This is a genomic window from Bradyrhizobium sp. ERR14 (assembly GCF_014198235.1).
Taxonomy (GTDB): domain Bacteria; phylum Pseudomonadota; class Alphaproteobacteria; order Rhizobiales; family Xanthobacteraceae; genus Bradyrhizobium.
This window is the reverse complement of the sequence record NZ_JACIHD010000029.1, coordinates 1-57,671: the sequence shown is the minus strand read 5'-3', so window position 1 is coordinate 57,671 and position 57,671 is coordinate 1. Positions and strand designations below refer to the sequence as shown.

Below are 57,671 nucleotides of genomic sequence, written 5' to 3'. Positions count from 1 at the left end.
ACCCCTGCGATGGGAGATGATGAATCCGCGCATGGCAGCTCCGCGGATCAAATTAACTTAATTACTTCAACGGCTTATATGGCTTACAATTTGCCAAGAAGCAGCAGGACGACGAGCACGACCAAGACAACGCCTCCGATGCCCATGCCGGAATGGCCCATGCCATAGCCGTAGCCGCCGACGCGGCCGGACAGGCCGCCGAGCAGATAGATGATCACCAGGATGATCAGGACGGTCCCGACTGACATGGCATCCTCCCCTGGCGGCCGCCAAATGCGATGATCGGCCGCACCGCCAGAGAAGAAAAGCACATCGCGCGGTCGGGTTCCATGAAGGAACCCGACCGCGGGCAACGTTATTTGGGCTCCAGCTTCAGCGCGGCCGAGTTGATGCAGTAGCGTAGGCCGGTCGGCCCGGGGCCATCGGGGAAGACGTGGCCGAGATGGCCGCTGCATTTGGAGCAGAGCACCTCGGTGCGGATCATGCCGTGGCTGACGTCCCGCTCCTCGTCGACATGGCTCTCGACGGCCGGCTGGGTGAAGCTCGGCCAGCCGCAGCCCGAATCGAACTTGGCGTCGGATTCGAACAGCACATTGCCGCAGCCGGCGCAGACATAGGTGCCGGCGCGGTGGTCGTGCTCATACTCGCCCGAGAAGGGACGCTCGGTCGCCTTCTCGCGCAGCACCGCGTACTGCATCGGCGACAATTCGCGCCGCCACTGCTCTTCGCTCTTGATGACCTTGTCGTCCGTGGTTTTCATTTTGGTGTCGGGCATGGGTCTCCCGTTCTTGAGATGATCTCGCGATCAGTTGGTGGCCTTGCTGGCGCTCACCAGCGTCGGCTTTTCAATGTAGTTATCCGCGAACAGCTTTTTCAGGTTCTCGACCTTGGGCAGGTCGTTATAGGCGATGTAGGGCTGGTTCGGGTGCAGCGTCAGATAGTCCTGGTGGTAGGCCTCCGCCGGGTAGAACGCCTCCAGCGCGCCGACCTTGGTCACGATCGGCTTGCTGAACACCTTGGTGCCGTTGAGCTGGGCGATATAGGCCTCCGCCACCTTCTTCTGCTCGTCCGAGGTGGTGAAGACGGCCGAGCGATATTGCGTGCCGACGTCGGGGCCCTGGCGGTTGAGCTGGGTCGGGTCGTGCGCCACCGAGAAGTAGATCTGGAGGATCTTTCCGTATGAGATCTTCTTCGGGTCGTACTTGATCTCGACCGCCTCGGCATGGCCAGTCCGGCCGCTCGAGACCGTCTGGTAGTCGGCGGTCGCCTTGGTGCCGCCGGCATAGCCGGAGACCGCGTTGACGACGCCCGCGGTGTGCTGGAAGACGCCTTGGACGCCCCAGAAGCAGCCGCCGGCGATCACGGCGGTCTGGATCCCGCTCGCAGGTGCCGCATCCATGGCCGGGGCGGGGATCACGACCGCGTCCTCCGCGGCCTGAGACGGCGCGGCAAAGGCCAGTGCGAAGGTTAGCGAAAGGGCGGTGGTTGCGGCGAGCAGGGAGGCGAGGGCAGGTCTGCGCATGGCGGATCCTCTTTCGGAAGGTCTGACAGTCTAGGGCGGTCGGGGCCGGACGAACAGTTGCCCGGCTGCGTTTTCGCACTATCCGAGGTACGGACGCGGCCGCCGGTTGTTACGGCGGGACGGACACGAGTCTGTGAAATGAGCCGCGCGGGATAGAAGGGCGCCGGCGGCTTGGCGAGACCGGGAACTCCGCGCTAGATGAACCGGTGCGATCGATGATCGACTTAAGAAGAATCCGGCTGGAGCAGGCCTGACCCATGCTGCGCGTCGTTTCCCTGAGCCTTGTCATCCTGACCGCCGGCCTGTTCAGCGCGGCGGCCGACCCGCAGGCCGACGATCTCACCCTCTGCCGCGACCGCCAGGCGGAGGTCCAGGCCCGCGCGAGCGCCTGCGACAATCTGCTGAAGGCCGACAAGCTCACCGGCAAGGACAAGGCCATCGCGCTCTCCGTGCGCGGCAACACGCTGATCAGCAAGCGCGACTACGACCGTGCGATCGAGACCCTGTCCATCGCGATCGATCTCGATCCTGATTACGTCATTGCTCTCAACCTGCGCGGCCTCGCCTATGAGCGCAAGGGCCAGGATGACCTCGCCATGGCGGACTACAACCTCGCCCTCCAGAAGCGCCCCACCTACGGTGTCCCCTACAACAATCGGGGCGTCATCCACGCGCGCCGCGGCGCGTTGCAGAGCGCGCTCGACGATTTCAGCCTGTCGATCAAATACACGCCGAAATTCCTGCTCGGCTGGACCAATCGCGCCCGCGTGCGGACGCTGATGAAGGATTTCGACGGCGCGATCGCCGATTTCGCGGAGGCCGAGAAGATCGACCCGGCCGCGCCGCAGATCGCCAGCAACCGCTGCATCACTTACGGCATGATGGGCAGGTACGCGCAGGCCCTTGCCGACTGCAACGGCCTGATCGAGCGGCAGCCGAAAAACGTGTTCGCGATCAACAACCGCGCCGACGTCAGCATGATGAAGGGCGACCTCGACGCCGCGCTAAAGGACTACAACACGGCCATCCAGATCAATCCGAACAACATCCGCGCGCATTCCGGCCGCGGCCAGATCTACGAGCGGAAGAAAGATCTCGCGCAGGCGCGCGCCGATTACCGCGCGGCCGCGTATTCGTTGACGAAGTTCGACGAGCCCGACGTCGCTCGCGCCCGTGCCGTCGCGCAGGAGCGGCTCGCCGCGCTGACGCTGCAGGCGCCGGCCGGAGCAACCGGGCGCCGCGTGGCGCTGGTGATCGGCAACGGCTCCTACAAGAACGTCCATGCGTTGCCCAATCCGCCGCGCGATTCCAAACTGATCGCGAGCGTGCTGCGCGACGTCGGCTTCCAGAGCGTGATTTCCGTCAATGACCTCACCCGCGACAAGTTCTTTGACGCGCTGAAGGCCTTTGCGGAGGAAGCGGAGAAGGCCGACTGGGCCGTGGTCTATTACGCCGGCCACGGCTTCGAGATCGGCGGGGTGAACTATCTCGTTCCCGTCGACGCCAAGCTCGCCGCCGACAAGGACGCCGAGACCCAGGCGGTCGCCCTCGAGCAGGTGATCGCCGCGGTCGGTGCCGCGCGGAAAATGCGCCTCGTGGTTCTGGATGCCTGCCGCGACAATCCGTTCGCGCCGAGCATGCAGCGCACGCTGTCGCTGAAGCTGGTCGACAAGGGCTTTTCCAACATCGAGCCCGGCGCCGGCTTCATGGTGGTCTACGCCGCCAAGCACGGCGAGACCGCGATGGACGGCGACGGCAGCGCCAACAGCCCGTTTGCCACCGCGCTGGCCCGCGAGATCAAGCAGCCGCGCATCGAGATCCGAAAACTGTTCGACATCATCCGCGACGACGTCTGGGCTGCGACGAAGCACGAGCAGCAGCCATTCACGTATGGGTCACCGCCGGGACGCGAGGATTTTTACTTTGTGGCGGGGAAGTAAGGGGCGCGATTCCGGCGCCCCATTCTCCGTGCCGTAGGGTGGGCAAAGCGACTTGTCCGCCGTAGCTCGAAGAGCGAAGGCGGAAGCGTGCCCACGCGTTTATTTGCTTATGGAGAGAGATCGTGGGCACGGCGCTATGCGCCTTTGCCCACCCTACGGCAGGGTCACACCACGATGCTCAGCCGTTTCGCTGCGCGCGTAATCCCCGTATACAGCCACCGCGCCCGCGAGTCCTGGAACGCAAAGCTCTCGTCGAACAGCACGACGTCGTCCCATTGCGAGCCCTGCGACTTGTGCACGGTGAGCACGTAGCCGTAATCGAACTCGTCATAGGGCTTGCGCTGCTCCCAGGCGATCTGCTCGACGCCGCCCTCGAAGCAATCGGCGCGCACCGAGACCTTGGTCACCTTGTGGCCGAAATCCTCGTCCGGCGACAGCCGCATCGAAAGGATGCGCGATTTCGAGCGCGACGTGTTGCGCGACTTCACGCGCCACAGCCCGCCGTTGAACAGGCCCTTCTTGCGGTTGTTGCGCAGGCACACCAGCTTGTCGCCCGCGACCGGGAAGACGTCCTCGATGTTCTGGCGCTGCCGCACCCGCATATTGTACGCGCGCCTTGTGTTGTTGCGGCCGACCAGCACCTGGTCGGCGCCCATCACGCGGTCGGGATCGAGCTCCTTGCGCGAGACCACCTCGCTCTCGCCGTAGCGGCCGATGTCGAGCTCGCGTCCCTCGCGCACGTCCATCGACATCCGCACGATCGGATCGTCCTGCGCCTGGCGGTGCACCTCGGTCAGCATCGCGTCGGGCTCGGTGTTGGTGAAGAAGCCGCCGCCCTGGATCGGCGGCAGCTGCGCGGGATCCCCGAGCACGAGCAGCGGGCAGTCGAACGACATCAGGTCGCGGCCCAATTCGGCGTCGACCATCGAGCATTCGTCGATCACGATCAACTTCGCCTTCGAGGCCGGCGCGTCGTCCCACAATTCGAAGCTCGGCTGCTCCTCGCCGGATTCGCGGGCGCGGTAGATCAGGGAGTGGATGGTGGAGGCGTCGTCGCAACCCTTGTTGCGCATGACGAGGGCGGCCTTGCCGGTGAAGGCCGCGAATTTCACCTCGCCGTCGACGCCTTCGGCGATGTGCCGGGCCAGGGTCGTCTTGCCGGTGCCGGCAAAGCCGAACAGGCGGAAGATCGGCGGCGTGCCATTGCGGCCCGGCCTGGCCTTCAGCCAGTCGCCGACGGCCTTGAGAGCGGCATCCTGATGCGGTGTGAAACTGGCCATATCTGTCTTGAGGAAGGGCGAAACGAGGCGATTCGCCATCCCCCAAAACTAACCATTCGCCCCGCCGGTTCAAGCGGGGCGAAGCCGGTTGCCTTTTGTCCTACTGCCAGCCGGGAACGCCGCGCATGTCGGGCAGCTGGTGGGCGATGCCCTTGTGGCAGTCGATGCAGGTCTTTTCCTTCGTGAACAGGAAGCGCTGGTGCGCCACCGAGGCCCGCGGCGACTGCTTGGTGATGTCCATGGAATCGGCACTATGGCAGTTGCGGCATTCCAGTGAATCGTTGGCCTTGAAGCGCGCCCATTCGTGCGCGGCGAGCTCGAGGCGATGATCCTGGAATTTCTCGCGGGTGTCGATCGTGCCAAAAATCTTGCCCCAGACCTCCTTGGAGGCCTGCATCTTGCGCGCGATCTTGTCGGTCCAGTTGTGCGGGACGTGGCAATCCGGGCAGGTCGCGCGCACGCCGGAGCGATTGCTGAAGTGGATGGTGGATTTCAGCTCGGCGTAGACGTTGTCCTTCATCTCGTGGCAGCCGGTGCAGAATTTTTCGGTGTTGGTCAATTCCAGCGCGGTGTTGAAGCCGCCCCAGAAGATAACGCCGGCGACGAAGCCCGCGAGCACCAGCGTTCCGAGCGCGAACACCGAGCTCGGCCGGGTCAGCACACGCCAGAGCTCCAGCGCAAAGTCCCAGCTTCGCGCGATGAAGCCGCGCTTGGTTTTCAGCTCTGCATTGGGCTCGTCAGCAGTCGTCGTCATCGGCGGCCACCCGGGCTTGCACGCGAGAGCAGCGTGTCGATGTCGACGAAGTCGTTGCTCACGGGCGGATTGGCGGTGTTCTGCGGCACGTGGCATTCCGTGCAGAAGAAGCGCCGCGGCGAGATCGAGGCGAGGAACTGGCCGTCGCGGTCCATGAAATGCGTGATCGAGACCATCGGCGCCTGCGATTCCGCCGTGCGTGCCCGCGCATGGCAGGACAGGCATTTGTTGCCGTTGAGGTCGATCTGATAGCCGTCGATCGTGTGCGGGATGACCGGCGGCTGCTCCGGATAATTGCGCACCTCCTTCTCGGACGTGTTGCGGTTCGGCAGCATCGGCGGCGCCGGGCCCTCGTCATTGAGTGGGGCCGGACCGCGCAGGCCCGAGGTGACGGTCTGTGCGGTCAGCGAGCTCGAGGCCGCGGCGATCGCGAAGGCGAGCAAGGCGATTGCAGATCGTTTCATCATGACAGGCTCACCCGCTCGATGCGCACGGCGCATTTCTTGAAGTCGGTCTGCAGCGAAATCGGATCGGTCGCGTCCAGAGTCACCTTGTTGATCAGCTTGGACTCGTCGAACCACGGCACGAAGACGAGGCCCTTCGGCGGCCGGTCGCGGCCGCGCGTTTCGACCCGGGCGCGGATGAAGCCGCGGCGGGAGACCACCTTCACCTCGTCCCCGCGACGGAGCTTGGCATCCGCCGCGTCGTCCGGATGCATGAAGCACACGGCTTCGGGGAAGGCCTTGTACAGCTCGGGCACGCGGCGCGTCATGGTGCCGGAATGCCAGTGCTCCAGCACGCGGCCGGTCGAGAGCCAGTAGGGATATTCGTTGTCGGGCGATTCCGCGGGCGGCTCGTAGGGCAGCGCGAAGATGCGCGCCTTGCCGTCGGGATAGCCGTAGAACTGCACGTCGGTGCCCTGCTTGACGTAGGGATCACTGCCCTCGCGGAAACGCCACTTCGTCTCCTGGCCGTTGACGACGGGCCAGCGTAGGCCGCGCTCGCGGTGATAGGTGTCGAACGGCGCGAGGTCATGGCCATGTCCGCGGCCGAACTGGGCGTATTCCTCGAACAGGCCCTTGTGCACATAGAAGCCGAAGGCCTTGGACTCGTCGTTGAGATAGCCCGGCTCGATGTCGGTCACGGGGAATTTGTCGACCTGGCCGTTCTTGTAGAGCACGTCGAACAGCGTCTTGCCGCGAACCTCGGGCTTCTTGGCGATCAGCTCCTCGGGCCAGACCTCCTCGATCTTGAAGCGCTTGGAGAACTCCATGAGCTGCCAGAGATCGGATTTCGACTCGCCGGGCGCGGGGACGAGCTGGTGCCAGAACTGGGTGCGCCGCTCGGCATTGCCGTAGGCGCCTTCCTTCTCCACCCACATCGCGGTCGGCAGGATCAGATCGGCGGCCAGTGCCGTCACCGACGGATAGGCATCCGAGACCACGATGAAATTGTCGGGGTTGCGGAAGCCGGGATAGGTCTCCTCGTTGGCATTGGGGCCGGCCTGGAGGTTGTTGTTGACCTGCACCCAATAGGCGTTGATCAGGCCGTCCTTCAGCATCCGGCTTTGCAGCACGGCGTGCGCGCCGTTCTTGTCGGGAATGGTGCCTTCGGGCAGCTGCCAGATGTGCTCGGCGTGGTCGCGATGCGCCTTGTTGGTCACGACCATGTCGGCCGGCAGCCGGTGCGAGAAGGTGCCGACCTCGCGCGCGGTGCCGCAGGCCGAGGGCTGGCCGGTCAGCGAGAACGGGCTGTTGCCGGGCGAGGAGATCTTTCCGGTCAGAAGATGGATGTTGTAGACGAGGTTGTTGCACCAGACGCCGCGGGTGTGCTGGTTGAAGCCCATGGTCCAGAACGAGACCACTTTGGTCTTGGGATCGGCGTAGAGCTCGGCGAGCGCCTCCAGCCGGTTCAGCGGCACGCCGGACATCTCGGCTGCCTTTTCCAGCGTGTATTCCGACACGAACTTGACGTACTCGTCATAGCTCATGTCGGTGGAGTCGTTGGCCTTCGCTGCACCCGTTGCCTTTTTCTGAAGCGGATGCTCCGGCCTCAAACCGTAGCCGATATCGGTCTGCCCTCGCCTGAAAATCGTATGCGCGGCGACGAAGTCCTTGTTGACCCGGCCGGTCTTGATGATGTGGTTGGCGATGGCGTTGAGGATGTAGAGGTCGGTCTGCGGCTTGAACACCATGCCGATGTCGGCGAGGTCGAACGAGCGGTGCTCGAAGGTCGAGAGCACGGCGACGCGGACATGCGGCGCGGACAGCCGGCGGTCGGCGAGGCGTGTCCACAGGATGGGGTGCATCTCCGCCATGTTGGAGCCCCACAGCACGAAGGCGTCGGTCGCCTCGATGTCGTCGTAGCAGCCGGGCGGCTCGTCGATGCCGAAAGTGCGCATCATGCCGGCGACGGCGGAAGCCATGCAGTGCCGCGCATTGGGATCGATGTTGTTGGTGCGGAAGCCGGCCTTGAACAGCTTCGAGGCTGCATAACCTTCCCAGATCGTCCACTGGCCGGAGCCGAACATGGCGACGCCGTTGGGGCCGCGCTTCTTGAACGCCTCCTTCCACTTCACCTCCATGATGTCGAAGGCTTCGGTCCAGGATACGGGCGTGAACTCGCCGTTCTTGTCGTATTTGCCGCCCGTCTTGCGCAGCATCGGCTGGGTCAGGCGGTCATGGCCGTACATGATCTTGGAGAGGAAGTAGCCCTTGACGCAGTTGAGGCCGCGGTTGACCTCGGCCTTGATGTCGCCATGGGTGGCGACGACGCGATTGTCCTTGGTCGCGACCATCACCGAGCAGCCGGTGCCGCAGAAGCGGCAGGCGGCCTTGTCCCATTTCATTTCGCTGTTGTCGCGCTCGGTGATGAGATTGGCGGCGAGCGCCGGAGCCGGCATGCCTGCTGCGGCGGCCGCAATCGCGGCGGCCTCGAGCTTCAGCATCTGGCGGCGGTCGAGCTTTGGCGATGTCATGATGGCTCTTCCTGACTCAGGCGGTTTCGATGGCGTGGAAGACCAGCGCCGCGGAATAGACGTGTTGCAGCGACTGGATGGTGTTGAGCAGGGTGCCGAGGCTGCCGGCATCGGGCGCTTCGGTCACGACGACGAGTTTGCCGCGTGGGTCGCGGCCATGGATCTCGCAGCCGGGCAGGGCGGTGATCTCAGCTTCGAGTTCGGCGAGGCGCTCGGGGCGCGCCTGCACGATGATGCTGGCGATTTCGGCGCCCGGTGGCGGCACGATGCGGTCGGTGCTGAGCACGCGGCCGGTGATCAATGCGCGGCGGTTGAGTGAAGCTTGGGCCATGATGCCGGTCTTTCGCTTGGAGGAGATCAATGCGGGGAGGGCGGCGGGCCGGGAGGGCCAGCAAACATCTGGTAGATCCAGACGCCGAGCCCATAGGAGCCGACTGTTCCGACCGCGAGGACGGGCATCACGATCGCGGTCAGGAACAGGAAAGCGAAAATCTCCATGCGCTTGCGGCGCACGCGCGAAGTCGTGTCGTCAGGGGCCGACATATTCGGTCTCTTCGGGATGGTATGGGAAGCGGGACGGCATCCGGGCCGTTGCCTTGCAGCCCTTTTGCTGCAATCGGGCCGTGGTGGCGTTGATCTGGATCAACCTGTCGACTTGCGCGGATGTCGCAGCGGCGGCGCCGAGGCGGGTATGGGTCGCCATGCCAGGCTCGGGATCAGTCTCCCGCGCGGCGGAATTGCTGCTCCGTAGACAGCTCCGCCTCACACCTTAAGATGAGCTTAACAACAATAAAGCGGGAGAGCGACGCCATGAAGTTCGGCATCTTCTACGAGCTGCAACTGCCGCGGCCCTGGGTGGCCGGCGACGAGCTTCGGCTCTACCAGAATGCCCTCTCGCAGATGGAGCTCGCCGACAAGCTCGGTTACGACCATGCCTGGGTGGTCGAGCATCACTTCCTCGAGGAATATTCGCACTCGCCCTCGCCGGAATCCTTTCTCGCCGCGGCCAGCCAGCGCACGAAAAACATCCGGCTTGGCCACGGCATCCTGCAGCTCACCACCAATCACCCGGCGCGCGTTGCCGAGCGTGTCGCGGTGCTCGATCTGCTCTCGAACGGGCGCTGCGAGTTCGGTATGGGCGAGAGCGCGTCCATCACCGAGCTCACGCCGTTCGGCCGCGACATGGAGACCAAGAAGGAGGTCTTTGAAGAAGCCGTGCAGGCGATCTTCCCGATGTTCAAGGACGCGGGCAGCGAACATCACGGCAAGTATTTCGACATTCCCCTGCGCAATGTCGTGCCAAAACCGGTGCAGAAGCCGCATCCGCCGCTGTGGATGGCGTGCTCGCAGCTGCCGACCATCGAGCGTGCCGGCCGTCACGGTTTTGGTGCGCTCGGTTTTCAGTTCGTCAGTGCGGATGCCGCGCATGCCTGGGTGCACGCCTATTACAACGCGATGACCAAGCGTCTCGCAAAGCTGGCGAACTACCAGATCAACCCGAACATGGCGCTGGTCTCGTTCTTCATGTGCGCCAAAACGGATGAGGAGGCGCGCGCCCGCGCCGACGGCGCCACCTTCTTCCAGTTCGCGCTGCGCTTCTACGGTGCCTCGCAGAACCGCCAGCGGCCCGCGCCCTACACCGTCAACATGTGGGACGAGTACAACAAGTGGAAGCGCGACAATCCGGAGGCGCAGGAGGCGGCCTTGCGCGGCGGCCTGATCGGCTCGCCCGAGACGATCCGCAGGAAGCTGAAGCGCTTTCAGTCCTCGCATATCGACCAGGTCATCCTGCTCAACCAGGCCGGCAAGAACAGCCACGAGCACATCTGCGAATCGCTGGAGCTGTTCGGCCGCGAGGTGATGCCGGAGTTCCAGAACGACCCGGCGCAGGCGGCCTGGAAGCGGGGCGTCATGAGCGGCGAGATCAAGCTGGAGGAGATCGACACCGAGGCGTTTACGGACCGCTACGGCAAGCTTGCGGTCAACGTGGCGCCAGCGAAGGCGGCGGGGTAGGGGATCTGCATCCGGCATGGGCCCCGGCTCTGCAGCGCATCACACGCGTTGCCGGCTTTCGGCGCCCGATCGTTGCTGCTATCCTTCCGCAAAACAGCGTCAGACGGAGGAAGCCAATGCGGCCCGACGGAACGGCCACAACTCCAGCGGCTGGCGACATCACGCCCGCGGTGCTCGCCATCGGCCGCTCCGATTTCCCCAAAGTCCTCATCGACACGCTGCGCCGCCAGGCCGATGTCGGTCATTGCATGGTGTTTGCGCTGAGCCGTGCAGGTGCCGCGACCTGCCTGCTCGATGCCGGCAATATCCCGATCGGCGGCGATCTCGGCGCCGCCTATGCCGGCCAGTTCCACGAATCCGATCCCAACCGCGATGCGCTGTTCGAAGGCGAGGGCACTGCGCCGATCATGCTGCCGAGCTTCGCGCCCCGCATGTACGGCGCGCGCTACCGCAAGATCTTCTTCCACGATTCCGGCATCGTCGACAAATGCGCGACCGCGATCTGGACCGGCGACACCTGCTTCTACGTCAACTTCTACCGCATCACGTCCCAGGGCCGCTTCAGCGCCGCGCAACGCGAACGGCTGCAGACGATCGCGCCCGCGATCGGCGCCAGCGTCGCGCGTCATTTTCAGCAGGCCGCGACCGCGACGCCTGATCAGAACCTCGCCACATTGTTCGCGACGCGCGCGCCACTCTCGAACCTGACACCGCGCGAGCAGGAGGTCTGCCGCCGCATCCTGCTTGGCTTCAGCTCCGAAGCGATCTCGCAAGGACTCGGCATCAGCCTGCATTCGACCCTGACCTACCGCAAGCGCGCCTATCAGCGGCTCGGCATCTCCTCGCAGAACGAATTGTTCGGAATCGTGCTGGGCCTGCTGGCAGGGCCACACGGCCTGAACTGAGGGGACCGGGAGTCCGCGATACCTGCTTCCGAAAGCAAAGCGGACACGCGGTCCACCTACGGGGATCGTCGCCTTTTGACCCGAAGCCGACGCCACTCCTCGCCTCCAATGTGCTAGACTGAGACCCGGTCAAATGCTCCCGGGATCCACATGAAGCGGCGCGAGTTCGCCACGCTGATTGCTGGCGCTGCGGCATTGCCGCTCAAAGCCCGCGCACAGCGGGCTGGCCAGCGGTACCGCGTTGCGGCATTGGGGCCGGTACCGCTCAGCTTCTTCGATGAACTGGGCAGAGCCGGCTTTGTCAGAGGCAAAAACCTTGAGATCGACAGCCGTGGCGAAAGGGTGGCTGCCGCGTCTTATGCCAGTGTGGCCATTGAACTGGTCGAGGCAAGTCCACATGTGCTGATGGCAGTCGGGGCCGAAGCAGGGCACGCAGCACAGAAAGCAACGCAGCGTATTCCAATCGTGGTGATCGCGGACGACTTGCTTGGCAGCAAGCTTGTCGCCTCGATGCCGCATCCCGAAGGTAACACCACTGGTGTTGCCATCTTTGCGTTTCAGCTCGACGCCAAGCGATTGGAGTTGCTGCATGAAGCACTGCCAGCTATCCGGCGAATAGCAGCTCTGGCAGACCGCCTGCCGATACCAAACATGAGTACTCTCGAAAGCGCCGCCAAGAGGCTCGGCGTCGAGATCGTTCCGTTTGCCGCACGATCCGAGGAAGATCTCATCCGTGTGATTGACGCTTTGAAGGTCGAAGAGATCGGGGCCGTCAACCTGCTGGCCTCGCCGATCTTGGCATCGAAATTCCAGTACCTGATCCGCGATCGGCTGGCCCTCCGCCGCCTGCCCGCCATTCTGCAGTGGCCCGAGCAGGCGGAAGAAGGCGGACTGATGGGATACGGTCCCCGCCTCAGCGCGGTTTTCCACCAATGCGCGCGTCAGGTCGCAAGACTATTGCGAGGCGCAAAGGTAGCCGAGGTGCCTGTTGAGCAGCCGACAAAGTTCGAACTGGTCATCAATCTCAAGACAGCCAAAATGCTAGGTGTCGAAATGCCGCCGATGCTACTCTCTCGTGCCGACAGGACGGTCGAGTGAGTTCTCGGCTTCCGTTTCTGGCGCCTTAGCTGCCTTCTGTTTCTGGCCTCAGAATGTCGGCTGTCGGGCTGGGAGCAGTCAAGGTCGCAGCGTGTCCGCTCCGCCGGGCTATTCAGAGAAGCGCGTTGTCCGCAGTGCTAGCTCACTATCAAGCGGTGCTCCCAATTTTGATGCCGCCGAACAAGAGCCCGTCGTTAACCATCGCTGACGGTTCCCGCCTGAGCGGCATCGCTTCGAAGTTTCTTAAATTTTGCTGGGTACCTCTTCAGGGCACAGTGACCTGGGGAAACAGTATGGGTAAGCGGGCGAAACGTGGAAAGGCGGAGACGCTCGCAATACCCATGGCCGCGAGAGTTGCAATTGGCGCCGTGGCTGTCGCCGCATTGGGTTACGGTTTGCTGTCAGGCCCGGCGAGCGTGCAGCCGGTACGCAAGCCGTCCCCACAGGAAGCCAAGGCATCGTCAAGTCCGGTTTACGTGGCGCCCCCGGTTCATGCATCCGCGCCGGCGGTAGCTCCGGCTCCGATTCCGACTCCGGCACCTTTGGTCGAACCACCAAAAGCCGACGCTGATGGTCCCGGAGCATTGGTCCGGCAGGTGGTTGACTACGCCAGCCGCCAGACGCCGGGCACCGTGATCATCGATACCAAGAACACATTCCTCTATTTGGTTCTGAACGACACCCAGGCGTTGCGCTACGGCATCGGTGTCGGCCGCGAAGGTTTCACATGGTCCGGTGAGCAGACTGTGGCCCGCAAGGCGGAATGGCCGGATTGGCATCCGCCTGCGGAGATGGTCTCGCGTCAGCCTTATCTGCCGCGGTTCATGGCAGGCGGTCCCGGCAATCCGCTGGGCGCGCGGGCGATGTATCTCGGCGAGACGGAATATCGGATTCACGGCACCAACAAGCCCGATACGATCGGCAAGCGCGTGTCGTCCGGCTGCATCCGGCTGACCAATGACGACGTCACGGATCTGTATGAGCGGGTGAAAGTCGGCGCGAAAGTGATCGTGTTACCGGCAACCGTTCGTCGTCCATCCCAGGGCGCGCCGGCCGACGCCGCGTTCCGGTTGCCGGACCCTGCATCGCCATCGAAGCGGCCCTTGGCAGCCAACGCGCAGATGCTGCCATTTGGAGCGAAGATCGCCGAGGCGCGGTAGCTCCAAGGATCTAGCTCCAAAGGTCTGGGCTCCAACGGTGAGCAGAGCGCCGCGCAGCATCGTCCGGCACGCGCTGCTGTGCAGAGCCGGGACCCGCGGTGTCAGCTGCCGCCCTCTGCCAGTTGCCCCGCTCCAATGACGTGCTTTCCTGGTTCGCCGGCAACAGCCGCCTCGATGAGGTGCCGGGCCACGTTGGTCACCGGGCTTACACGCGCAACCCGCGGCAACAGGGGGGACGCGAAGTTTAGGACGTTCCGCACTGCTCGCTGTACCGGCCTGCTTTCGGCACGCTCGCCATCCAGGAAGCCTGGCCGCAGGATCGTCAGGGACGGGAAAGCGAGCGCCCCGATCGCCTCTTCCACCTCGCCCTTCGTCCGCGTGTAGAGAAACGGGGATCGCGGGTCGGCGCCCAAGGACGATACCAGCGCGAAACGGCCGACTCGAGCGTCGCGCAGCCGCCGCGCGATCAGCAGCACAAGTTCGTAATCGACCGCACGAAATGCTGCTGCCGACCCTGCCGCCGCTCGCGTCGTTCCGAGCGCGCAGATTGCGCCGTCGGCTCGCCATTCCTCACCGCCGGCACCAGCAATCAGATCATCGAGCCGAGGATTGGTTACCCGCTCCTCGGCTGGCAGCGCACGCCGCGTCGGCGCGATGATGCGCGTGATGCGAGGGTCCGCACGAGCAAGCGTCATCGCGCGGCCGCCAACCAGCCCCGTCGCGCCTACGATGAGCAATGTGGTCATGACCATCCCGTCTTGGCTTTGCAGGCCAAGTGTACAGGAACCGGCTGCCACGGCAAATTCGATGCCTGCGTCGCGACAATCTCCAAGTCCGGCACATATCGAAGTTGTGAGCCACGGGGAATTCCTTGCCGTTTTGTCCCGTCAACCGGACTTACACGTAAATGCTCTCCTGCCGTGTGTCCCCATCGCTAGGGACAGACGCCGGCCGCGGAGTTCGCTAGTCTGTCCTCTAGGATACGACATCCGGAGAGGCCGCCTTGAGCACCGCGCCGCGCATCGACATCGACCCGGCCGCATTCTGGGCCGATCCCTATCCGATGCTCGCGAAGATGCGGAAAGAAGCTCCCATCGCCTTCGTGCCGCAGCTCGGCTCGACGCTGCTGACCAGCCGCGACGACATCTCGATCTCCGAGAAGCAGATCGACGTGTTTTCCTCGCACCAGCCTGCGGGCCTGATGAACCGGCTGATGGGCCACAACATGATGCGCAAGGACGGCGAGGCGCACCAGGTCGAGCGCCGCGCGATGTTTCCGACGGTGTCGCCAAAGACGGTGAAGGCGCACTGGACCGCGCTGTTCCAGGCCCATGCCGACCGCATCCTCGACGCGATCGCGCCGGGACGGATCGACTTCATGCGCGATTTCGCGCTGCCGTTCTCCGGCGAATGCCTGAAGTCGATCACTGGCCTCACCAATATCGGCTTTGGCGACATGGACGCGTGGTCGCAGGGCATGATCGAGGGCATCGCCAACTATGCCGGCGACCCTGAGGTCGAGGCGCGCTGTCATGCCGCGACCTCGGGCATCGATGCCGCGATCGACGACATCCTGCCGGCGATGCGCAAGCATCCGGACCAGAGCATTTTGGGCGTGCTGCTCACCTCCGGCATGCCGATGGAGAGCGTGCGCGCCAACGTCAAGCTCGCGATCTCGGGCGGCCAGAACGAGCCGCGCAAGGCCATCGCCGGCACGGTGTGGGCGCTGCTGACCCATCCCGAGCAGCTCGATCTGGTGCGCAAGGGCGAGGTGACCTGGCTCGAGGCGTTCGAGGAATATGCCCGCTGGATCTCGCCGATCGGCATGTCGCCGCGGCGTATCGCCAAGCCCTGGAGCATCCGCGATGTCGCCTTCGAGACGGACGAGCGCGTGTTCCTGATGTTCGGCTCGGCCAACCGCGACGAGAGGCATTTTGAGCGCGCCGATCAGTTCGACGTGCGGCGCGATACGACCAAGAGCGTCGCCTTCGGCGCCGGCCCGCATTTCTGCGCCGGCGCGTGGGCCTCCCGCGCCATGATCGCCGACGTCGCGCTGCCGACCGTGTTCGCGCGGGCGAAGCAGCTCGAGATCGCCGCCGACGAGAAGGTGCGGATCGGCGGCTGGGCGTTTCGCGGGCTGCAGAATTTGCCGGTGCGGTGGCATTAGCTTGCAAGCGGTCCTGCGTGAGGCACGCGCCCACCACGGTTTCAGTGTCATCGCCCGGCTTGACCGGGCGATCCAGTACGCCGCGGCCGTCGTGTGAAGCACTGACGCCTCTGGAATACTGGATTCCCCGCCTTCGCGGGGAATGACAGCGGAAGTGGTGGAGGCAGCCTCGCGCCTCAGCAGACCCACTGCCTGCGCTTCTCACGTTCGCGTGCAGAAAAAATCCCTCTGCATCATTGCGGCCGCTTGAAAGATTAATCATGCGCGCTGCCGCACGCGCAGTGCTCGCATCGCTATTTTTCCGCACGTCTCGACACCTCCGACAACCCGCACCATCATTCCCGAACTGGAATGAATGACGGCCGCGTGCGGCCGGGAGCGTGGAATGCAGCGTCGTGACTTTCTCAAGCTCTCCGTTGGAACTGCGGCGGCCGCTGCGTTCGCCTCGCCTGTAATCGCGCAAGGCGCGGCGAAGGAAATTCGTATCGGCTATCAGAAGAACGGCGTGCTGGTCATCGCGCGCCAGCAGGCCGCGCTGGAAAAACATTTCGTGCCCCTGGGCATCGAGGTGAAATGGGTCGAGTTCTCCTCGGGCCCGCCGATGATGGAAGCGATGAATGTCGGCAGTGTCGATTACGGCGCAGTTGGCGATTCCCCGCCGGTGTTCGCGCAGGCAGCTGGTGCCGCGATCGTCTATGCCGCGGGCCAGCCCATCACCAACGGCCAGGGCATTCTGGTGCCGAAGGATTCGCCGATCCGCGCGATCGCCGAGCTGAAAGGCAAGCGCATCGGTTTCACCAAGGGCTCCAGCGCGCACAACATCGTGGTGCAGACGCTGGAGAAGGCGGGCCTGACCTATGCCGACATCACACCGGTCTATCTGACGCCGCCTGACGCGGGCCCCGCCTTTGCCAATGGCAGCATCGAGGCCTGGGCGATCTGGGATCCGTATTTCGCGATCGGCGAGACCAGACAGAACGGCCGCATCCTGATCAATGCGCGCGAGGTCACCAAGACCAATTCCTTCTACATCGCCAACCGCGACTTCGCGAAGAACCACGGCGCGATCCTGCAGCAGATCGTCGACGTCACCACCGCGACCGCCAGATGGGCCGAGCAGCACCGCGACGAGGTCGCGAAGTCTCTCGCCGCGGTGACCGGCATTCCGCTGGAGATCCAGACCATCGCGGCGAACCGCTCGTCCTTCGGCGTCGGCCCCGTCACCGACGATATCGTCACGACGCAGCAGGGCGTCGCCGATCGCTTCTACAAGCTCGGCTTGATCCCGAGGCCGATCGCGATCCGCGACATCGTCTGGCGCAATCCGGCAGCCTGATCTTGCCGACCAGCCTTCCCACACACAGGGGTTTGAACATGAGGCGTATCATCCAGCGTCTGATCGCGGCCGTCGTGCTGTCGATCGGCATCGTCGCCGCCGCCGTCGGCACGTCTTACGGTCAGGACAAGGTGGTCCGCATCGGCTACCAGAAATACGGCAAGCTGGTGCTGCTCAAGAGCAAGGGCACGCTGGAGCCGAAGCTGGCTGCCGATGGCTACAAGGTGGTGTGGACCGAATTCCCCTCCGGACCGCCGCTGCTCGAAGCACTCAATGTCGGCGCGATCGATTTCGGCAACACCGGTGAGGCCCCGCCGATCTTCGCGCAGGCCGCCGGCGCGCCGATCCAGTATGTCGCCTATGAGCCGCCGGCGCCGAAGGGCGAGGCGATCCTGGTGCCGAAGAACAGCCCGCTGAAATCGGTCGCTGACCTCAAGGGCAAGAAGGTCGCGCTCAACAAGGGCTCCAACGTCCACTATCTCCTGGTCAAGGCGCTGGAGAAGGCCGGCGTGAAATATTCTGAAGTTGAGCCCCTGTTCCTGGCGCCCGCCGATGCGCGCGCCGCCTTCGAGCGCGGCGCGGTCGATGCCTGGGTGATCTGGGATCCGTTCCAGGCCGCCGCGGAAGCGGCCACAGGCGCGCGCACGCTCGCAGACGGCTCCGGCATCGTCGCCAACTACCAGTTCTACTTTGCCTCGAAAAAATTCCTCGGCGCCAACCCTGAGATCGTCGACGCCGTGCTCGCCGAGCTTAGCACGGTCGATGATTGGGCCAGGGGCGACATCCATGCGGTGGCCGAGCAGCTTGCTCCGGCAATCGGTCTGTCCGTGCCGGTCGTCGAGGTGGCGTTGAAGCGACAGTCCTACGGCATCAAGCCGATCACGGATGCCGTCATAGCCGACCAGCAGCAGGTGGCCGACGCGTTCTTCGCGCTGGGCCTGATCCCCAAATCCATCAAGATTTCTGACGTCGCGCGGAAATCCGGTTCGTGAGAGCAAGTCATGACAAAGCACCCCAACGCCAACATCCTCTGGTTCCTGCCGACCCACGGTGACGGCCGCTATCTCGGCACAGGCATTGGCGGCCGCGAGGTCAATTTCAACTATCTGCGCCAGATCGCGCAGGCCGCCGACCAGCTCGGCTATTTCGGCGTGCTGCTGCCGACCGGGCGCTCTTGCGAGGATTCCTGGATCGTCGCCTCGTCAGTTGCGCCGTTCACCGAACGGCTGCGCTATCTCGTCGCCGTCCGGCCCGGCCTGCAATCGCCTGGTGTCGCCGCGCGCATGACGGCGACGCTCGATCGCGTCACGGGCGGCCGGCTGCTCGTCAACGTCGTCACCGGCGGCGATCCCGTCGAGAACAAGGGCGACGGCATCTTCCTCGGCCATGACGAGCGCTACGAGTTCACCCGCGAGTTCCTCAACGTCTATAGCGATCTGCTCGCCGGCAAGACCGTCAATGTCGAGCGCAAGCACATCCATGTCGAGGGCGGCAAGCTGCTGTTTCCGCCGGTGCAGTCGCCGCGCCCGCCGCTCTATTTCGGCGGCTCGTCCGATGCCGGCATCGACGTCGCCGTCGATACCGTCGACAAATATCTCACCTGGGGCGAGCCGCCGGCGCTGGTGGCCGAGAAGATCGCGAAGGTGCGGGAGGTCGCAAGCGCGCGCGGCCGCAAGCTGTCCTTCGGCATCCGCCTTCATGTCATTGTTCGCGAGACCAACGAGGAAGCCTGGCGTGCCGCGAACGAGCTGATCAAGCATGTCAGCGACGACACCATCGCGCTGGCGCAGAAGAATTTTGCCCGCATGGACTCCGTCGGCCAGCAGCGCATGGCGCAGCTTCACGGCGGCAAGCGCGACAAGCTCGAGATCGCACCGAACCTCTGGGCCGGCGTCGGCCTCGTGCGCGGCGGTGCCGGGACGGCGCTGGTCGGCGATGCCGAGACCGTCGCGGCCCGCATCAGGGAGTATCAGGACATCGGCATCGATACCTTCATCATGTCGGGCTACCCGCATCTGGAGGAGGCCTATCGCTTTGCCGAGCTGGTATTCCCGCTGCTCTCGCTCGAGCAGCCCTCCAACGTGACCAGGCTGCATTTCAACGGCGGTCCGTTCGGCGAGACGGTCGGCAGCGACTTCCGTCCGCAACATCGGGTGTCGCAGTCATGAGCGTGATCGACAGCGTTTCGCTCCCGCGCAGCCTTCGTTTGCCGCGGATCGACGGCCTGATCCAGTGGATCGTGCCGCTCGCGATCATCGCGATCTGGCAGGTCGCCAGCGTCACCGGCTTCGTGCCGACGCGGGTGCTGCCGGCCCCGAGCGACGTCCTGATGGCCGGCTGGAAGCTGCTGCTCTCCGGCGAGCTCGTCCGCAACATCTGGGTTTCGTTCTGGCGCGCTTCGATCGGCTTTTTGATCGGCGGCAGCATCGGCTTCGCGTTCGGGCTCGCCAACGGCCTGTCGCAGCTCTCGGCAAAGGTCACCGACACCACGTTGCAGATGGTGCGCAACGTGCCGCACCTGGCGCTGATCCCGCTCGTCATCCTCTGGTTCGGCATCGACGAGAGCGCAAAACTGTTCCTGGTGGCGCTCGGCGTGTTCTTTCCGATCTACCTCAACACGCTGCACGGCATCCGCACCGTCGATCCGCAGCTGATCGAGATGGGCCGCATCTACGGCATGACCGACGGCGAATTGTTCCGCCGCGTGATCTTCCCGGGTGCGCTGCCGTCGATCTTCGTCGGCATCCGCTTCGCGCTCGGCATCATGTGGCTGACGCTGATCGTCGCCGAGACCATCGCGGCCTCGTCGGGCCTCGGCTACATGGCGATGCAGGCGCGCGAGTTCATGCTGATCGACGTCGTCGTGCTCTCGATCCTGATCTACGCCCTGCTCGGCAAGCTCGCCGACAGCGCCTCCCGCGTGCTGGAGCGTTTGACGCTCTCCTGGCACCCCGCCTTCCAGAAACGTTGAGACATACTGGGAATCACATGCAGACAGCCGTTCGTACGTCCCTTCCCGAAACCGAGCTCGCCAGCCGCGTCAATTTTGCGCCTCACGCCCGCATAGTGCGCGAGGTGCAGAGCAGCGGCCTGCCGCTCAGCATCCGGGGCTTGCGCAAATCCTTCGGCAGCAACGAGGTGCTGCGCGGTATCGATTTGCACATCCCCGCCGGCCAGTTCGTCGCCATCGTGGGAAAAAGCGGTTGCGGCAAGAGCACGCTGCTGCGCTTGATCGCGGGCCTCGACAAGATCGATGCCGGCAGCATCAGCTTCGGCCAGGACACTCAACCAAAAGACATTCAGCCTGAGGACATCCGCGTGATGTTCCAGGAGCCGCGGCTGTTGCCCTGGGCCCGCGTGCTGGGCAATGTCGAGGTCGGTCTCGGCCGCGATCGCACTTCCGCCGATGCGCACGCGCGCGCCGAGAAGGCGCTGGCCGAGGTTGGTCTCGCCGACAAGCGCGACCAGTGGCCCTCGGTGCTGTCGGGCGGACAGAAGCAGCGCGTCGCGCTCGGCCGCGCGCTGGTCTCGAGTCCCCGCGTGCTGGCCTTCGACGAGCCGCTCGGCGCGCTGGATGCTCTGACCCGGATCTCGATGCAGCGCCTTTTGGAGCGCGTCTGGCGCGATCAGGGCTTTACCGCGATTTTGGTGACCCATGACGTCGCCGAAGCCGTGGCGCTGGCGGACCGGGTGCTGGTGATCGAAGAGGGCCGCATCGCTCATGATGTCGTGGTTCACGCGGGCCGGCCGCGCCAGCGCGGCTCGGCCGAGCTTGCGGGTCTGGAAGGCTCGATCCTGAGCCACCTGTTGTCGGCGGACGATCGTACCTAAATACAAGGGAACCCCGCTTTCTGGGGACCATGCCATGAATGTAGTACCCCGCGATCTCATGACTGAAATCCCCGTCTCGTCCGCCGATTTCCGCGGCGCCATGCGCCATCTCACCGGCGGCGTCAGCGTCATCACGGCTGGGCGGGGCAACGACGTCACCGGCATGACGGTGACCTCGGTCACCTCGCTGTCGGTCGAGCCGCCGACGCTGCTGGTCAGCATCAACCGCGATGCCTCCTCCTTCCCCTTGATCCGGCGGCACAGCGCCTTCGGGGTGAATATCCTCAATGCCGACCAGCTCGATGTCGCCGAACGCTTTGCCGGCAAGGGCGGGCTGAAGGGCGCCGATCGTTTCAAGGGTGCCAAATGGGTGACGGCGGTCTCGGGCGTTCCGTTGCTCGTCGGCGCGCTGTCGGCCTTCGATTGCGAGGTTGAGGAGATCGTGGAGCGGCATTCGCACGGCATCGTCATCGGCCGTGTCAGGGACATCAGGAGCTCGGCGCGGACTGCGGCGCTGGCCTATTGGCACGGCCAGTACGTGGCGGTCGACCAGGACGAGGACGCCGCCAGGCTCGCGGAAGTGAGCGTTCCCGCGCACGGCCGGCGCGGCCTTTGATCGCGCGGGCAGGCGGACCGGAAGGCTGGCCTTTTCCCCGTCATCGCTCTAGAAGCGCCCGAGCCTCCCGCCGGGACGGCAATGGAGCGGATCGATGAAGCGCGTCGCGACCTGGGCGTTCTATGCCATCGGCGCGCTGGCGATCGCCTATCTCGCGCTCTACGCCTACGCGATGTTCTCGGGCCAGCCCGTGATCATCCCCGGCGATCCCATCCACATCTTCCGCAAGCCGGACGCGCCGAGTTATTCGTAGGCGAACGCGCGCGGTCCCGTAGGGTGGGCAAAGCGAAGCGTGCCCACGACTTCCATCCAGCGCGGGCAAATCGTGGGCACGGCGCAAGTGCGCCTTTGCCCACCCTACGGCACCTGCCTTCACCCCCGCAAAATCGCCAGCGCCAGCGCCTGCGCGCGCGGCACGATGCTGTCGATATCGAGATATTCCTCCGGCGTGTGCGCGAGCCCGCCGACCGGGCCCAGGCCGCAGATCGTCGGCGTACCGACCGCGGCGGTGAAACCGGAATCGGCGCAGCCGCCGGAGAACTCCCCCTGCAGCGTGGTGAGGCCGACCTGCCTTGCTGCGGCCTGATAGTTTTCGAACAGCGCCCTCGAATCCGCGCTCTGCACCACCGGCACGAACTCGCCCTTGATGGTCAGCGTCGCACTCGTGCCCGGCACGAAAGATTTCGCGACGATGGTCTGGATCGCGTCCATCACCCTGGCACGATCGGCCGGATCGACGTAGCGCAGGTCGATCTGGCCCTCGGCGTAAGGCGCCGTGGTGTTGACGGACTGTCCACCCGAGACCAGGCCGACATTGAGGGTGATGCCCTTGTCGAGATCCGTAAGTGCGTGGATCTGCACGATCTTGTGCGCGAGCTCGCCGATCGCGCTGACGCCGGCGGCGAAATTGGCGCCGGAATGCGCGGCTTTGCCAGTGATGCCGAGATGCATGAAGATGCCGCCCTTGCGTCCCGTCACGACGTTGCCGGTGGGGCGGCCCGGCTCGGAATTGAACACGGCGCGGGCGGTGCGGCCTTCGCGCTCGATCACGGGCCGGGAGGAGGGCGAGCCGATCTCCTCGTCCGAGGTGATCAGCAGCTTGATCGGATGCGGGTTGCCGCCGAACTTATGGAAAGCGGTGGCGACGAAGATGTTCATCACGACGCCGGACTTCATGTCGGCGACGCCAGGGCCATAGGCGCGGCCGTCCCTGATCGTGAAGGGGCGCCGCTCCGCTTCGCCCTTGCCGAACACGGTGTCGCGATGGCCCATCAACAGCACCGGCTTCTCGTTGCTGCCGGGTTTTGCGACGTCGGCATGGATGGCGTCGCCGAAGGTGTCGTGGCTCTCGCGCCGGAACGGAATGCCGTGCTCGGCAAAATGCCGCTCGAACCGCGCACCGACCGCATCGACGCCTTCCTTGTCATAGGACCCGGAATCGATGTTCACGACGTCGCGCAGCAGATCGATCATCGCCTGCCGCTGCGATGCCAGCCAGTCCGTGATTTGAGCTTGAGACATGGAGTTCTCCGCGTTGGTTTTCATGCGGGTTATAGGGCGTTGCGCCGGCGCGACCTAGTCGGAGAATGCGATGCCGCCATGTCCACCGCCGTCGTCCCTGCGAACGCAGGGACGACAGCGGGAGCGCGGTGGGTTCGGTGCACAAACAAAATGCCCGGGACCAGCCCGGGCATTCGCGATTATCTCAACCAGAGTGGGCGCCGCCCTACGCCCCTATCATCGGCATCCGCGGATACTCGCCCGGCGTTCCCGCGGGGGTGATCGGGATGCCGCCGTCGGAATATTCGTTGAGCTTGTTGCGCAGCGTGCGGATCGAGATGCCCAGGATGTTGGCGGCATGGGTCCGGTTGCCGAGGCAATGCTTCAGCGTTTCCAGGATCAGGTCGCGCTCGACATCCGCAACCGTGCGCCCCACCAGCGCCCGCGTCACCTGTTCGGCGGCCATCGTGGCGTGCGCCACCGCCGGCGCGGTCTTGGCGAGGTCGAGGCGGTCGCCGTCCGGGGTGATGATGGCGTCGGGGCCGATCTCGTCGCCCTGCGCCATCAGCACCGCGCGGTGCATGGTGTTCTCGAGCTCGCGGACGTTGCCCTGCCAGCGGTTGGCCGAGAGCACGCGGCGCGCCTCCGCCGAAATCGGGCGCATCGGCACGCCGTTGGCCTCGGCATATTTCTTCACGAAATGCTGGGCGAGCTCCAGAATGTCGGCGGGGCGCTCGCGCAGCGGCGGGATCTTCAGGTTCACGACGTTGAGGCGGAACAGGAGGTCCTCGCGGAACGTGCCTTCACGCACCGCTTCCGCGAGGTTGCGGTTCGAGGTCGCGATGATGCGGATGTCGACCGGCACGGGCTTGGTGCCGCCGACGCGGTCGATCACGCGCTCCTGGATGGCGCGCAAGAGCTTGGATTGCAGGCGGACATCCATCTCGGAGATTTCGTCGAGCAGCAGCGTGCCGCCGGTTGCCTCCTCGAACTTGCCGATGCGGCGCGCGACCGCGCCGGTGAAGGCGCCCTTCTCGTGGCCGAACAGCTCGGATTCCAGCAGATGCTCGGGGATCGCGGCGCAGTTGATCGAGATGAAGGGGCGCTTGGCGCGGGCCGAGCGGGTGTGGACGTAGCGGGCCAGCACTTCCTTGCCCGTTCCGGACTCGCCGGTGACCATCACCGAAGCGTCCGAGCCGGCGATCTGCTGCGCCAGCTTGATCACCTTCGCCATCGCCTCGTCGCGATAGACCAGCTCGCGGGAATCGTTGGCGACCGCGGCCAGCACCGCGGCGATCAGCTCCGGCTCCGGCGGCAGCGGGATGTATTCCTTGGCGCCGGCGTGGATCGCGGCGACCGCGGCGCGGGCGTCGTTGGTGATGCCGCAGGCGACGATCGGGGCGTGGATGTGCTCGGCCTCGAGCCGCATCACGAGGTCGCGGATGTCGAGGGCGACGTCGACCAGCAGGAGGTCGGCGCCCTTGCCGCCGCGCAGCACGCGCATGGCCTGCTCGTGGTCCTCGGCATGGGTCACGGTGGCGCCGTTGTCCATCGCGATCTTGGTGGCGGTGGTGAGCTGGCCCTTCAATGTGCCAACGATGAGAAGCCGCATGTCAGTCTCCTGTCCGTCTGGTCGCGCGCGCTATCAGCTGCGTTCGGTCTTGATGATTTCGGTCATGGTCACGCCGAGCTTGTCCTCGACCAGGACGACCTCGCCACGGGCGACCAGCTTGTTGTTGACGTAGATGTCGATGGCCTCGCCGACGCGGCGGTCGAGCTCGAGCACGGTGCCGGGTCCGAGCTTCAACAGCTCACTGACGTCCATCTTCGAGCGGCCGAGCACAGCCGAGACCTGCACGGGAACGTCGAACACCGCCTCGAGGTCGGCGGCGGCGCGCGCCGCATATTCGTCCTCGTTGTAGCCGACGTCCGTGCCGGTGGGCGGCATCGGGCCGTTGAGATCGGGCAGCGGGACCTGTCCGTCGGTGTCGCTCATGGCTTAGCTCCCCCTGCGGGACGCGACATAGCGTCCAACCATTTCGTCGATCTTGGCCGCGATGGCGCCGCGCTCCAGCACGACGCCGCCATCGGCCCATTCGATCCGGCAGTCGCCGGTCGCAATCTCCGGCTCGGCCAGGATCACCAGCCGTCCTTCGAAGCCGCTCTGCTTGGCGAGCCGCTCGATCTTCTCGCGTGCGCTGTCGTAGAGCGCGTCGTTGATGCGGACCACCAGATGCGGCGTCGCGACCAGATGCGAGAAGCAGTCCTTGACCAATGCGACGATCTCGCCGAGCGGCTCGGCGGCGACCAGGTCGGCGCACAGCTTGCGCGCGACCGCCACCGCGACGTCGACCGCCTCGGTTTCCATCTTGGATTCGATGTTGCCGATGCCGGATGCGATGCCGCGGATGCCGATGTTGATCTCTTCCATGGCAAGCGCGACGCGGCGGTCGCTCTCGGCCTTGGCCTCCTGCTGGCCGGCGGCAAAGCCGTCCTGATAGGCGCGCGCCTCGGCTTCCGCGACCTTCTGGGCGATCTCCGCGGCGGTCGCGGCCTTCTCGCGCGTCGTCCGCTCGGGCGCCGCGAAGTCGGTATCGAACAGGAATTTTGCCGGAGCGGCCATCAGTACACCAGCTCGTCGTCGGCGCGGTTCTTGGTCAGCATGATCTCGCCCTTGGCGGCGAGATCCTTGGCGAGGTTGACCAGCAGCGCCTGCGCCTCGTCGACGTCGCGCAGCCGCACCGGGCCCATCGCCGCCATGTCGTCCTGGAGCATCTTGGCCGCGCGCGAGGACATGTTGCCGAAGAAGAAGTTGCGGACGTCCTCGTTGGCGCTCTTGAGCGCGACGCCGAGCTTGTCCTTGTCGACGTTGCGCATCAACGTCTGGGCCGAGCCGGAATCCAGCTTCACGAGGTCGTCGAAGGTGAACATCAGCGCCTTGATGCGCTCGGCCGATTCGCGGTTGTCCTCTTCCAGCGAGGTGATGAAGCGGGTCTCGGTCTGCCGGTCGAAATTGTTGAAGATTTCCGCCATCACCTCGTGGGCGTCGCGGCGGCGGGTCTGCGACAGGTTGGACATGAATTCGGTGCGCAGGGTCTTCTCCACGCTCTCGATCACCTCCTTCTGCACCGCCTCCATCTTCAGCATGCGATTGACGACGTCGAGCGCAAGCTCTTCGGGGAAGATGCCGAGCACACGCGCGGCATGCTCCGGCTTCAGCTTCGACAGCACCACCGCGATGGTCTGCGGGTATTCGTTCTTGAGATAGTTGGCGAGCACCTCTTCCTGCACGTTGGAGAGCTTCTCCCACATGTTGCGTCCCGCGGGGCCGCGGATCTCGTCCATGATGCCGTTGACGCGCTCCGGCGGCAGGTATTGCTGCAGCAGCCGTTCGGTGGCGTCGAAATTGCCCATCAGCGCGCCCGATGCCGACATGCGCGAGACGAATTCCAGCAACATGTCCTCGACCGTGTCGACCTCGACGGTGCCGAGCGTCGACATCTCCAGCGAAAGCTGGCGCACCTCGTCGTCGTCGAGCATCGACCAGATCTTGCCGCCATACTGCTCGCCCAGCGCGAGCATCAGGATCGCGGCGCGCTTGGGTCCCGTCACCGCCTCGGTCTGGGCGCCCGCGCGGTTGCCGGCACGCTGGCCGAGCGTGGAGATCACGCTGGTGATGTCGTTCGAGTTGGCGTTTTGCAGACTGGCGGCCATGTCAGATCACTTCTTGATTCACTTGGCTAGGATTACTTGGCTAGGATTACTTGGCTGGGATTACTTGACTGGGATTACTTGGCTGGTTCGGTCAGCCACTGGCGGATGATGGCGACGGTTTCGTTGGGGTTGCGCTCGGCGAGCTCGCCGACGCGATGAACGGACTGGGCGTGGACCTGGCCCTGGATGGTGGCGACGTCGATCGCGCTGGCGGTACCGCTCGGCAGCAGTGCCTGGCCGGCCGGCGCGCTCTCTTCCGAGGCCGCCGGGCCGGCAAGAACGCCGGAGATGGCGGCGGCGACTTCGTCGGAGGCCAGGATGCGCTTGACCAGCGGGCGGATCACCAGAAACAGCACGATCAGGCCGAGCAGCATCATCACGCCGAGCTCGACGAAGTACATGACGTCGTCCTTGGTGAACTGGAGCATGCCGAGGAGGCCGCCGGGCTCGCCGATCGGGGCAGTGGAGGGCGCATCCGCAAAGCGCAGATTGACGACCTCGACCTGGTCGCCGCGCTTCTGGTCGAAGCCGATCGCCGAGCGCACCAGCGTGGCGATGCGGTCGAGCTGCTCCTTGGTGCGGTCCTGGTAAGCCAGCTCGCCCTTGTCGTTCTTGGAATAGATGCCGTCGACCAGCACCGCGACCGAGATGCGGTTGACCCGGCCGGCCTCGGTCACTTCGGTCTTGGTGGTGCGGGAAATCTCGTAATTGTTGGTCTCTTCGGACTTCTTGCTCTGGTCCTTGGCCGCGACGCCGTTGTTCTGCTGGTTGCCGGGCAGCTCGTTGTTGACGGTGACCTGGCCGTTGTTGTCGGCGGTCAGGCTCTGCTCTTCGCGGGTCTGGCTCGAGCGCAGCACGCGGCCCTCGGGGTCGAACTTGTCCGAGGTCTGGGTGATCTTGTTGAAGTCGAAATCGGCGGAGAGCTGGACGCGGGCGCGGCCCGAGCCGACCACGGAGGAGACGATGTCCTCGACCTGCTTGCGCATCCGCTTCTCGAAGGAGATGCGGCGCTCGTCGCCGACCGCCTGCTCCGGATCGGTGGCGGCGCCGTCGGCGAGCAGCTGGCCGGCCTCGTCGACGATCGAGACGCGCTGCGGCTTCAGCCCGTTGACGGCGGAGGCGACGAGGTGGCGGATGGCGCGGATCTGCTGGGCTTCCAGCGAGCCGCGGACGCGGACCACGATCGAGGCCGACGGCTCCGGCGCCTCGCGCGCAAACAGCGGGCGCTCGGGCAGCACCAGATGGACGCGGGCGGCCTGGATGCGGTCGATGGCGCGGATGGTGCGGGCGAGCTCGCCTTCCAGCGCGCGGAGGTGATTGATGTTCTGGACGAAGGAGGTGGTGCCGAGCGCGTCCGACTTGTCGAACACCTCGTAGCCGACGCCGCCGCCCTTGGGCAGGCCGCCCTCGGCGAGCTTCATCCGCAGGCGGGTGACCTTGTCCTTGGGCACCATGATGATGCTGCCCTCGTTGCGGATCTCGAACTGGATGCCCTGGCGCTCCAGGTCCTTGATAATGCCGGAGGAATCCTCGACGCTGAGGTCGGTGAACAGGGTCGTCATCTGCGGCGTGGTGACGCGCATGATGACGAACGCGAAAAAGCCGATGAGCGCGGCGGTGACCGCGATCATCGCCCCGAACCGGGCGGCGCCGATACTCTTCAAAAAGTCCGCAAGACCTTGCAAGCAACCGCCCCAACAGATTCGGCCGCTTTCACCGGAAAGGCCGACTGGGCAATTATTGCCTAGGTGATGGTTTCGATATGGTTAACGAAGGTTAAGAGGTCGGACAAAAGTCGCGCAAAGGGCGGATATGAAAAAAATCGGCCTCGCAGGGCGAGGCCGATTTTCGTCAAAAGCCGCAGATTTCCGGATCGCCTACTGGCGATATTGCTGGATGCGGGTGGTGCGAAGACCCGCCAGACCATGCTGGTCGATGGAAAACTGCCAGGAGAGGAATTCGTCGACCGTCAGGGTATAACGGCTACAGGCCTCCTCGAGCGAGAGAAGTCCACCACGGACGGCGGCGACGACTTCGGCCTTGCGGCGGATGACCCAGCGTTTGGTGCCGGGTGCAGGCAGATCCGCGATCGTCAACGGACTGCCGTCCGGCCCGATGACGTATTTTACCCTCGGGCGATGGGGTTCTGTCATGGCGTACTCACAAACTCTCAACCACTGAACTCACGCCCGTAACCCTACGCCCGGCGGCTTAAAAATCCGCTAAGCCTAAGGCTTCAATACAATTCTCGTTGAAAATGGCTGGAACGGCGCCGTGTCGGCCGGCGGAACGGCGGAATCCGGGCCGGTCGAGGGGGTCTTCGTAAATACTTTACTAACGAATGGAGCCGCAGCGCGGTGTTGCGGAGGCCCTCAATGTCGTCCCTGCGAAAGCAGGGACCCATACCGCGTGATCTATCGATGAGACGCGGGCAGCAGTACCAAGAATGACTTCCTAACCCCTGGTCTTCGCCAAACTTCTCCCTGGGGCCATGGATCCCCGCGTTCGCGGGGATGACGTTTGGCGCGCGGCGCGTACCTTAATTGCTGCTGGTGGCGATGATGCTCTTCACCTGGCTCAGGGTGTAGCTGGCGCCGTCGATGGTGAGCAGGGGCGGCGACTGGGTCAGGTCGACAGACGATACGACGCCCTGCACCTGGGCGGCGATGCCGACAGTGTTGTTGGCGACGTCCTTACCCGTCGCCGTGATCGTGTACTTGCCGTCGGGCCATTGCGTGCCGTCATTGCCCATGCCGTTCCAGGTGAAGGGAATGTCGGTGCCGGCGGCGGCGGTATATTTGCCGGTGAACACGGTCTGGCCGCTGGCATTGGCGACGGTGATGTCGACGGTGGAGTCGGTCGGCACGTTGAGATGCCAGGTGGCGGTCGACTTGGTCATGCTCGCGGTCGAGCCGTCGACCAGGGCGGTCTTGCCGACGAAGCCCAGCGCCTGGGTCGCCTGCGTGGTCTGCTGCAGGGTGACGAGCTGCGACAGCGCATCGTTGGTCTTGAGCTGCTGCTCGACGCCGGCGAACTGCACCAGCTGCTGGGTGAACTGGTTGGTGTCGAGCGGATCCAGCGGGTTCTGGTTCTGCAGCTGCGTCGTCAGCAGCGTCAGGAAGGTCTGGAAATTGCCGGCGAGCGTCGATCCCGTGGTCGAGCTCAGCGAGTTCGACGAGGAGGATTTCGGCAGGTCGGTCGTCCCGGAGACGACAGCAGGAGCGGTAGCGCCAGTCGTGGTGGTCATGTCGATACTCCTTTACACTCTGATGTCGACGCCGCTGCTCGGCCCGTACATGCGGCCATAGCCGCGTCCGACGGGTGCGGCGGCAACAGTGTCGTCCTCGCTGATGATCAGCTGGCGGGCATTGCCGCCATTGTCGTTGTTCTGGCCGGAGTTCTGGCCCGATGAGTTCTGGTCGCGCAGGCTGAAGGACAGCCCGTTGCTGCCGGACTTGAGGCCGGCATCGTCGAGCGCGCGCTGCAATTGCGGCGCGTCCTGGCGCAGCATCTGCAGGGTCTCCGGCTTCTCCACGGTGAGATGCGAGGTGACGTTGCCGTTGCGGTCGACATTGATGCGGACGTCGATGCGGCCGAGCTCGGCCGGGTCGAGGCTGATGTCGAAGCGGGACTTGCCGGAGCGGATGGCGGCCGCGATCTCGATCGGCACGCCGTTGATCGGCACCGCCGTCGCACTGGCCGCGGTCGCGGTCAGCGTCGCCGTCGAAGCGGACGCGGTCGAGGTCGTGTTGGTCAGCGGCGCCTGCATCGCGGAGGCGGCCTGCGCGCTGGTGTCGGCGGTGTTGAAGGCGGCGTGCGCATTGGCATGGGCCTGGGCGGCCGGTGCGGCCGGGATCGCGTCGGGCGTAAGGTCCGCTGCGCCGGGCTTCGCCTCGGTCGCTGCGCCATCTGCCTGCGGCTTGGCGCTTTGCGCATGCGCGGCGGCGTCGGCGGTCGCAGTGCCCGGCGCTTGCGTCACCGCGGGGTTCGCCGTGCCGGCGTCCTGGCCGATATTGGAGACGTCGGACTGTCCTTGCGCGGTGGCGACGGCGGCCTGGAACGAGGTCTTCGGCGTGCCCTGGTTGACGGGGATCAGCCCGCCGGTCGCCTTGGCGTCGGTCGTGGCCGCGTCGGTTGCTCCGGTCGCGGCATCGGCCAGCGTCGCGGTGGTGTCGGCATCGACCTTGGCGCCGGCGGTCTTGGCGCTCTTGTCGGCGGGCGTGGCGGTGTCGGTCTTGGTGCCCGCGATCTGCGCCGCGGTCGAAGCGCTGGCGGCGATGCCGGCGGCGGCGATTGTCAGCGGCGAGGCGGTGGCGGCCTGGTTCGCCGCCGCGTTGGGATCGGCCGGGACAACCGGCGCGGCAACCACGATCGCGTTCGGATCGGGCACGGCCTGCGCCGCGTCGGCCGGTGCCGTTGTCGCGGCATCGATTGCGGCGGTGAGCGTGTCGGTGCCCTCGGTCTGGTCGTCCTTGGTTTTCTCGGATGCATCAGCCGATTTGGCGTCTGACGCCTCGGACTTGTCCTTGACCTTGTCCTTGGCCGTGCCGGCGTCCTTGGCCGCATCGGTGGTCGTGTCGTTCGCCTTGTCGTTCGTCTTGCCGTTCCTGGCGGGCGCGGAGGTGTCGGTGTCGTCGCTCGCCCTGCTCTGCGAGGATTGATCGGTGGAGGAGGTGTCGCGCGGGCCCTTGTCCGCGGAGGACGAATCGTTCCGCCGCGGCGCGCTATCCTGGGCCTGCGAGGTCGCATTGGTGTTGATCGCCTGGGTGTTGCTGTCGACCAGCGACCCGAAGGAGTCGTTCGCGGACGGCTCCCTGGTGCTCTGCGACCGCGCAGGCTTTTGCTGCGCGCTCGACACTTGCACGCTGGCCACGACATCTGACGTACGACTGACCACAGGCGACCCCTTGGAAACATCTTCGGTATCAGGGGAGCAAGGAGCGGGCCACTGCCCTTCCAAGTATATTTGTATAGCAAAATCAATATCTTAATTGTTAAAGCCCGTCGCCGCAGGGCCCGTCGCCACCCCGCCATTTCTGCCTCCCCGGCAAGAATTGCCCTAAGCTGGCCGCCCCCGTGATTGCTTCACCGGAATGCCGCCTATATTAAAGAGGTTACTCTCAGCCGCTTTCGACCGGGCAGTCGTGCCTTGCGGGAACTATAGTTCCCGGGGATCGCCGACGTCCCGCGAGAAGCATGAAGTCGCGGATCGCCGCACGCCGTCACAACCCTTAAGGCCCATGCTCAACAGTCTGGATCTCGAAGGCCGTCCTGAGGACACCAGGGTCGTTGTCGCCATGTCGGGCGGCGTCGATTCCTCGACGACGGCTGCGCTTCTGAAGGCGGAAGGCTACGACGTCGTCGGCATCACGCTGCAGCTCTACGACCATGGCGCGGCGACCCACCGCAAGGGCGCCTGCTGCGCCGGCCAGGATATCCACGACGCCCGCGACGTCGCGGCAAAACTCGGCATTCCCCATTACGTGCTCGACTACGAGGATCGTTTTCGCGAGTCCGTCATCGACAATTTCGCCGACAGCTACGCGCTCGGCGAGACGCCGGTGCCGTGCATCGAGTGCAACCGCAGCGTCAAATTCCGCGACCTCCTGAAGACCGCGCGCGAGCTCGGCGCGCAGGCGCTCGCCACCGGCCATTACGTCGCCTCGCGCCGCCGCGAAGACGGCTCGCGCGCGCTGGTCTGCGCGGCCGACGCCGACCGCGACCAGAGCTATTTCCTGTTTGCGACCACGCAAGAACAGCTCGACTTCCTGCGCTTCCCGCTCGGCGACATGACCAAGCCCGAGACGCGCGAGCTCGCGCGCCGCTTTGGCCTGTCCGTCGCCGACAAGCACGACAGCCAGGACATCTGCTTCGTGCCGACGGGACGCTACACCGACATCATCACGCGCCTGCGCCCCAACGCGATGGACCCCGGCGACATCGTCGATCTCGATGGACGCGTGCTCGGCCGGCACAACGGCATCGCCAATTTCACCGTCGGCCAGCGCCGCGGCCTCGGCATCGCCGCCCACGCGCCGCTGTTCGTGGTGCGGCTGGAGGCCGCCACCCGCCGCGTCGTCGTCGGCCCGCGCGATGCCTTGAAGATGCACCGCATCGCACTTCGCGACGTCAACTGGATCGGCGGCGGCGACATCGACCGCGCCATCGGCGCCGGCCTCGAATTGTTCGTGCGCGTGCGCTCGACCCGCAGCCCCCAGCCGGCATGGCTGCGCGGCAGCGATGGTCATTACGAGGTCGAGCTCGTCGCCGGCGAGGAGGGTGTCTCGCCCGGCCAGGCCTGCGTGTTCTACGACGCGCCCTCAGGGCAGGCGCGCGTGCTCGGCGGCGGCTTTATTCAGAGCGCCGCCGCGAAGGTCGCAAGCAACGCAGCGAGGCCGCTCGCTGAAGCGGTGCGCGGCTAAGGATAATGAATCGCATCCTCGCGGCACCAGCGGTGCGCCCCCTCTCCCGCTTGCGGGGGAGGGTTGGGGAGGGGGCTCTCTCCACACGCGATATCTCGCGAGAGGAAGAAACCCTCACCCGCCACGCTCTTGCGAGCGTGTCGACCTCTCCCGCAAGCGGGAGAGGCGCTAGACCGCGCGCGGGGCTGGATTTGATCTCACCAACAGCTATTACTCTCCAGAGTTTTTGTTAGGGCAGGGGCATGGCAGCAGACATCTCGCGGGCCGGGGTCGAGAAGGCCTATGGCCGCTGGGCGCCGGTCTATGATCTCGTGTTCGGCAAGGTGTTCGACGCCGGACGGCAGTCGACCATTGCGGAGGCCGATCGCATCGGCGGCCGCATCCTCGATGTCGGCGTCGGCACCGGGCTTTCGCTCTCCGACTATTCGCGCACCACGAAAATCTGCGGCGTCGACATCTCCGAGCCGATGCTGCGCAAGGCGCAGGCGCGCGTGCGTGCGCTTCGGCTCTCCAATGTCGAAGTGCTCTCGGTGATGGATGCGAAGAACCTCGCCTTCCCCGAAAACTTCTTCGACGCGGTGGTGGCGCAATATGTCATCACCGCCGTGCCCGATCCCGAAGGCACGCTCGACGAGTTCGTGCGCGTGCTCAAGCCCGGCGGCGAGCTGATCCTGGTCAACCACATCGGCGCCGAGACCGGCCCGCGCAAGCTGTTCGAGCTCGCCTTCGCCCCCGTCGCCCGCCGCCTCGGCTGGCGCCCAGAATTCCCGTGGGCCCGCCTCGAGGGCTGGGCCGCCAGGCACGGCGGCGTCACGCTGGCCGAGCGGAGGCCGATGCCGCCGATGGGGCACTTTTCGCTGATCCGCTACCACAAAGCCTGATCGCGGTTTGTCTCGATAACAGCCAAGCCGGCAGTGCGCTTCCTCCCCGCAAGCGGGAGAGGTGCACTGTGAACGCGGCGAATAGCCCGATCACATCGCATTCCCACCGGGAACAGGCCGCGCTTCCTGCGCGTTTCCCTCCCATGCGCACGACATCAAACATCATCCTGGCCAGCCTGCTGATCGCCGCCTCCGGCAGCGCGATCGCGCAGGCGCCGCCCGCCCCGGCGACGCCGCCGCAAGCGACCGCGCCGCCATCCCCGCAACATGCGGCCAATTGCACCCCGCAGGACCGCCCGAACCGCCAGGCCGACGGCACCACCACCGGCCAGTCCCGGGAACCGCTCGGCGACAGATTGGCAAAGTCCGACGGCGTGCTGTGCCCGCCCGCGGGTGTCGACCCCGAGATGCACGCCCCGGCCCCCGAAACCGGCGGCAATACCCCGGTGATCCCGCCCCCGGGCAGCCCCGGCGGCGACCCCAACGTACGGCCGAAATAAGCGATTTCACGCCTCTCGCGCCCTTCGCCTCTCCCCGCCTGCGGGGAGAGGCCGGAGCGCGTCGCAGATTCGATCCGGGTGAGGGGGATTCTCCACGAGTCCGGTCTTCAAACGGGCAAATCCGGCGCCCAAATCGGCCGTTTCTCGCCGACTTGTCCCGCCGAAGCAGTGGCCAAGAAAGCCTTGGCGAAGAAAGCCTTGGCGAGGGCGGAAAGCTTTTAGCGAAGGCGGATTGACTTACGCCCGCCCCCTTCTTTATATGCCGCGCGTTCGCGAGATCGGCCATAGCAGCCGTTCGCGGGCCCTGTGGCGGGGTAGCTCAGCTGGTTAGAGCACGGGAATCATAATCCTGGGGTCGGGGGTTCGAGTCCCTCTCCCGCTACCACCTTTCCCCACACTCCTTTAACGTGGTTGGGATAGGCCTTTTCCCCGAGCAGGGCATTTAGCCGGCCTGCTATGTCCACGGCTACACCACCTGGGCGAGCTGGATCGCGGAACACAGTCACCGTCTCGACCAGGTCTCTGATGCCTTCTGCGGCCTCTCCGTCGCCCCCACTGGCACCTTCTGCTAGTGCTTCTTCAAGCCGACCGAGTTGATCCTCGTATCGTTTGAGGATGGCCGGATGCAGCGCGACTTCCTTCGGGGCGAGCGGTTCACTCTGCAACTCCTCGGATATCCGCTTTCGTTTGGCATCCAGTGCGGTTGATCGCGGTCCGAGAACAGACGGATCGCCATGCCCTTTTGCGATCGCATCCACCAGTCGTTCGATTTCCCGGTTCAATTGCCCAAGCTGCTGCTCAAGGCGCTGCCGTTTTGCGTTTGATGTAGCTGCGAGGCGCTTCCGCTCCTCTAGATATGTGCGCACGTACTCCGAAAGAACGTTCGGCGCACGCAATTCGGCCTTTAGGCCGCTGAGGACTGCGCTCTCGACCGTGTCTAAATAGAACGTCTTGGCGTCAGGACACGTGCCACTTTCGGTGGCCGCCGAGCAGCGAATCCGAACGCGCCCCGATTTGTCCCGTCCATTCGTTGCCATACCCGAGCCGCATGAACCGCAATGGAGTAAGCCAGATAGCATCCGACGGGGCCGACGTTGATGGCTGGGGTGGCCGTGGCTGCGCTCCCCTTTGCGTTGCTGGGCAGCTGTGAACAATTCTGGACCGACAATTGCAAGATGCGGCACTTCAGCAATCTGCCAATCACTCCTCGGATTCGGTCGTGACAGGCGCTTTCCCGAGTCGGGATCTTTCACCATCCTGACCTTGTTCCAAACGAGGCGCCCTACATAAAGCTCGTTCTGCAGAATTCCGGCGCCACGCTGAACGTTGCCATTGATAGTTGAAGCATTCCATGCGCGCCCCCGCGGAGGTGATACCCTTTCCTTGTTGAGATCGTGTGCGATCTCGCGAGGCGTTCGACCGTCCACGTATTCCTGAAAGATGCGCCGGATCACTTGTGCCTCGGTCTCGAGGACGACCCGCTCGCCGCTTTTTCCGGCAACCGCGGCGTATCCGTATGTCAGGCCACCTCCAGCCAAACCTTGCTTGACCCGCCCTGCCTGGCCACGACGCACCTTGTGAGCGTTGTCTTCACGATAGAGTTGTCCGACCAAGCCGCGAAGGCCGACCAGCACGGTGTTGACAACACCTTCGTGAACCGCCCGGATCTCGATTCCGAGAAAAGACAGCCGCTTATGGATGCCTGCGAGATCTTCCATGTCGCGAGAAAGACGATCGAGCGCTTCGACGATTACCACGTCAAAGGATCTCTCCCGCGCTTGGTCCAACATCCGAAGAAGGCCTTCGCGTCCCATGACTGAGCCACCCGAACGGGCCCGATCCTCATAGGTGCTGACCACAGTTAAGCATTCGCGCTCGGCATAGCTCTGACAAAGTGAAAGCTGATCATCAATCGATCTCTCGTTCTGTAGATCGATTGAGAATCGAGCATAGATCGTCGCTCTTTTCCTTATCGTTTCGCTCGATGAGCTGTCTTTCATGATCTTCCCTCGCGGCCACACGGGCAAGTACTCGCGCGAGACGTAAGATCGCCTTGTCTGGATTTGTCTGCAAGGGAAAGTTGCGATCGGCTTCCCGCACGACCGAACCTTTAGGCCATCGCGCAGCTCAACGAGGTGCACGCACCTGCGCTGGGGCCAGTCGACAAGACGTGGGGGGAACTGATCATTTCGAGCATCCTGCTCGGATGAAAACTAGGTGCAACGGCCGCTATGAGCTCGTCGTGCAATCGGATGCCCAGGCGAAGAAAAAGAGAGGAGCCAATGGCTTTGCTTAGGCGGAATTGATGCCGCTGGGAAGCGCACGCCCTCTCCATCTACCGAATACCTGAGTGGAAACTCAAGGCCTCGCCAGAGTCGCGAATCAGATCCGTGCCTACTGTGAACAAGCCAGAAGCTCCTCACGGCCCCTCGCGACAAGCGGCGTCAGGCTTGGATTCGGGGACAGGAGTGGTCGGCACAACGACTGGTTTTCACTTCAGTTTCTTCTTGGTAACTAGCTCAACCGACCAAATCTGGCGGGTGCCTTGCGGGACTTCTCTACGATAAAAGGCAGAGCGCCCCGGGCAGTCGCCCAAGGGTGCTAGGTGGCAGCGTTGCAGTACCGTGACGCTGGCGAGCGAAGTGGCGCACGTGATAGGGACAGCGCTTTCCAAGGGCCTCTTCGACGAGCGCCGAGTCACATCGTCATTTAACTCCGCTGGCAGCGCGGAGCCGGTAGTTTCAGAGCTTTAAACAGCGCGGAGAGCCGGCCCGCGCTGCCTCCCCCGCTAGACCTTCCGGGCTCGGAATACTTCAAAACATTAACAGGTGAGCCATGCCCGATCCCTGCCCGTCAATTCCTGTCGGCCAGAGCCTTGAGACGCTGAACGGCGGGCAGCCAGTTACGGTGCGGTGCGTCACTCTCGCGATCTGCTGCAAAAGTGGGCGGACACGTTCCTTGGCAAGCGACATCATGAGCCGAGGCGGCTGCCGAACGATACCTAGCGCCGCTGATCGCTTCTGTCACCAATGGACAATGTCTGATCTTGATCAGCGACGTCGATTTGCGCCCTCTCAGATCGATAGGTCACAGCTTCCTTGACCCCGGCTAAGCTGCAGAGGACGCCGAATTATGCTGGTGCCGCCAAACGCCGCCGATTAATGCGCGCCTTTGCGATCCGGCAGGCGAGCGGATCTTTGCAGCACAGACAGATATCACAGATGAGTCGGGATTTTTGGCGAGAGCGAAGAGGCAAACGCGCAGAATAAATAGTCTACCGCAGCATTGCGCAGCTACAAGCTCCTTTCCGATCGTCGTCGCCAAGCAAATCTGCAGATCCTAAGGCCGACGACGGCGGCAGCGCACTTCTCTTCCGCGCCTAGTTCCGCAGCCGATCCCTCACATTCACAATTTGCCATATTCCCAGTTATTCCGCCGAGCCCCGACGAAGCAAAATGGTGGCAAAGCGTTGACGAACCGGCAGACGCGACTTTCAAAGCTAGCTGAGCACAGATAACATCAAGACTGATCGCCTCCCAGCCTAACAAGTTGAGGCCGCGCCAATTCTCGCAATCCATCGCGAAAGATCCTGCGGGGCTTCGGAGCCACGCGCTTGCAGTACGCACAAGGCCCGGCTGCATTGCGGCACGCGAAGCCGTCATCGCGTTGCTGGCGTGGCTTCAATTTTGGGAACGAAAGCCGTTTCGGTCGACCGCGAGAGAAGGGATTGACCGATGCTTAGTGATAAGAAGGGCATGCAGAGGCTTGCGCCTCTCTACAGATCAAAGGCTCTGCTTGACAACGAGCTGTTTGCCGCGAACTTCATCGCGCAACTGCGCTCCCTAACGGCAGGAAGCTTGCCCCAGAAGCCAGCTCGGGGGACAAACGCCTCGAAGCCAACGCTCGCCGCCGCAAGCCGTGGTGGCCGTACCTTGGTCTCTCGCAAGCAAAGGGAGCGAGGCGCTGGGGAACGAGAGGTTCGTCAGAATCGCGAACAGCGCCGGGAGCTATATCGGCGCGAGAAAGCCGCGGTGTAGTGGGGGGCTCCAATGCTTCAAAGATGCTCTGCAACGGCGTAACGGAGCGCCTGATACCCCCGAACCCGGCATGAAGCATGCTGCCGTCATGCAAGGTCAGAAGCTCACAGTGGACGGCATGAGCCACATCGCCGCGGTCTCGTTACCGGCCGCGTCTTCGCTGGCGCTCGACGAAGACATTGGTTTATGAACCGACGCGAACTAAGAAGCTTGCTGAGGCGACGACGAGACCCGATGTCGCGACGCAATTGAGACAGCGTCGCGACAGTGTCACGCCCGCACCGATTTTCGACCAGCCAACCTGAGGCTGAGAAATCCTGACGCGCCTGAAAAGTGTGATTTCGTTCTTGGCTGAGCACCCGCTTCGAAGCGAAGCCAGGACCAAAGTCTTGCGTGATGACGCAATTTCCAGTTCCCTGAAAACGAGTTCGCGAGTTTGAGGCGCGAATCATTGTCTTCCGCGAAGACCGAACAATCGGAGCCGCCACTACGGCTATATCGTCGACGCGGCGCTTGGCGAGGGTTACGACCGTGAGCTAACCGCCAACTTTCACGAGCGCGATCTCGTCGGCTGCGACGCGACGAGATAGACGCGCCGCATACGCGGGTCAGCTTTGACTGTGGCAGACAAGGTATGGGTCGAAACCCGCGCGCAAAATTCCGGCTTCCGCCAAATGCCTGAAACGCTCGATGGCGTCGTCAAGATCAAGCCGAACGATCGCGGCTACTATGGCTTCCTGCACGCCGATGGCAAGACGCGCAATTATTATTTCACCGACGGAACCGTGACCAATTACGGCGTCCCGCTTGTGGTTGGGGCGCGAGTGCGGTTCTGGTATGACAGGCGGCGCAAAATGGGCGAGCACACCGCGTGGTCGAAGAAGAATAAAAGCCATGGCCCAACATCCTAAGGTCCGCCCGAGCATCCGTTCCTCAAGCCCGTAGCGCCCGGGGAAGGCGCTGCTCTGCATTCATTCAATTATGCCGCGCTGACATAAGCGCGCTGCGATCGCAGCTTGCATCGCTAACAAACGAAGGATGCCGGATAATAGAAAGCTTATACCTAGTCGGAGACCGCGTCATTGGTGCCGAAGAATGTCGACAAGAATTCTATCGCTGCGCCGATCGAAGATGCGCGAACCGTCATCGCTGGTGGCGAGTGATCCAGGGGTGCGCAAGATTGCTCCCATAGGTGGCACTAGGCGGTCGACGCTAAACGCCCTCCGCTTGTCGAGGAGCGGCCTCAAGTCTTGTTACCGTTCCTAACTTGGACCGCTTCACGACGGCAGGACATGCCAGCTCGCGCCATCCGCGTTGTGACGAAATGCTGCGGCTGGCCGATGCTTTAGGGTGCGCTCTTTTTTTACTTACGGCAGCCAAACCGAGAGGTGGCGAAACTGGGGGACCCTGGCGTCGTCTGATCGTTCGGAGGACTGAGCGGCGTTAACTCGCCCGGTCTTCAAGTTTGACCAACAGTTTTTCCATTGCTGTGCATCACTACCAATGCTGGTAGGTCACCCGACGCCGCTCTCTCGCTAAATTCCCACTGCCCTGAGGCGACGGGCCTCACGGGAAAGCCGGGTGGGTTGGCCTTGTGATCCCCGAGGCCGACTACTGAGCCAGCGGCACGTGATAGGGACGGCGCCTTCCTTCCCTCCCATGGAGGGTGCCGAGTCATGTGGCCCCAAGGTTTCCGGCGAAGCGGATGCGGCAAAATAGCGCATTTATCCACCGTCCCCCGGTGGACGTAGGCGCCGAGTCGCATCCGCGCTGCTTTTTCTCGAACTCGCCAATTGCGTCTAGTTTTCGCGCCCTACCGGCTGATCGGCGTGATCGAATACTGCACGGTCGAAGAGCCGCACGAGCCAGGGGGCGTGAGGTCATAGCGGCGATCAGTCACAAACGTGCTGTGGATTGGCTGAGCGTCAATCCGGCGCGTAGCGCCGGTGCGGCTGCCGCTGATCGCAAGCGCGCCGAATGGCTATTGTCCGAGGCGTAAACGTCGATATTGCTGCCGATGGCAAGCGGGCCACATGGCCCTTCATTTTGTAAACTGCTGCGCAGCTCTGTCAGCTTTCGGTAAGCCAGCCCTGATAAGAAATCGTTGGTTAACGGGGGCGTGGCAGGGACAGCGCATGAGCTGAAGGACCACCATGTGCCGAGTCACGCTTCCGTTAAGCTCATTGCACTGCGGATGCGGCAGGATAGTGCCTCATGATGCCCCCAGACCGTCAGGCGCCGAGCCGCGTCCGCACTGCTTCCAACTCACGGATTAGTTCTCGTTCAGTCGATTTTGCTCGTTTTGCGAGCGATAAGCTCCCGATCAGCTTCTTGCCGTCACTTCAAGCTGAGTTTGGAGCAGTTAGCTGGGTGGCAGGTACAGCGCTGCCCCTGTGTATGCGTGGCGGACAAGCGCTGAGTCAAGTTCTGCTAAGTTCAACTGGCAGTGCGGGCGGGGTAGGGACAGCGTCTGCTCCAGCGCAACCAAACGACGCCGAGTCGCGTCCGCACTGCTTCCGATAATCATCAGCAACGCTCAGGAGGGAAACGAGATTGCCTGGCTGAATTCCGTCCGCTGTTGTCTTGATGCAATTGTCTCCGCCATGTGTGGCCGATGACGGCGCCGACAGCCTCTCCGATCAAGGCAGTTCTCCCCGTCGCGGCTTTCGAGGTCTCGGATATCTTTCCAACGGACTGCTCCTATCGCGCTTCGTCTGGATTTACTCCGCCAACATTCTTGGGTCTCTCATGTGCGTTTGGCCTATCATTCTTGTTTATGCAACGCGCACGTGTCTGGAAATGCTGGTGTCTCCAGTTTCTTCGAGGCAAAGACCCAGCTTAGAGAGTCGCCGATGAGGACGGGACCGACCGGTTTTGGTAGCTGCCCTTTGTTACTTCTCGAAGATACAGCTTAGTAGCCCTTGAGAATTTGAGCCTCTTGGGAGCAAAAGGGGGCCAGCCCCAGTCTGTGCGACCGGGTTGCACCAACGCTTGCGACACCATGCCCAGGGCAGCTACAGGTCAATAAATGCATACATTCGAGCGGCATATCGCGTCCCTGCGGTCGCAAGCGCTTGCGGTACTTGTAGCCAATCAGGTCCGTGCCGCCGATCAGTCGCTGGGACTATCAGATCGAAAGGTCGCGACATTAAACATCGACGAAGTTCGGGCGATGCTAGCCATACTCGATTGCATGAAGCCTAACCTGCGGCCCAAGGAAGCACGGCAGATCGCTGCGCGCATACGCGCGCTTTTAGAGGAGCCGCCTGGGTGTCAGCCGGTTCGGGTAGGATGTCTGTGAGACCACTAGTGTGAGCTTTCGGTAGGTTGTCCAACCGGTCCTGAACGAGGGAGCGCAGTTGTCAAAGCTTTAGCCCACTCCCGGAGGATCGATGGGCACCCATAAGGATGCGCCTCTGACGCCGAAAGGCTATGGCGCGGAGCGTCATCGTAGATGGCCTGACAAAGGCTGCAGCCGCGCTGCACTTTGTTATTTCGGCGAAGACCGTCGCCAGGTGGGTCAAGCGTTCCGCGAGGCAGGCGTCGATGGACCGTGATCGCTCCACAAGACCTCTTTCATGCCAAGCCAAACCCTGCCTACCACATGCGCCGAAGGTGTGCGACGACAGCGCCACACAAGCAAATAGATCGCAACCGAGGTCGGCTTGACGCCGTAGCCCTATCCAGCGGCCGCTAGGATTGAGCCGATCGCGCACCTTGACCCGGCCGTGCCGGTGCGGCGCTATGAACGTGAACATCCCGGCGATCTGATCCAACGAAATCAAAACAAGCTCTGCAAGTTCAACCGTGTAGGCCATCGATCTACATGTGGCGGGACTCGACAGAGCAGCCTGCGGCTCGCCGCGAAGAGCCTGGCGGAGATTATATCAAATGTGTCTCGACGATGCCTCCCGAAATTCCTTGATAGGTGATGAGGAGCGAGCGACAGGGCTGCCCCGTGGTCTGCGTTAGCCACAGGCCTCCGCGTCAAGGTCAGCGCGTCGTGACCCTGGCTGTGTGAAAAAGCTCGAGTCGGCTCGGATTCTTCCGTTTCCTGATGGGGGATACGGATGGGACGCTTCAGGCGCGGACAGATCCCAGCTGACGCTCTTGCCGGAATGTCTGGAGGATTGGGTAAGCGAGGAGACAACGCGGTCAATGTAATCGATGTTTGTCGAGGCGCTCGATCAGGGCGGCGGCAAGAGAATCGAGATGGTGCGTACCCTCGTGGATTGCGAGATTCCTGTGACGGGTCATCTCGGTCTAATGCCCCAGAGCATCAATGCCATGGGGGGTTCAAAGTACAGGGTCGAAAAGCGGATGAGGCGCTGCGTTTGCTCGATGATGCTCACCGTCTGCAGGAGGCCGGCTGTTTCGCTTTGGTATTTGGAGGGCATTCCGGCCGATCTTTCTGCTCGAGCAATCAATTCCTTGACAATACCGACGATCGAAATCGGCGCCGGCCCGGACTTGTTCAGGCCAGGTGCTCGTGTTTCACGACGTGCTGGGCGGAAGGTCATCGCCCCAAATTCGTTCGCGCCTATGCAGAAGGCTTTCAGCAGTTGCGTGATGCGCTTTCGCGCTGGGCCGCGGACGTCCGCGGTGGTGCATTCCCGAGGTCGCAAGAGTCCTATAGGCTTCCCGAAGGCGTCGGCGAGGCAATTACCAACTGGGCGCCGTCCAACCCAACTTGATGTAGAGCTCGTCATGCAAACGATCACGAGGGTCGCTGGCCGTACTCTCGCAAAATCCCGCGGTGCCGATCAACGGGTCGGATTGGTGCCAACAATGGGCTATCTCCACGATGGCCACATGGCCCTGATCGCGGCGAGCCGGGCGCAGTGCCACGTCACGGTAGTTAGCATCTTCGTCAACCCCACTCAGGTTCGGACCAAACGAGGATCACAACACCTATCCGCGCGACTTCAATGCGCGGTCGTGCGTCGGATGGTTATTGATCTCAATCTCCCGATCGAGATCGTCACTACCAACCGTTCGCGAACAGGATGGGCTCGTAATGATCAGTCGCAACCGCTATCTCAGCTAAGAAGAGCGTCAGCGGGCCCTTGCGATCAATCGTGGACTATCCGCAGCGCTCGACGAATTTCGCTCGGGAGAGTGCAACGTAGAGAAAGCTGATTGCGGTCGCCAAGGAGCATTCAGAGGCAATTGACCGCCTGCAGTATCTTGAACCTGTCGAAGGTGACACGCTCAAACCCGCCGACAGTCCACTGCGGCGCCCGCGGCGCTTTGTGCGGCAGCCTACGTCGGCTCAACGCGGCTGGTCGACAACATAATACTGGGGTTGCGAACTCGGTAGCGCTATGCGTGGCTAAACCGCGCGCAGCATATTGACCGGCAAGAAATGCTCAAGGCACTGCTCGGAAAAGGGGCGTCGAGCTCGTAGCCAAGGGCAAACTCCGAGGCGACTTTGTTTAGCGACTTAGCGAAGCGATAACGCGTGCGTACGGAATATTGTGGGAACGAGAACTTTGCGCCTGGTAACGTCAGAAGTTTCGCGCGGCTGCGACCAGCGCTCATTTCGACAAACCTTGGTATAGGGTTTTGCAGCCCATGCTATATTACCGACTTACCTTTGTAGAGTTGAGCACCGGTTTGGTCGTTTGTACTTTCGATGTCGAACCTGGATCCTTCGATCGACGGGGCGGCGCAATACCTGAAACTGATACCTTGCTCGAAATCGTTGCGTTCCAATCAGGTGCGAAGACGAGAGGCAGGGGGCTTTATCTTTAGAAGGTGCCGACTATTCGAGATCGTGATCGGCATCAGAACAGCGGAGTCAACATTCATTCGAGCGACGAAGATGGAGAAGCGGACGATTGGGCGCGTTATGCTCAGGAACGCGTGAGCCATTAGAGTAGCCGATAACGCTTCCCTCATACCACCGGCTTAGCGCAGTCGCCGCATTGATGATCGTTGCCGTGCGCGAGTTGCTGGCGAATTTGCATCCCCCTTGAAATGCGAGTCGAGATGGCATTTACTGAGCTTTTCATCAGACGTCCGGTATTGTCTATTGTCATCAGTTCCTTGATTTTGCTGATCGGCTTGCGCGCGGCCACCGTACTGCCGATCCGGCAATATCCCAAGCTATCCAATACGGTCGTCACTATCACGACTTCCTATCCTGGCGCCTCCGCCGACCTGATCCAGGGGTTCATCACCACTCCCCTGGAGCAGGCAGTCGCCTCCGCCGAGGGCGTCGACTACATCAGTTCCTCATCGGTGCTCGGTACCTCCACGATCCAAGTCTACATCAAGCTCAATTTCGATCCTAACGAAGCACTCACCGAGGTGCTCTCCAAAGTTAATTCAGTCAAATACTTAATCCCGAAGGAATCAAACGATCCGGTCGTCACTAAGTCGACCGGTCAGACCACCGCTGTCATGTATATCGCCTTCTCCAGCGAGGAACTGGCGGCCAGCGCGATCTCCGACTACCTCACGCGCGTCGTGCAACCCGTTATGTCAACCGTCGACGGCGTCGCAGCGGCAGACATCCTGGGGGGCCAGAGTTTTGCGATGCGGCTATGGCTCGATCCTGGGAAAATGGCAGGCTACGGCGTGTCGCCAGCCGAAGTTTCGGCTGCAATCGCGGCTAACAACTTCCAGGCCGCGGCCGGTCAGACCAAGAGCTACTTCACAATCTCCGATGTCACGGCAAACACGGATCTGCGGAGTGTCGATGATTTCAAGCGCATGATCGTCAAAGCCAATGACGGTGGCTTTGTGCGCATGGAGGACATTGCGGTAATCGAGCTTGCCGCACAGACCGCAGACACTAGCGTCGCAATGAACGGCGAGCACGCGGTCTTTATCGGCGTTCAGGCGAGCCCGCAAGGCAATCCGCTAAACATAGTGCGAGGCGTTCGGGCGCTGTTTCCAGAAATGGAGCGTAACCTGCCGCCGTCACTGAAGATGAAAGTGGCATACGACTCCACCAAATTCATTCAATCGTCGATCGATGAAGTGGAGAAGACGCTCATCGAAGCCGTCGTACTCGTGGTGGTGGTAATCTTCCTATTCCTGGCCTCGCTGAGGTCGGTCATTATTCCTGTAGTCACTATTCCGTTGTCGCTCGTTGGTGTCTGCAGCATGATGCTGGCGCTGGGGTTCTCATTCAATCTCCTGACTCTCCTTGCGATGGTTCTCGCGATCGGTCTCGTGGTCGATGACGCGATCGTGGTGGTGGAGAACATTCATCGTCATTTAGACGAAGGTGCGCCGCCCCTACAGGCTGCTATAAGGGGCGCGCGCGAGATCGTCGGCCCCGTTGTATCCATGACGATTACCTTGGCTGCGGTGTATGCCCCAATCGGATTTCTCGGCGGCCTCACTGGTGCGCTGTTCCGCGAGTTCGCGTTTACGCTAGCGGGAGCGGTGATCATGTCGGGCGTGATCGCTTTGACGCTGTCGCCGATGATGTGCTCCCTCTTCCTGAGGCGCGCTGACGGGGGGCGGTTTGCAAGATTTGTGAACCGCGGGCTCAGCGCCATGACACGATGGTACGGCCACAAGCTCGACCGCTCGCTCGACTATCGTCCGATTACCGCCCTGTTTGCGCTGACTATGCTGGGCCTCGTCGGGTTTCTCTATATGCATACTTCCAAGGAACTCGCACCCGAGGAGGATCAAGGTATCGTATTCGCTCTAACCAAGGCGCCGAAATACGCCAATATCGACTACCTCGACTATTACGGGGCCAAGCTCGAACACGCGTTCCAGAAATTTCCAGAGACTGACTTGAGCTTTGTGATCAATGGCGTTAGCGGCCAGCAGACTGGCATGGCCGGCATGCTGCTCAAGCCCTGGGACGAGGGCAAGCGATCATCGATTGCGCTAAAGTCCCTTGTCCAGGCTGAGCTGTCCAAAATCGAAGGCATTAACGCGTTTGCCTTTAGCTTGCCGCCGCTTCCTGGCGGTTCGGGTGGCCTACCAGTGCAGATGGTGATCAATTCGACGCTTGGCTTCCAATCCGTCTACGAGGAGATGTCGAAGCTGAAGGCTGCCGCGCGGAACAGCGGTCTGTTCATGGTGAGCGACTCCGACCTCGAGTTCAACCAGCCGGTGGTACGAATCAAGGTTGATCGATCTAAGGCCAACGAGCTTGGCATCACCATGCAGACAGTCGGTAACGCGCTCGCCACCTTACTTGGCGGAAACTACGTCAACCGCTTCAATTTACAGGGCCGCTCCTACCAGGTGATCCCGCAGGTGCCACGCGAGGTACGCCTGGCGCCGCAAGCAATCGGGAGCTATTATGTGAAGGCTGCGACGGGCTCGATGGTCCCGTTGTCTACCGTAGTCTCCATTGAGGCTGCGACCGATCCGAACGCGCTCACCCACTACAACCAGCTCAACTGCGCGACCTTTCAGGCCGTCCCGATGCCCGGCGTCACGATCGGGCAGGCCGTGGACTTCCTGGAAGCCGAGGCGAAGAAACTACCCGTAGGCTTCAGCCACGACTTCCTCGCCGACGCCCGCCAATATGTGCACGAGGGTAACCAACTGGCCATTCCATTTGCATTTGCACTCATAATCATATTCTTGGTGCTTGCGGCAGAGTTCGAAAGTCTGCGGGATCCCCTCATCATCCTGATCAGCGTGCCGATGGCAATCGTCGGCGCGTTGATCCCGCTATTCTTTGGCTGGGCGACGATGAACATCTACACCCAGGTGGGACTGTTGACCCTGGTCGGGTTGATTTCCAAGCACGGCATCCTGATGGTTGCGTTCGCCAATGAGCTGCAGCTCAAGGAGAGACTTGACCGTCGCTCGGCTATAGAGATGGCGGCGCGCGTCCGACTGCGTCCAATCTTGATGACAACTGCGGCAATGGTCACGGGCTTCATACCCTTGATGACCGTAACGGGAGCTGGCGCTGCGAGCCGCTTCTCGATCGGGCTCGTGCTCGTCGCGGGCATGTCCGTAGGCACGCTGTTCACGCTCTTCGTGCTGCCGGCGGTCTATGTCGCGATCGCGTCCGATCATCGTGCCGATGCGAGCTCCGGCCGCGCGAAGATCGCCGCTGAGCTCGACCTCACCGGCGCTGCTGATGCCCAGATGGTCAAGCAATGACGATAAAATCAATCAAGGACGCTCAGTGTAGTGAGCGAAGCAGCCTGTGACCGCTTCACGCTCCCTTACGCATCGAGATCTTCACGCCCGTGGTGCCGAGCTTGGCGACCATCAGGTGCTCGGTGAAGAACACGTGGGTGATCCGCGCCTGCTCCGCTAAGGTGAATTGCACCGGACTTAACGGCAGCGGGATGCTAAAACTCGACCTCGCCGAGGAGAAGAGAATTCATGCTCTCCTGTAAAAGATGGCGTTGCCATTATGCCAAGGGCTCTTGAACGACAACTACTTGCTTCCGTCTGATCGCTTGCGTTGCTGGCTGAAAAAGATGACGCTGTCCTGGACGAACGGGTCAAGAACGGTCGCCGTCAGGAGCCCCGTATACATGACCGACGCAGGTCATCATTGAGGTTTTCGTCAGCGTCTACGTCCTTCTCGTCGATCTGAAGGGCGTGCCGGCGTTTGAGACGAGTGTTTCCCATCTTGCTTCTCTTGCCGGGCGTTGCGCTCGGCGGCCATGCCTTGACCTCGCTCCAGCCGGGCTGGATGAAATTCGCCTACACGATCATTTTGTCCCTGATCGTGCTGCAAGCTGCGGGTTGACGCCGCCCCATCGAGCCAAGCTGGCGGATCGGCCTGCCATTCGGGTGGATGCTGGGTATCCTCTCGTTCGGTGACGACTATCTCCGGCCCTCCCTTAGCATGTTGTTTAACAATCAGGGCTGGCTAAACACGAATTTCGCGCCGGCCTAGCCCTGGGTTCGCGTGGTGGAATCGAGCGTGCCCCCCTTCGTCTACTATCACCTCGGCTCGTTCCCGAGAGCGGCAGCTTGCTCTATTTTTTATACCCAGTGTCATGCCTGACATCCTGCTGGGCTCCTACCTCATGCGCCGGCTTGATCCGGAGATAATTCGACGCATCTGCATGAGCTTTGATGCGGGCGTCGGTTTGTCACTGGTGATGATCGAGCTCGATCTAGTGCAGCGCGCCTGGGCTTATAACGTGAGGGGCGGCGATACTGATGGATCCCGCTACACTTGCTCCTTACCACCCACAGTCCAATTTGGTCGGAGCGAGGCGAACTGCGGATATCAGCGCTTGAACGATGCCGGCTGGCACCTCGGTATCGAATGCGCGCGCGTCGTGGACCTGAGCGACGCCGACCTCTTCCCGGCCTGGCCGCCTGAAACCAGGAATAATCGAATTTCAAAAGTACGGGGCCGACATTGACGGCTTCCGCGTGATAGCGGTCTTGTATTGGTCCCCCGAGTCAGCGCCGTTACACATGATGAGAGCTCCCGATTTGCAAGAGCTGTCGGAAAACCTACGGCGGTGTTCGCGCCAAGTACACAGTGGCGTCCGGCACCGTTGGCTTTGCGGGGTTTGTAGCATTTGCGACAAAGCCTCAGTGAGCGTTGCGCCTCCGGCCGTTGTCGCAGATCAGCAAAAACTGTCACCCTCTTATGGCCAGCTTAACCGGGAAGGGATAGCCGAAACACCGTATCCACGGGCTCGACGATCACCGCCCGCTCGCCTAGTGACGTAGTCCCAGTTGTTTTTATGACGGCATTGCATTTGCAGGGATAAAGAATGCCGGCTTGAGGCCATCATTGTCGATAGCGTCGCTTTAGGCGATGCGCGCAGGGTGAGGGGCGTCGCGCTCGCGAGCCCGTTCTCTCAGGAGCGCCCGTGATACTTCCTGGTAATTGGTCAGCCGGCCTGCTTGGGACACGGCTCGCATTTTTTGTGGCCGGAGTCGGTCTCGCGGCTTGGGCACCTTTGGTGCCACTCGCCAAGGAGCGGCTCGCGGTCGATGACCGCATGCTTGGTCTTCTGCTGCTCTGTCTCGGAACGGGATCCGTCATCGCGATGCTTTCGACCAGCGTATTGAATGCGCGGTACGGCAGCAAGCCCATTATCCTCGCGGGTGGACTTGGACTCGCGATCATGTTGCCGTGCCTTGCAATTGCCGACACACCTGTCAGGCTCGGTGCTACGCTGTTTGCTTTCGGCGTTTCACTCGGCTCGATCGATGTAGCAATGAACATTCATGCGATTGAACTGGAGCGCGACACGGGCCGTCCATTGATGTCTGGCTTCCACGCTCAGTATAGCATTGGGGAATTCACCGGCTCTGCCGCCGTGACCTCGTTAATGTCGCTGCAGCTTGGCCCGCTTTTTTCGACGTTGGTCTGTTCGGCGTTAATGACGATCGCGATTGTATCGGCCTGGCCGGGGTTGCTCGCGGTGGGGTCGGGGCAGCAGGGGCCATCGTTTGTTTTGCCCCATCGCAGTGTGTTGCTAATAGCGGTGCTCGCGGCTATCACCTTTCTTGTCGAAGGTGCAATGCTCGATTGGAGCGCTTTGCTTCTCGTCGAACGAGATCTTCTCGCGGAAGCGCACGGGGGCATTGGTTGTATGCTCTTCTCAATCGCAATGGCCGGAGGGCGTCTCAGCGGAGATGCCGTGGTGGCGCGAATCGGAGACCGTGCCACATTGATGCTCGGGACTCTGCCGATCGTAACAGGCTTCTTGGCTGTGGTGGCGGCGCCCGTTGCGTTGATTGCTATGGCGGGGTTCCTGCTTATTGGATTGGGTATTTCAAATGTTGTACCTGTGCTTTGTCGACGCGCCGGCAAACAGAAAATGATGCCAGCGGGCGTTGCGATCGCGGTCATCACGACAGTCGGCTATGCGGGTATACTCGTTGGGCCCGCCGGCGTTGGGCTCGTCGCACACATGTTTGGCTTGCGCTTGGCGTTTGGGGTGTTGGGCGCGCTCATGTCCATCGTTACGCTGTCGGCGAGGATGATGATGACAGACCATCGCTAAGGCGTTGGCCGAGAGGAAAGGGACACCAGTACGCTTCCGGCTAATGACCGTCCAGCGGTCGGCGCTTAGCGGCTTAGAGACGATGAGCTCTCAACCTCATGGCAGCAGGTCTCGGTCATGGCCATTCTCCTTTTCCTGCAAGTCGTTGGCTGCGTAGTAGGTAGGATACACCGCGTCACTTGGGTTTTGGCGTCCGACCGAGGCCGGTCGTTGACAATGAACGACTCGTCAATTGCGAAGCAAAGTTGGTCGTTACGTGGGCGGCAAGTCCGCTAGGCTAGACATTGACCGCTACCTAGGATTGTCCCGTTATTCCGGAACAGGCAGATGCCGTCCATCGCTGTCGGCGCGATATGCCCGGTATGCCAGCTGAATGCCGTCCTCAAGCGAGGTCGTGGCGCGCCAGCCGAGCCCGGACAGCCGCCCGACGTCGAGCAGTTTGCGCGGCGTGCCGTCAGGGCGCGACATATCAAAGCTGATCTCACCGCGAAAACCGATAGCGGCCGCGACCATGAGTGCTAACTCGGCGATGCTGATGTCCTCGCCGGTACCGATATTTACAAGTTCCGGTGAGGAATAGGTCTTCATCAGGTGAATGCAGGCGTCGGCGAGATCGTCAACGTAGAGCAATTCGCGGCGCGGCGTGCCGGTGCCCCAGACCACCACGCTTCTCGAGCCTGCGAGCTTCGCCTCGTGGAAGCGGCGGACCAGGGCGGCAACTACGTGGCTGTACTCGGGATGATAATTGTCACCGGGACCGTAGAGATTGGTCGGCATCACGCTGATGAAGTCGCTGCCATACTGCCTGCGATAGGCCTCCGCCATCTTGATGCCGGCGATCTTGGCGATCGCGTAGGGCTCGTTGGTCGGCTCCAGCGGGCCTGTCAGCACCGAGTCCTCGCGCAGGGGCTGCGGCGCGAGCTTCGGATAGATGCAGGACGAGCCGAGGAACATCAGCTTCTCGGCGCCAGCTTGCTGCGCGGCCTGAATCACGTTCGCCGCGATCGCGATATTGTCGTAGATAAACTCGGCGCGCAGCGTGTCGTTGGCGACGATGCCACCCACCTTCGCGGCGGCGAGGAATACGACCTGCGGCCGAACCCGCGCGAACCAGTCGAACACGGCGGCCTGGTTGCAGAGGTCGACCTCACGCCGGTCCACCGTGACGATCTTGACGTCCTCGCGCGCCAGCCGGCGCACTAGCGCGCTGCCAACCATGCCATGATGGCCGGCGACATAGACGCTCTTGCCGGTCAGCTCAAACGCTGCGCTTGCCATGGACCGCGTCCCGTTTCGCCTCGGCAAGGTCGCTCGCCATCATCTCCTCGACGAGCTGGGCAAAGGTCCGCTTCGGCTTCCAGCCGAGCTTCTCGCGCGCCTTGCTGGCATCGCCGACCAGGAGATCGACCTCGGTCGGCCGGAAATAGGTCGGATCGATCTTCACCACGGTCTTGCCGCTCTTGGCGTCGACCCCGGTCTCATCGACGCCCGTGCCGCGCCATTCAACGCGGCGGCCGACCTGCGCGAAGGCAAGCTCGACCATCTCGCGCACCGATCGGGTCTCGCCGGTGGCGAGCACGAAATCGTCCGGCTTGTCGGCCTGGAGGATCATATGCATGCCTTCGACATAGTCTTTCGCGTGGCCCCAATCGCGCTTGGCCTCGAGATTGCCGAGATAGAGCGTCTGTTCGAGACCCACCTCGATGCGGGCGACACCACGGGTGATCTTGCGGGTCACGAAGGTCTCGCCGCGAATCGGACTCTCGTGATTGAACAGGATGCCGTTGGACGCGAACATGCCATAGGCTTCGCGGTAGTTCACCGTGATCCAATAACCGTAGAGCTTGGCGACGCCGTAAGGCGAGCGCGGATAGAACGGCGTCGTCTCCTTCTGCGGGATCTCCTGCACGAGGCCGTAGAGCTCTGAGGTCGAGGCCTGGTAGAACAGCGTCTCCTTCTCCATGCCCAGGATGCGGATCGCTTCTAGGAGGCGCAGCACGCCGATCGCGTCGGCATTGGCGGTGTATTCGGGGCTCTCGAAGCTGACGGCGACGTGGCTTTGAGCTGCGAGATTGTAGATCTCGGTGGGGCGGATCTGCTGCATCAGGCGGATCAAATTGGTCGAATCCGTCATGTCGCCATAGTGCATCAGGAACCGCACGTTGCCGGCATGCGGATCCTGGTAAAGATGATCGACGCGCGAGGTGTTGAACGAGGAAGACCGGCGCTTGATCCCATGCACGGTGTAGCCGAGACCGAGCAAATACTCGGCGAGATATGCGCCGTCCTGCCCGGTGACGCCCGTAATTAGCGCAACGCGCCGCTTTGAGTCCTGAGCCGCCATGGTCTCTCTTAGTTGCGCCGCAAAGAGCCTCGCTGTGAAACACCATGCGAAGCCGTTTCTCGAAAAATCTAGATGTGCACGCGCGCTCCACCCGCAATTAAAGGAAAGCGATCGTTAGCTCCAGTCATACACACCATGCAGGAATGCACACTATATACATTGATTTATATTTGGATTGAAGGGTGCCAACACATTGAGCGTCAAAAATGAAGCCCAGTAACCCTAGCAGCGCGATAGTCCTAAGGCGAGATGGATGGCAAAACGCCCTTACGCGCGCCCGGGGCGCGCTTGCCCCTGGGCGGTATTTCAATGAGATAGAAGCGTTGGTCTGTGCTCCTTATCATCCTCAGGCGCATGTGTGCATTCGCGTGGGCTCATCATGGCGTGGGAAAGCGACGAGCTGAGGTCGTATTCGTCAATGCATTTGTCGGAATGACGGCATGCAAGGCAGCACGCAGCCATCCTGCTCATAGAGCTGCAGTCTACAAAGCGCTATTAGCGTCGGAACATAACACGCAGTCTTGTAGGTCGACTCATCAACCACGATCAGCGCCGTTGCCAATATCCAACTCGCGGCAGGCAGTGGACGGTTGACGCGAGACAAAGTGAGAAAGAGTAGCAAACGTTGGTATAGATCGTCGAACGTTTCGATATCGAGAGCTTACTTTCGTACAATGGAGCTTCGACGGCAATCCTTTAACCTTGACCGAGCGTAAGTTGCCTTGGTTCGAGTATGATAAGTCTCTTTAACCCGCGCCGGAAAATGTCTCCAGTAAGACAGGACAATTCAAGCTAGAGCTGCTGTGCCGTTTGTACTCGTTCGGCAGGCAAAAGCGGAATGTAGCCGACGAAGCGATGATGGCTGAAAGAGATCTAACTCACGCTTGTGAATGCGGCGGCGATACAGGCGGCCGCGAAAACCGAACTAGACACCCGTTACCATCAGGCAAGCGGACTTCATGACCGGGTTCCTGTAGAGGGACGTCGGACTCCTTAAACTTGGGCTGCATTGATCGATATGTGTGGAATTGTAGGCATTTTGGGGCGTGGTCCGGTCGTTGGGCAGTTGGTCGCGTCGCTCAAGAGATTGGAATATCGTGGCTACGACTCCGCAGGCCTCGCGACTCTCGAAGGTCTCCGTATCGAGCGCCGCCGCGCTGAAGGTAAGCTGAGAAACCTTGAGGAGCAGCTGCGCTGCTATCCGCCGTCGGGTCATACCGGCATCGGTCATACCCGCTGGGCGACTCATGGAAAGCCGACCGAGAGCAATGCTCACCCGCACGCGGCGGAAAATGTCGCGGTCGTTCATAACGGGATCATTGAGAATTTCCGCGAGCTGCGAGCTGAACTGGAGCGGAATGGAGCCCATTTTAGCTCGGAGACAGACACGGAGGTGGTGGCGCATCTCGTCGAATCTTATCTCAAGAAGGGTTACTCGCCGCAGGATGCGGTACAAGCGTCGCTGCCGCGGCTGCGCGGTGCCTTCGCGCTAGCATTCCTTTTCAAGGCCCACGATGATCTTTTGATCGGTGCGCGTAAGGGGTCGCCCCTTGCGATCGGACATGGCAAGGGCGAAGTGTATCTAGGATCGGACGCGATCGCGCTCGCGCCGTTGACCGACACCATCACCTATCTTGAAGACGGCGACTGGGCCGTGCTTACGCGCACGACGTGCGTGATTTATAGCGCAGACGGATCTGTCGTCGAGCGGGAAACATCAAAGTCTGGCGTATCGTCACTCCTTGTGGACAAAGCGAATTATCGCCACTTCATGGCCAAGGAAATCCACGAACAGCCGACAGTGGCCGGCAAGACATTGGCGCATTATCTCGACATGGCGGCCAAGCGCGTCGTCCTGCCCCTCACATTGCCGTTCGACTTTAAATCCATTCAGCGCATCTCAATTACCGCGTGCGGCACTGCAAGCTATGCCGGGCACATCGCCAAATACTGGTTCGAGCGGCTGGCGCGCTTGCCTGTCGAGATCGATGTAGCCTCCGAGTTCCGCTACAGAGAGGCGCCTTTGCGCCGGGGCGATCTCGCGATCGTCATCTCGCAGTCGGGCGAAACCGCTGACACGCTAGCTGCGTTGCGATACGCCAAGGACCAAGGCATGCACACGATATCTGTAGTCAATGTCCCGACGTCGACGATTGCGCGGGAGAGCGAATCCGTTCTGCCGACGCTGGCGGGGCCAGAAATCGGCGTCGCCTCGACCAAGGCATTCATCTGCCAGCTGATGGTATTGGCGGCGCTTGCCGTGGCAGCAGGCAAAGAGCGCGATAAACTGTCTGAAATCGATGAATCGAAGCTTGTGCGTGAGCTTATCGAAGTGCCGCGGTTGATTGCTGCGGCGCTGTTGATTGAGCCGCAGATCGAGAAGCTCGCGCGTTATATCGCCGAGACAAGGGACGTGCTCTATCTCGGTCGTGGCACATCGGCCCCCCTGGCGCTTGAGGGCGCACTCAAGCTGAAGGAAATTGCCTATATCCACTCAGAAGGTTATGCGGCCGGCGAGCTCAAGCACGGACCGATCGCATTGATAGATGAGGCTGTGCCTGTGGTGGTGATCGCCCCTTATGACGGGGTCTTCGAGAAGACCGTCTCGAATATGCAAGAAGTTGCGGCTCGGGGCGGCAAGATCATCCTGATCACCGATTCGAAGGGTGCTTTAGAAGCGACGATGGACACACTCATGACCATTGTGCTGCCGGAGATGGTCGCAAGCTTTACGCCGATGGTCTATGCCATTCCGGTTCAGCTCTTGGCTTACCATACCGCGCTCGTAAGGGGCGCGGACGTGGATCAGCCGCGTAATCTAGCAAAATCGGTGACTGTGGAATGAGGCGGCAGTTTGAAGCATCGAGGCCACTAATGGAGTGGGCGAGCTCAAGGAGAGCGATCCCAGTATCGATAAGGTCAATCATAGACCGGTCCAGCTCGATGAGCAGAGTCCTGCTTGCGTCATCATCGTCAACCGACTAACGCCAATGGAGGCGAGCGTTACCTTCCTGTCGTTCGAGAGGAACGGTCGATAACAAGTGGGAATTACTGACCATTGGGAGATCCAAGTCGGCTCTCGGTTACCCAGCCTGCCATCTGCTTTGCAGGGCCAAATCACCTGAAGCTCGGTACACAACAGATACCCTCTAACTTATCCTCCCACCTTGGCGAAGCCGACGAGCAAGTCGGTGCACACACCAGCTTCGGGCCGCTCCGTCGCGGCTTATTCACTGGCAGCGCATACGCGCGACAGGCTCCTCTCTGTTTATAGCGTTTGCGGCTGAGAGTTCCTCTGAGTTGGCTGAGAAGACTGCCCCCAGAGTGCTCCTTGGCCTAGCGGTTGCTGAGTTGTGTGAGCGTTGGAAGTAGGAGCTCACTGCGCAAGGCAATTGCGGCAATGCTCGCCGCGGCGAGGACCTGCATGGGGTGCCGCCAGAGTGCGTCCGGCCGCCGAGGGGCCGGGCGTGTTGCGCCGAGCACGTTGGACGGTTTGGAGGCAGAAGTCTTCTACAGATCGCGGCCTACGAAGTAGTGACGGCGTGGGCGCCTGCCGTGTGTCGGTGGGCAAAGAAATGTACAGCGAAGCGGCGCTCGATGGACAAGACGGCCGGCATTCGTCAACCGATATATAACGACGCCGTGAGCACGAGGATCGTGCAGAGCTCTTTCACCAGAAAAGCCTCAACACACACGCGAGGCGGTTGTCCTGGGCGAAGCTCAGTTATCATCGTCACTGCAGTCGGGCTGCGAACAGCCAATCTCTTGCTTTGTCGAGCGCTCTCGCGCCAGCTCCGCTCTGCAATGGAGTATATAACCTCGATCTAGACGAGTTAAGAAGTGCTTAGGGTCGTCGATTGCTTTGGGTCAGCATTATCTTTAACGTCGACCTACAGAATGAGTCGAGCTAGCCTGCCCTTCCGGCCCTCGCAGCGATAAGGTTGTTCTGCACCAATGTAGCCGCCCGGCGATAGTCGGTGAAGCATGTACAAGGCAACAATTGGCCTCTCGCTCGCGTTTTAAAGCAAGTAGCATGTTTGACCGCGAAGGGGTTGATCGGTGGCGAGATCGACCTGTGGACCGTTTAGATCGGACATCATTTCAAGCCGCAGGTTGATTGCATCAGATGCCGCCTCGGCCGTCATACGCGTTCAGTGCGTTGTCGAGGCACTCGATTAACGCTTGTCCGGTAAAGGGTTTGGCGAGGAAGCCAATCGCTCCGGCGCCCAGCGCTGACGCGCGTACGCGGTCGTCGGGGAAAGCCGTAATGAAAATGAATGGTGCGTCGTAACCGCGTGTCCGCATCTCCGCCAATAGCTCCAGGCCGCTCATAGCCGACATCTGTACATCGGTAATCACACAGGATGTCTCGTCCAATTGCGGGGACCTCAGGAGTTCCTCGGCCGACGCAAATATTTGGGCGATGTAGCCACGCGATTTCAAAAGATTCTCTGTCGCCACACGGACTGAGGCGTCGTCGTCAACGACGGAAATCAAAGGCGTGGACAAGACGAGCACTCCTGAACGGGGAATAGCGGCTGCAAGCATCAGCCACCTTCGGCGAAAAGTGGGCTCGACTGATAAAATTGTAAAATCATACTTGGGTTTGTTCAGGACGATTGGCGCGAATTCCCAACGTCTCAGTCATTCTAATCAAGTCGGCCAGCGACCGTGCACGCATCTTCTTCATTACGTGTCCCCGGTAGATCTTGACCGTAATCTCGGCCAGCCCAAGCTCGGCGGCTAC

General features: G+C 62.4%; 47 protein-coding genes, 1 tRNA gene and 2 pseudogenes. 25 read left to right on the top strand and 25 right to left on the bottom strand.

Going from position 1 to position 57,671, the window contains the following annotated elements; genetic code table 11:
- Positions 1–83 precede the first annotated feature (83 nt).
- The 3 genes from GGD62_RS37435 to msrA form a co-directional block, all read right to left on the bottom strand.
- Positions 84–248: a DUF3309 family protein gene (locus GGD62_RS37435; protein WP_084674830.1), complete on the bottom strand. Its 165-nt coding sequence runs from the start codon at positions 246–248 to the stop codon at positions 84–86.
- 107 nt (positions 249–355) lie between these two features.
- The gene (gene msrB, locus GGD62_RS37430) at positions 356–775 is read right to left on the bottom strand and encodes a peptide-methionine (R)-S-oxide reductase MsrB (protein WP_092260430.1); all 420 of its coding nucleotides are present in this window, start codon (positions 773–775) and stop codon (positions 356–358) included.
- A gap of 30 nt (positions 776–805) precedes the next feature.
- The gene (msrA, locus tag GGD62_RS37425) at positions 806–1,522 is read right to left on the bottom strand and encodes a peptide-methionine (S)-S-oxide reductase MsrA (RefSeq protein WP_183713625.1); all 717 of its coding nucleotides are present in this window, start codon (positions 1,520–1,522) and stop codon (positions 806–808) included.
- A gap of 257 nt (positions 1,523–1,779) precedes the next feature.
- Here msrA and GGD62_RS37420 point away from each other — a divergent pair, with 257 nt between their 5' ends.
- On the top strand, positions 1,780–3,462 hold the full coding sequence (locus GGD62_RS37420) for a caspase family protein (RefSeq protein WP_183713622.1): 1,683 nt from the start codon (positions 1,780–1,782) through the stop codon (positions 3,460–3,462).
- Positions 3,463–3,626: 164 nt separating this feature from the next.
- Here GGD62_RS37420 and GGD62_RS37415 read toward each other — a convergent pair whose 3' ends face one another.
- From GGD62_RS37415 to GGD62_RS37385, 7 genes are all read right to left on the bottom strand, one after another.
- A complete protein-coding gene (locus GGD62_RS37415) occupies positions 3,627–4,742 on the bottom strand; it encodes an ATP-dependent RecD-like DNA helicase (RefSeq protein WP_026202009.1) in 1,116 nt (371 codons plus the stop codon).
- Between the two features lie 100 nt (positions 4,743–4,842).
- Positions 4,843–5,496, bottom strand: coding sequence for a NapC/NirT family cytochrome c (locus GGD62_RS37410; protein ID WP_018318380.1), 654 nt, complete (start codon positions 5,494–5,496; stop codon positions 4,843–4,845).
- Positions 5,493–5,963 carry a nitrate reductase cytochrome c-type subunit gene (locus GGD62_RS37405; RefSeq protein ID WP_026202010.1) on the bottom strand — a complete coding sequence of 157 codons (471 nt, stop codon included), beginning with the start codon at positions 5,961–5,963 and terminating at the stop codon, positions 5,493–5,495. Before GGD62_RS37405 ends, GGD62_RS37410 begins: the two co-directional genes overlap by 4 nt.
- On the bottom strand, positions 5,960–8,473 hold the full coding sequence (napA, locus tag GGD62_RS37400) for a nitrate reductase catalytic subunit NapA (RefSeq protein ID WP_183713619.1): 2,514 nt from the start codon (positions 8,471–8,473) through the stop codon (positions 5,960–5,962). The genes GGD62_RS37405 and napA overlap by 4 nt, the downstream gene beginning before the upstream one ends.
- A gap of 16 nt (positions 8,474–8,489) precedes the next feature.
- The gene (locus GGD62_RS37395; protein ID WP_026202011.1) at positions 8,490–8,804 is read right to left on the bottom strand and encodes a chaperone NapD; all 315 of its coding nucleotides are present in this window, start codon (positions 8,802–8,804) and stop codon (positions 8,490–8,492) included.
- A 26-nt stretch (positions 8,805–8,830) separates the two neighbouring features.
- Positions 8,831–9,016: a periplasmic nitrate reductase, NapE protein gene (gene napE, locus GGD62_RS37390; protein WP_018318384.1), complete on the bottom strand. Its 186-nt coding sequence runs from the start codon at positions 9,014–9,016 to the stop codon at positions 8,831–8,833.
- Positions 9,003–9,176, bottom strand: a complete 174-nt coding sequence (locus GGD62_RS37385; protein WP_179733083.1) for a hypothetical protein — start codon at positions 9,174–9,176, stop codon at positions 9,003–9,005. Before GGD62_RS37385 ends, napE begins: the two co-directional genes overlap by 14 nt.
- 107 nt (positions 9,177–9,283) lie before the next feature.
- On the opposite strand from GGD62_RS37385, the gene GGD62_RS37380 reads away from it, so the two are divergent.
- From GGD62_RS37380 to GGD62_RS37365, 4 genes are all read left to right on the top strand, one after another.
- On the top strand, positions 9,284–10,486 hold the full coding sequence (locus tag GGD62_RS37380; protein WP_183713616.1) for an LLM class flavin-dependent oxidoreductase: 1,203 nt from the start codon (positions 9,284–9,286) through the stop codon (positions 10,484–10,486).
- 116 nt (positions 10,487–10,602) lie between these two features.
- On the top strand, positions 10,603–11,391 hold the full coding sequence (locus tag GGD62_RS37375) for a helix-turn-helix transcriptional regulator (protein WP_183236238.1): 789 nt from the start codon (positions 10,603–10,605) through the stop codon (positions 11,389–11,391).
- Positions 11,392–11,541: 150 nt separating this feature from the next.
- Positions 11,542–12,489 (top strand): ABC transporter substrate-binding protein, encoded by a 948-nt coding sequence (locus GGD62_RS37370; RefSeq protein ID WP_183713613.1) that lies wholly within the window; start codon positions 11,542–11,544, stop codon positions 12,487–12,489.
- A 293-nt stretch (positions 12,490–12,782) separates the two neighbouring features.
- A complete protein-coding gene (locus GGD62_RS37365) occupies positions 12,783–13,649 on the top strand; it encodes a L,D-transpeptidase (RefSeq protein WP_183713643.1) in 867 nt (288 codons plus the stop codon).
- A gap of 101 nt (positions 13,650–13,750) precedes the next feature.
- On the opposite strand, the gene GGD62_RS37360 is transcribed toward GGD62_RS37365, so the two are convergent.
- A complete protein-coding gene (locus GGD62_RS37360) occupies positions 13,751–14,395 on the bottom strand; it encodes an NAD-dependent dehydratase (protein ID WP_246800451.1) in 645 nt (214 codons plus the stop codon).
- A 257-nt stretch (positions 14,396–14,652) separates the two neighbouring features.
- Here GGD62_RS37360 and GGD62_RS37355 point away from each other — a divergent pair, with 257 nt between their 5' ends.
- From GGD62_RS37355 to GGD62_RS37320, 8 genes are all read left to right on the top strand, one after another.
- A complete protein-coding gene (locus GGD62_RS37355) occupies positions 14,653–15,816 on the top strand; it encodes a cytochrome P450 (RefSeq protein ID WP_179733092.1) in 1,164 nt (387 codons plus the stop codon).
- A gap of 385 nt (positions 15,817–16,201) precedes the next feature.
- Entirely contained in the window at positions 16,202–17,152 is a 951-nt protein-coding gene (locus GGD62_RS37350; RefSeq protein ID WP_183713611.1) for a sulfonate ABC transporter substrate-binding protein, read from the top strand.
- Positions 17,153–17,190: 38 nt separating this feature from the next.
- Positions 17,191–18,144: a sulfonate ABC transporter substrate-binding protein gene (locus GGD62_RS37345; RefSeq protein WP_183713608.1), complete on the top strand. Its 954-nt coding sequence runs from the start codon at positions 17,191–17,193 to the stop codon at positions 18,142–18,144.
- 9 nt (positions 18,145–18,153) lie between these two features.
- Positions 18,154–19,320 carry an FMNH2-dependent alkanesulfonate monooxygenase gene (gene ssuD / locus GGD62_RS37340; RefSeq protein WP_183713605.1) on the top strand — a complete coding sequence of 389 codons (1,167 nt, stop codon included), beginning with the start codon at positions 18,154–18,156 and terminating at the stop codon, positions 19,318–19,320.
- On the top strand, positions 19,317–20,123 hold the full coding sequence (gene ssuC, locus GGD62_RS37335; RefSeq protein WP_183713602.1) for an aliphatic sulfonate ABC transporter permease SsuC: 807 nt from the start codon (positions 19,317–19,319) through the stop codon (positions 20,121–20,123). The genes ssuD and ssuC overlap by 4 nt, the downstream gene beginning before the upstream one ends.
- Before the next feature lie 17 nt (positions 20,124–20,140).
- Entirely contained in the window at positions 20,141–20,983 is an 843-nt protein-coding gene (locus tag GGD62_RS37330) for an ATP-binding cassette domain-containing protein (protein WP_183231973.1), read from the top strand.
- Positions 20,984–21,017: 34 nt separating this feature from the next.
- Positions 21,018–21,599 (top strand): flavin reductase family protein, encoded by a 582-nt coding sequence (locus GGD62_RS37325; protein WP_183713598.1) that lies wholly within the window; start codon positions 21,018–21,020, stop codon positions 21,597–21,599.
- A gap of 94 nt (positions 21,600–21,693) precedes the next feature.
- Complete coding sequence (locus tag GGD62_RS37320; protein WP_018318398.1) at positions 21,694–21,852, top strand: hypothetical protein; 159 nt, start codon at positions 21,694–21,696, stop codon at positions 21,850–21,852.
- Between the two features lie 119 nt (positions 21,853–21,971).
- Here GGD62_RS37320 and GGD62_RS37315 read toward each other — a convergent pair whose 3' ends face one another.
- From GGD62_RS37315 to GGD62_RS37275, 9 genes are all read right to left on the bottom strand, one after another.
- Positions 21,972–23,120 carry a M20 family metallopeptidase gene (locus GGD62_RS37315; RefSeq protein ID WP_183713595.1) on the bottom strand — a complete coding sequence of 383 codons (1,149 nt, stop codon included), beginning with the start codon at positions 23,118–23,120 and terminating at the stop codon, positions 21,972–21,974.
- A gap of 205 nt (positions 23,121–23,325) precedes the next feature.
- On the bottom strand, positions 23,326–24,711 hold the full coding sequence (locus GGD62_RS37310; protein ID WP_018318400.1) for a sigma-54-dependent Fis family transcriptional regulator: 1,386 nt from the start codon (positions 24,709–24,711) through the stop codon (positions 23,326–23,328).
- A gap of 33 nt (positions 24,712–24,744) precedes the next feature.
- On the bottom strand, positions 24,745–25,095 hold the full coding sequence (gene fliN / locus GGD62_RS37305) for a flagellar motor switch protein FliN (protein ID WP_018318401.1): 351 nt from the start codon (positions 25,093–25,095) through the stop codon (positions 24,745–24,747).
- Positions 25,096–25,098: 3 nt separating this feature from the next.
- Positions 25,099–25,722 carry a FliH/SctL family protein gene (locus tag GGD62_RS37300; RefSeq protein WP_018318402.1) on the bottom strand — a complete coding sequence of 208 codons (624 nt, stop codon included), beginning with the start codon at positions 25,720–25,722 and terminating at the stop codon, positions 25,099–25,101.
- The gene (gene fliG / locus GGD62_RS37295; RefSeq protein WP_018318403.1) at positions 25,722–26,813 is read right to left on the bottom strand and encodes a flagellar motor switch protein FliG; all 1,092 of its coding nucleotides are present in this window, start codon (positions 26,811–26,813) and stop codon (positions 25,722–25,724) included. The genes GGD62_RS37300 and fliG overlap by 1 nt, the downstream gene beginning before the upstream one ends.
- A gap of 74 nt (positions 26,814–26,887) precedes the next feature.
- Positions 26,888–28,498: a flagellar basal-body MS-ring/collar protein FliF gene (gene fliF / locus GGD62_RS37290; RefSeq protein WP_183713592.1), complete on the bottom strand. Its 1,611-nt coding sequence runs from the start codon at positions 28,496–28,498 to the stop codon at positions 26,888–26,890.
- A gap of 192 nt (positions 28,499–28,690) precedes the next feature.
- A complete protein-coding gene (locus GGD62_RS37285; protein ID WP_002714638.1) occupies positions 28,691–28,966 on the bottom strand; it encodes a DUF1153 domain-containing protein in 276 nt (91 codons plus the stop codon).
- Between the two features lie 386 nt (positions 28,967–29,352).
- On the bottom strand, positions 29,353–30,060 hold the full coding sequence (locus tag GGD62_RS37280) for a flagellar hook assembly protein FlgD (RefSeq protein WP_092260466.1): 708 nt from the start codon (positions 30,058–30,060) through the stop codon (positions 29,353–29,355).
- A gap of 12 nt (positions 30,061–30,072) precedes the next feature.
- Positions 30,073–31,710, bottom strand: a complete 1,638-nt coding sequence (locus GGD62_RS37275; protein WP_183713589.1) for a flagellar hook-length control protein FliK — start codon at positions 31,708–31,710, stop codon at positions 30,073–30,075.
- Between the two features lie 343 nt (positions 31,711–32,053).
- On the opposite strand from GGD62_RS37275, the gene mnmA reads away from it, so the two are divergent.
- The 4 genes from mnmA to GGD62_RS37255 all read left to right on the top strand — a co-directional run bounded on the left by mnmA (position 32,054) and on the right by GGD62_RS37255 (position 35,001).
- Positions 32,054–33,235 (top strand): tRNA 2-thiouridine(34) synthase MnmA, encoded by a 1,182-nt coding sequence (mnmA, locus tag GGD62_RS37270; RefSeq protein WP_092260470.1) that lies wholly within the window; start codon positions 32,054–32,056, stop codon positions 33,233–33,235.
- A 242-nt stretch (positions 33,236–33,477) separates the two neighbouring features.
- Positions 33,478–34,116 carry a class I SAM-dependent methyltransferase gene (locus GGD62_RS37265; protein WP_018318408.1) on the top strand — a complete coding sequence of 213 codons (639 nt, stop codon included), beginning with the start codon at positions 33,478–33,480 and terminating at the stop codon, positions 34,114–34,116.
- A 143-nt stretch (positions 34,117–34,259) separates the two neighbouring features.
- On the top strand, positions 34,260–34,616 hold the full coding sequence (locus GGD62_RS37260; RefSeq protein WP_018318409.1) for a hypothetical protein: 357 nt from the start codon (positions 34,260–34,262) through the stop codon (positions 34,614–34,616).
- Between the two features lie 308 nt (positions 34,617–34,924).
- Positions 34,925–35,001 (top strand) — tRNA-Met (locus tag GGD62_RS37255).
- Here the strand turns inward: GGD62_RS37255 and GGD62_RS37250 are convergent.
- Positions 34,958–36,616: a recombinase family protein gene (locus GGD62_RS37250; protein ID WP_183713637.1), complete on the bottom strand. Its 1,659-nt coding sequence runs from the start codon at positions 36,614–36,616 to the stop codon at positions 34,958–34,960. The genes GGD62_RS37255 and GGD62_RS37250 overlap by 44 nt on opposite strands.
- Positions 36,617–39,267: 2,651 nt before the next feature.
- Here GGD62_RS37250 and GGD62_RS37245 point away from each other — a divergent pair.
- The 7 genes and pseudogenes from GGD62_RS37245 to GGD62_RS37220 all read left to right on the top strand — a co-directional run bounded on the left by GGD62_RS37245 (position 39,268) and on the right by GGD62_RS37220 (position 50,580).
- Complete coding sequence (locus tag GGD62_RS37245) at positions 39,268–39,564, top strand: hypothetical protein (protein WP_183713585.1); 297 nt, start codon at positions 39,268–39,270, stop codon at positions 39,562–39,564.
- 3,256 nt (positions 39,565–42,820) lie between these two features.
- Positions 42,821–43,063, top strand: a pseudogene (locus GGD62_RS41970) (3-methyl-2-oxobutanoate hydroxymethyltransferase); the annotation flags it as partial.
- The gene (locus tag GGD62_RS37240) at positions 42,982–43,347 is read left to right on the top strand and encodes a hypothetical protein (RefSeq protein ID WP_409333986.1); all 366 of its coding nucleotides are present in this window, start codon (positions 42,982–42,984) and stop codon (positions 43,345–43,347) included. The pseudogene GGD62_RS41970 and the gene GGD62_RS37240, both read left to right, overlap by 82 nt.
- A gap of 13 nt (positions 43,348–43,360) precedes the next feature.
- A pseudogene (locus tag GGD62_RS37235) lies at positions 43,361–43,973 on the top strand (4-phosphopantoate--beta-alanine ligase).
- A 671-nt stretch (positions 43,974–44,644) separates the two neighbouring features.
- Positions 44,645–47,749, top strand: coding sequence for an efflux RND transporter permease subunit (locus GGD62_RS37230; RefSeq protein WP_183713582.1), 3,105 nt, complete (start codon positions 44,645–44,647; stop codon positions 47,747–47,749).
- An 854-nt stretch (positions 47,750–48,603) separates the two neighbouring features.
- The gene (locus GGD62_RS37225) at positions 48,604–48,978 is read left to right on the top strand and encodes a hypothetical protein (RefSeq protein WP_183713579.1); all 375 of its coding nucleotides are present in this window, start codon (positions 48,604–48,606) and stop codon (positions 48,976–48,978) included.
- Between the two features lie 459 nt (positions 48,979–49,437).
- Positions 49,438–50,580, top strand: a complete 1,143-nt coding sequence (locus tag GGD62_RS37220; RefSeq protein ID WP_183713576.1) for an MFS transporter — start codon at positions 49,438–49,440, stop codon at positions 50,578–50,580.
- 309 nt (positions 50,581–50,889) lie between these two features.
- On the opposite strand, the gene GGD62_RS37215 is transcribed toward GGD62_RS37220, so the two are convergent.
- Together GGD62_RS37215 and gmd are read right to left on the bottom strand one after the other, a co-directional pair.
- On the bottom strand, positions 50,890–51,858 hold the full coding sequence (locus GGD62_RS37215; RefSeq protein ID WP_283813371.1) for a GDP-L-fucose synthase: 969 nt from the start codon (positions 51,856–51,858) through the stop codon (positions 50,890–50,892).
- Positions 51,839–52,924 (bottom strand): GDP-mannose 4,6-dehydratase, encoded by a 1,086-nt coding sequence (gmd, locus tag GGD62_RS37210; protein WP_183713572.1) that lies wholly within the window; start codon positions 52,922–52,924, stop codon positions 51,839–51,841. Before gmd ends, GGD62_RS37215 begins: the two co-directional genes overlap by 20 nt.
- Positions 52,925–53,942: 1,018 nt before the next feature.
- Here gmd and glmS point away from each other — a divergent pair.
- Positions 53,943–55,769, top strand: coding sequence for a glutamine--fructose-6-phosphate transaminase (isomerizing) (gene glmS / locus GGD62_RS37205; protein WP_183713632.1), 1,827 nt, complete (start codon positions 53,943–53,945; stop codon positions 55,767–55,769).
- A 1,277-nt stretch (positions 55,770–57,046) separates the two neighbouring features.
- Here glmS and GGD62_RS37200 read toward each other — a convergent pair.
- Positions 57,047–57,472, bottom strand: coding sequence for a response regulator transcription factor (locus tag GGD62_RS37200; RefSeq protein ID WP_409333985.1), 426 nt, complete (start codon positions 57,470–57,472; stop codon positions 57,047–57,049).
- A 46-nt stretch (positions 57,473–57,518) separates the two neighbouring features.
- Positions 57,519–57,671 (bottom strand): LuxR C-terminal-related transcriptional regulator (locus GGD62_RS37195; RefSeq protein WP_246800452.1); only part of this gene is annotated, 153 nt, incomplete at its 5' end.

Coding starts and splice junctions, on each gene's coding strand:
- GGD62_RS37435 (WP_084674830.1), bottom strand. CDS start 248: ATGTCAGTCGGGACCGTCCTGATCATCCTGGTGATCATCTATCTGCTC.
- msrB (WP_092260430.1), bottom strand. CDS start 775: ATGCCCGACACCAAAATGAAAACCACGGACGACAAGGTCATCAAGAGC.
- msrA (WP_183713625.1), bottom strand. CDS start 1,522: ATGCGCAGACCTGCCCTCGCCTCCCTGCTCGCCGCAACCACCGCCCTT.
- GGD62_RS37420 (WP_183713622.1), top strand. CDS start 1,780: ATGCTGCGCGTCGTTTCCCTGAGCCTTGTCATCCTGACCGCCGGCCTG.
- GGD62_RS37415 (WP_026202009.1), bottom strand. CDS start 4,742: ATGGCCAGTTTCACACCGCATCAGGATGCCGCTCTCAAGGCCGTCGGC.
- GGD62_RS37410 (WP_018318380.1), bottom strand. CDS start 5,496: ATGACGACGACTGCTGACGAGCCCAATGCAGAGCTGAAAACCAAGCGC.
- GGD62_RS37405 (WP_026202010.1), bottom strand. CDS start 5,963: ATGATGAAACGATCTGCAATCGCCTTGCTCGCCTTCGCGATCGCCGCG.
- napA (WP_183713619.1), bottom strand. CDS start 8,473: ATGACATCGCCAAAGCTCGACCGCCGCCAGATGCTGAAGCTCGAGGCC.
- GGD62_RS37395 (WP_026202011.1), bottom strand. CDS start 8,804: ATGGCCCAAGCTTCACTCAACCGCCGCGCATTGATCACCGGCCGCGTG.
- napE (WP_018318384.1), bottom strand. CDS start 9,016: ATGTCGGCCCCTGACGACACGACTTCGCGCGTGCGCCGCAAGCGCATG.
- GGD62_RS37385 (WP_179733083.1), bottom strand. CDS start 9,176: ATGGCGACCCATACCCGCCTCGGCGCCGCCGCTGCGACATCCGCGCAA.
- GGD62_RS37380 (WP_183713616.1), top strand. CDS start 9,284: ATGAAGTTCGGCATCTTCTACGAGCTGCAACTGCCGCGGCCCTGGGTG.
- GGD62_RS37375 (WP_183236238.1), top strand. CDS start 10,603: ATGCGGCCCGACGGAACGGCCACAACTCCAGCGGCTGGCGACATCACG.
- GGD62_RS37370 (WP_183713613.1), top strand. CDS start 11,542: ATGAAGCGGCGCGAGTTCGCCACGCTGATTGCTGGCGCTGCGGCATTG.
- GGD62_RS37365 (WP_183713643.1), top strand. CDS start 12,783: ATGGGTAAGCGGGCGAAACGTGGAAAGGCGGAGACGCTCGCAATACCC.
- GGD62_RS37360 (WP_246800451.1), bottom strand. CDS start 14,395: ATGACCACATTGCTCATCGTAGGCGCGACGGGGCTGGTTGGCGGCCGC.
- GGD62_RS37350 (WP_183713611.1), top strand. CDS start 16,202: ATGCAGCGTCGTGACTTTCTCAAGCTCTCCGTTGGAACTGCGGCGGCC.
- GGD62_RS37345 (WP_183713608.1), top strand. CDS start 17,191: ATGAGGCGTATCATCCAGCGTCTGATCGCGGCCGTCGTGCTGTCGATC.
- ssuD (WP_183713605.1), top strand. CDS start 18,154: ATGACAAAGCACCCCAACGCCAACATCCTCTGGTTCCTGCCGACCCAC.
- ssuC (WP_183713602.1), top strand. CDS start 19,317: ATGAGCGTGATCGACAGCGTTTCGCTCCCGCGCAGCCTTCGTTTGCCG.
- GGD62_RS37330 (WP_183231973.1), top strand. CDS start 20,141: ATGCAGACAGCCGTTCGTACGTCCCTTCCCGAAACCGAGCTCGCCAGC.
- GGD62_RS37325 (WP_183713598.1), top strand. CDS start 21,018: ATGAATGTAGTACCCCGCGATCTCATGACTGAAATCCCCGTCTCGTCC.
- GGD62_RS37320 (WP_018318398.1), top strand. CDS start 21,694: ATGAAGCGCGTCGCGACCTGGGCGTTCTATGCCATCGGCGCGCTGGCG.
- GGD62_RS37315 (WP_183713595.1), bottom strand. CDS start 23,120: ATGTCTCAAGCTCAAATCACGGACTGGCTGGCATCGCAGCGGCAGGCG.
- GGD62_RS37310 (WP_018318400.1), bottom strand. CDS start 24,711: ATGCGGCTTCTCATCGTTGGCACATTGAAGGGCCAGCTCACCACCGCC.
- fliN (WP_018318401.1), bottom strand. CDS start 25,095: ATGAGCGACACCGACGGACAGGTCCCGCTGCCCGATCTCAACGGCCCG.
- GGD62_RS37300 (WP_018318402.1), bottom strand. CDS start 25,722: ATGGCCGCTCCGGCAAAATTCCTGTTCGATACCGACTTCGCGGCGCCC.
- fliG (WP_018318403.1), bottom strand. CDS start 26,813: ATGGCCGCCAGTCTGCAAAACGCCAACTCGAACGACATCACCAGCGTG.
- GGD62_RS37285 (WP_002714638.1), bottom strand. CDS start 28,966: ATGACAGAACCCCATCGCCCGAGGGTAAAATACGTCATCGGGCCGGAC.
- GGD62_RS37280 (WP_092260466.1), bottom strand. CDS start 30,060: ATGACCACCACGACTGGCGCTACCGCTCCTGCTGTCGTCTCCGGGACG.
- mnmA (WP_092260470.1), top strand. CDS start 32,054: ATGCTCAACAGTCTGGATCTCGAAGGCCGTCCTGAGGACACCAGGGTC.
- GGD62_RS37265 (WP_018318408.1), top strand. CDS start 33,478: ATGGCAGCAGACATCTCGCGGGCCGGGGTCGAGAAGGCCTATGGCCGC.
- GGD62_RS37260 (WP_018318409.1), top strand. CDS start 34,260: ATGCGCACGACATCAAACATCATCCTGGCCAGCCTGCTGATCGCCGCC.
- GGD62_RS37250 (WP_183713637.1), bottom strand. CDS start 36,616: ATGAAAGACAGCTCATCGAGCGAAACGATAAGGAAAAGAGCGACGATC.
- GGD62_RS37230 (WP_183713582.1), top strand. CDS start 44,645: ATGGCATTTACTGAGCTTTTCATCAGACGTCCGGTATTGTCTATTGTC.
- GGD62_RS37225 (WP_183713579.1), top strand. CDS start 48,604: ATGCCTGACATCCTGCTGGGCTCCTACCTCATGCGCCGGCTTGATCCG.
- GGD62_RS37215 (WP_283813371.1), bottom strand. CDS start 51,858: ATGGCAAGCGCAGCGTTTGAGCTGACCGGCAAGAGCGTCTATGTCGCC.
- gmd (WP_183713572.1), bottom strand. CDS start 52,924: ATGGCGGCTCAGGACTCAAAGCGGCGCGTTGCGCTAATTACGGGCGTC.
- glmS (WP_183713632.1), top strand. CDS start 53,943: ATGTGTGGAATTGTAGGCATTTTGGGGCGTGGTCCGGTCGTTGGGCAG.
- GGD62_RS37200 (WP_409333985.1), bottom strand. CDS start 57,472: ATGCTTGCAGCCGCTATTCCCCGTTCAGGAGTGCTCGTCTTGTCCACG.